The 55,957-nt window shown below is 68.9% G+C and carries 49 protein-coding genes and 2 pseudogenes (1 of these 51 only partly in view); 23 read left to right on the top strand and 28 right to left on the bottom strand.

Translation table 11 applies throughout. The annotated features are described in order from the left end of the window. The 5 genes from CFB52_RS15570 to CFB52_RS15550 all read right to left on the bottom strand — a co-directional run. Positions 1-99 carry the 5' end (the start) of a carbohydrate kinase gene (locus CFB52_RS15570; protein WP_059641250.1) on the bottom strand. The gene continues 810 nt to the left of window position 1, outside the view, so only the first 99 of its 909 coding nucleotides appear in the window; the start codon lies at positions 97-99; its stop codon lies off the left edge, out of view. Then, positions 96-1,376, bottom strand: coding sequence for an AGE family epimerase/isomerase (locus tag CFB52_RS15565; protein WP_059576421.1), 1,281 nt, complete (start codon positions 1,374-1,376; stop codon positions 96-98). Before CFB52_RS15565 ends, CFB52_RS15570 begins: the two co-directional genes overlap by 4 nt. Beyond that, positions 1,373-2,392 carry a LacI family DNA-binding transcriptional regulator gene (locus CFB52_RS15560; RefSeq protein WP_059576424.1) on the bottom strand — a complete coding sequence of 340 codons (1,020 nt, stop codon included), beginning with the start codon at positions 2,390-2,392 and terminating at the stop codon, positions 1,373-1,375. Before CFB52_RS15560 ends, CFB52_RS15565 begins: the two co-directional genes overlap by 4 nt. Positions 2,393-2,768: 376 nt before the next feature. After that, positions 2,769-4,613 carry a phosphodiesterase gene (locus CFB52_RS15555; RefSeq protein WP_060010414.1) on the bottom strand — a complete coding sequence of 615 codons (1,845 nt, stop codon included), beginning with the start codon at positions 4,611-4,613 and terminating at the stop codon, positions 2,769-2,771. 238 nt (positions 4,614-4,851) lie between these two features. Further along, entirely contained in the window at positions 4,852-5,883 is a 1,032-nt protein-coding gene (locus CFB52_RS15550) for a bile acid:sodium symporter family protein (RefSeq protein ID WP_089465205.1), read from the bottom strand. Between the two features lie 347 nt (positions 5,884-6,230). Here CFB52_RS15550 and CFB52_RS15545 point away from each other — a divergent pair, with 347 nt between their 5' ends. The 3 genes from CFB52_RS15545 (at position 6,231) to CFB52_RS15535 (ending at position 9,291) form a co-directional block, all read left to right on the top strand. After that, on the top strand, positions 6,231-6,713 hold the full coding sequence (locus tag CFB52_RS15545) for a hypothetical protein (protein ID WP_060317111.1): 483 nt from the start codon (positions 6,231-6,233) through the stop codon (positions 6,711-6,713). Positions 6,714-7,057: 344 nt separating this feature from the next. Further along, on the top strand, positions 7,058-8,134 hold the full coding sequence (locus tag CFB52_RS15540; RefSeq protein WP_059641258.1) for a porin: 1,077 nt from the start codon (positions 7,058-7,060) through the stop codon (positions 8,132-8,134). A gap of 194 nt (positions 8,135-8,328) precedes the next feature. After that, a complete protein-coding gene (locus CFB52_RS15535; protein WP_059576438.1) occupies positions 8,329-9,291 on the top strand; it encodes a LysR family transcriptional regulator in 963 nt (320 codons plus the stop codon). 126 nt (positions 9,292-9,417) lie between these two features. Here the strand turns inward: CFB52_RS15535 and CFB52_RS15530 are convergent, their stop codons facing one another. Further along, a complete protein-coding gene (locus CFB52_RS15530) occupies positions 9,418-10,377 on the bottom strand; it encodes a nitronate monooxygenase family protein (protein ID WP_059576442.1) in 960 nt (319 codons plus the stop codon). Positions 10,378-10,616: 239 nt separating this feature from the next. On the opposite strand from CFB52_RS15530, the gene CFB52_RS15525 reads away from it, so the two are divergent. After that, a complete protein-coding gene (locus CFB52_RS15525) occupies positions 10,617-11,513 on the top strand; it encodes an alpha/beta fold hydrolase (protein WP_099316881.1) in 897 nt (298 codons plus the stop codon). 76 nt (positions 11,514-11,589) lie between these two features. Here the strand turns inward: CFB52_RS15525 and CFB52_RS15520 are convergent, their stop codons facing one another. Next, entirely contained in the window at positions 11,590-12,081 is a 492-nt protein-coding gene (locus CFB52_RS15520; RefSeq protein WP_059576448.1) for an Lrp/AsnC family transcriptional regulator, read from the bottom strand. Between the two features lie 112 nt (positions 12,082-12,193). On the opposite strand from CFB52_RS15520, the gene CFB52_RS15515 reads away from it, so the two are divergent. After that, a complete protein-coding gene (locus CFB52_RS15515) occupies positions 12,194-13,096 on the top strand; it encodes a DMT family transporter (RefSeq protein WP_059576451.1) in 903 nt (300 codons plus the stop codon). 243 nt (positions 13,097-13,339) lie between these two features. Here the strand turns inward: CFB52_RS15515 and CFB52_RS15510 are convergent, their stop codons facing one another. From CFB52_RS15510 to CFB52_RS15495, 4 genes are read right to left on the bottom strand one after another with little or no spacing between them, the layout of a single operon-like run. Next, positions 13,340-13,546, bottom strand: a complete 207-nt coding sequence (locus CFB52_RS15510; protein ID WP_006477621.1) for a DUF1289 domain-containing protein — start codon at positions 13,544-13,546, stop codon at positions 13,340-13,342. Beyond that, the gene (locus CFB52_RS15505) at positions 13,543-14,049 is read right to left on the bottom strand and encodes a YbaK/EbsC family protein (RefSeq protein ID WP_059576453.1); all 507 of its coding nucleotides are present in this window, start codon (positions 14,047-14,049) and stop codon (positions 13,543-13,545) included. Before CFB52_RS15505 ends, CFB52_RS15510 begins: the two co-directional genes overlap by 4 nt. A 26-nt stretch (positions 14,050-14,075) precedes the next feature. Then, complete coding sequence (locus tag CFB52_RS15500) at positions 14,076-15,008, bottom strand: hydroxymethylglutaryl-CoA lyase (RefSeq protein WP_059576456.1); 933 nt, start codon at positions 15,006-15,008, stop codon at positions 14,076-14,078. A gap of 32 nt (positions 15,009-15,040) precedes the next feature. Then, positions 15,041-15,982 (bottom strand): glyoxylate/hydroxypyruvate reductase A, encoded by a 942-nt coding sequence (locus tag CFB52_RS15495; RefSeq protein WP_059576459.1) that lies wholly within the window; start codon positions 15,980-15,982, stop codon positions 15,041-15,043. A gap of 346 nt (positions 15,983-16,328) precedes the next feature. On the opposite strand from CFB52_RS15495, the gene CFB52_RS15490 reads away from it, so the two are divergent. Beyond that, a complete protein-coding gene (locus CFB52_RS15490) occupies positions 16,329-16,952 on the top strand; it encodes an alpha/beta hydrolase (RefSeq protein WP_059576476.1) in 624 nt (207 codons plus the stop codon). A 223-nt stretch (positions 16,953-17,175) separates the two neighbouring features. On the opposite strand, the gene CFB52_RS15485 is transcribed toward CFB52_RS15490, so the two are convergent. Further along, positions 17,176-17,463, bottom strand: a complete 288-nt coding sequence (locus tag CFB52_RS15485) for a hypothetical protein (RefSeq protein ID WP_059576462.1) — start codon at positions 17,461-17,463, stop codon at positions 17,176-17,178. 557 nt (positions 17,464-18,020) lie between these two features. Between CFB52_RS15485 and CFB52_RS15475 the strand changes: the two genes are divergently transcribed. Genes CFB52_RS15475 through CFB52_RS15465 form a run of 3 tightly spaced genes read left to right on the top strand, consistent with a single transcriptional unit; the run spans position 18,021 to position 22,021 of the window. After that, a complete protein-coding gene (locus CFB52_RS15475) occupies positions 18,021-18,776 on the top strand; it encodes a (2Fe-2S)-binding protein (protein ID WP_059576466.1) in 756 nt (251 codons plus the stop codon). Positions 18,777-18,794: 18 nt separating this feature from the next. After that, on the top strand, positions 18,795-19,796 hold the full coding sequence (locus CFB52_RS15470) for a xanthine dehydrogenase family protein subunit M (RefSeq protein WP_099316880.1): 1,002 nt from the start codon (positions 18,795-18,797) through the stop codon (positions 19,794-19,796). Then, positions 19,793-22,021 carry a xanthine dehydrogenase family protein molybdopterin-binding subunit gene (locus CFB52_RS15465; RefSeq protein WP_099316879.1) on the top strand — a complete coding sequence of 743 codons (2,229 nt, stop codon included), beginning with the start codon at positions 19,793-19,795 and terminating at the stop codon, positions 22,019-22,021. Before CFB52_RS15470 ends, CFB52_RS15465 begins: the two co-directional genes overlap by 4 nt. 9 nt (positions 22,022-22,030) lie before the next feature. Here the strand turns inward: CFB52_RS15465 and CFB52_RS15460 are convergent, their stop codons facing one another. Next, entirely contained in the window at positions 22,031-22,951 is a 921-nt protein-coding gene (locus CFB52_RS15460) for a LysR substrate-binding domain-containing protein (RefSeq protein WP_099316878.1), read from the bottom strand. 112 nt (positions 22,952-23,063) lie between these two features. On the opposite strand from CFB52_RS15460, the gene CFB52_RS15455 reads away from it, so the two are divergent. Both CFB52_RS15455 and CFB52_RS15450 read left to right on the top strand, forming a co-directional pair. Then, a complete protein-coding gene (locus CFB52_RS15455; RefSeq protein WP_059583187.1) occupies positions 23,064-23,711 on the top strand; it encodes a glutathione S-transferase family protein in 648 nt (215 codons plus the stop codon). A 138-nt stretch (positions 23,712-23,849) separates the two neighbouring features. Continuing rightward, positions 23,850-26,051, top strand: a complete 2,202-nt coding sequence (locus CFB52_RS15450; RefSeq protein WP_059898174.1) for a TonB-dependent siderophore receptor — start codon at positions 23,850-23,852, stop codon at positions 26,049-26,051. Positions 26,052-26,093: 42 nt separating this feature from the next. Here CFB52_RS15450 and CFB52_RS15445 read toward each other — a convergent pair whose 3' ends face one another. Next, entirely contained in the window at positions 26,094-27,362 is a 1,269-nt protein-coding gene (locus CFB52_RS15445) for an MFS transporter (protein WP_059583183.1), read from the bottom strand. 106 nt (positions 27,363-27,468) lie between these two features. Here CFB52_RS15445 and CFB52_RS15440 point away from each other — a divergent pair, with 106 nt between their 5' ends. The 3 genes from CFB52_RS15440 (at position 27,469) to CFB52_RS15430 (ending at position 29,226) form a co-directional block, all read left to right on the top strand. Continuing rightward, positions 27,469-28,521 (top strand): LysR substrate-binding domain-containing protein, encoded by a 1,053-nt coding sequence (locus CFB52_RS15440; protein ID WP_059583182.1) that lies wholly within the window; start codon positions 27,469-27,471, stop codon positions 28,519-28,521. Positions 28,522-28,636: 115 nt separating this feature from the next. Beyond that, the gene (locus tag CFB52_RS15435; protein WP_059583180.1) at positions 28,637-28,846 is read left to right on the top strand and encodes a hypothetical protein; all 210 of its coding nucleotides are present in this window, start codon (positions 28,637-28,639) and stop codon (positions 28,844-28,846) included. Beyond that, positions 28,846-29,226: a type II toxin-antitoxin system VapC family toxin gene (locus tag CFB52_RS15430; RefSeq protein WP_059583178.1), complete on the top strand. Its 381-nt coding sequence runs from the start codon at positions 28,846-28,848 to the stop codon at positions 29,224-29,226. The genes CFB52_RS15435 and CFB52_RS15430 overlap by 1 nt, the downstream gene beginning before the upstream one ends. A 56-nt stretch (positions 29,227-29,282) precedes the next feature. Here CFB52_RS15430 and dapA read toward each other — a convergent pair whose 3' ends face one another. Continuing rightward, positions 29,283-30,176: a 4-hydroxy-tetrahydrodipicolinate synthase gene (gene dapA / locus CFB52_RS15425; protein ID WP_059583177.1), complete on the bottom strand. Its 894-nt coding sequence runs from the start codon at positions 30,174-30,176 to the stop codon at positions 29,283-29,285. Between the two features lie 451 nt (positions 30,177-30,627). Between dapA and CFB52_RS15415 the strand changes: the two genes are divergently transcribed. Both CFB52_RS15415 and CFB52_RS15410 read left to right on the top strand, forming a co-directional pair. After that, entirely contained in the window at positions 30,628-31,647 is a 1,020-nt protein-coding gene (locus CFB52_RS15415; protein ID WP_059583175.1) for a sulfate ABC transporter substrate-binding protein, read from the top strand. A gap of 165 nt (positions 31,648-31,812) precedes the next feature. Beyond that, positions 31,813-32,781 carry an ion channel gene (locus CFB52_RS15410; protein ID WP_059641309.1) on the top strand — a complete coding sequence of 323 codons (969 nt, stop codon included), beginning with the start codon at positions 31,813-31,815 and terminating at the stop codon, positions 32,779-32,781. Between the two features lie 35 nt (positions 32,782-32,816). On the opposite strand, the pseudogene CFB52_RS15405 reads toward CFB52_RS15410, so the two are convergent. After that, positions 32,817-33,427, bottom strand: a pseudogene (locus CFB52_RS15405) (glutathione S-transferase family protein); the annotation flags it as partial. Between the two features lie 365 nt (positions 33,428-33,792). Between CFB52_RS15405 and CFB52_RS15400 the strand changes: the two are divergent. The 5 genes and pseudogenes from CFB52_RS15400 to CFB52_RS15380 all read left to right on the top strand — a co-directional run bounded on the left by CFB52_RS15400 (position 33,793) and on the right by CFB52_RS15380 (position 41,031). Continuing rightward, positions 33,793-34,536 (top strand): LysM domain-containing protein, encoded by a 744-nt coding sequence (locus CFB52_RS15400; RefSeq protein ID WP_099316877.1) that lies wholly within the window; start codon positions 33,793-33,795, stop codon positions 34,534-34,536. Further along, on the top strand, positions 34,524-34,967 hold the full coding sequence (locus CFB52_RS15395) for a lysozyme inhibitor LprI family protein (protein WP_099316876.1): 444 nt from the start codon (positions 34,524-34,526) through the stop codon (positions 34,965-34,967). The genes CFB52_RS15400 and CFB52_RS15395 overlap by 13 nt, the downstream gene beginning before the upstream one ends. A gap of 49 nt (positions 34,968-35,016) precedes the next feature. Continuing rightward, positions 35,017-35,154: pseudogene (locus tag CFB52_RS35085) on the top strand (sugar O-acetyltransferase); the annotation flags it as partial. Between the two features lie 1,539 nt (positions 35,155-36,693). Continuing rightward, positions 36,694-36,924, top strand: coding sequence for a hypothetical protein (locus CFB52_RS15385; protein WP_099316875.1), 231 nt, complete (start codon positions 36,694-36,696; stop codon positions 36,922-36,924). Positions 36,925-37,458: 534 nt separating this feature from the next. Continuing rightward, positions 37,459-41,031 carry an indolepyruvate ferredoxin oxidoreductase family protein gene (locus tag CFB52_RS15380; protein ID WP_059585408.1) on the top strand — a complete coding sequence of 1,191 codons (3,573 nt, stop codon included), beginning with the start codon at positions 37,459-37,461 and terminating at the stop codon, positions 41,029-41,031. Positions 41,032-41,123: 92 nt separating this feature from the next. Here the strand turns inward: CFB52_RS15380 and CFB52_RS15375 are convergent, their stop codons facing one another. Beyond that, positions 41,124-42,791, bottom strand: a complete 1,668-nt coding sequence (locus tag CFB52_RS15375; protein ID WP_099316874.1) for a Na+/H+ antiporter — start codon at positions 42,789-42,791, stop codon at positions 41,124-41,126. Between the two features lie 308 nt (positions 42,792-43,099). On the opposite strand from CFB52_RS15375, the gene CFB52_RS15370 reads away from it, so the two are divergent. Continuing rightward, the gene (locus tag CFB52_RS15370; protein WP_059585406.1) at positions 43,100-44,386 is read left to right on the top strand and encodes an EAL domain-containing protein; all 1,287 of its coding nucleotides are present in this window, start codon (positions 43,100-43,102) and stop codon (positions 44,384-44,386) included. Between the two features lie 206 nt (positions 44,387-44,592). Further along, on the top strand, positions 44,593-45,318 hold the full coding sequence (locus tag CFB52_RS15365) for a copper homeostasis protein CutC (RefSeq protein WP_089465189.1): 726 nt from the start codon (positions 44,593-44,595) through the stop codon (positions 45,316-45,318). A gap of 29 nt (positions 45,319-45,347) precedes the next feature. On the opposite strand, the gene CFB52_RS15360 is transcribed toward CFB52_RS15365, so the two are convergent. The 11 genes from CFB52_RS15360 to can form a co-directional block, all read right to left on the bottom strand. Then, positions 45,348-45,749 carry a hypothetical protein gene (locus tag CFB52_RS15360; RefSeq protein WP_059585404.1) on the bottom strand — a complete coding sequence of 134 codons (402 nt, stop codon included), beginning with the start codon at positions 45,747-45,749 and terminating at the stop codon, positions 45,348-45,350. A gap of 201 nt (positions 45,750-45,950) precedes the next feature. After that, on the bottom strand, positions 45,951-46,970 hold the full coding sequence (gene bioB / locus CFB52_RS15355; protein WP_099316873.1) for a biotin synthase BioB: 1,020 nt from the start codon (positions 46,968-46,970) through the stop codon (positions 45,951-45,953). Positions 46,971-47,011: 41 nt separating this feature from the next. Beyond that, the gene (bioD, locus tag CFB52_RS15350) at positions 47,012-47,731 is read right to left on the bottom strand and encodes a dethiobiotin synthase (protein ID WP_059585402.1); all 720 of its coding nucleotides are present in this window, start codon (positions 47,729-47,731) and stop codon (positions 47,012-47,014) included. Further along, positions 47,728-48,915, bottom strand: a complete 1,188-nt coding sequence (bioF, locus tag CFB52_RS15345) for an 8-amino-7-oxononanoate synthase (RefSeq protein WP_099316872.1) — start codon at positions 48,913-48,915, stop codon at positions 47,728-47,730. Before bioF ends, bioD begins: the two co-directional genes overlap by 4 nt. Continuing rightward, a complete protein-coding gene (gene bioA / locus CFB52_RS15340) occupies positions 48,912-50,258 on the bottom strand; it encodes an adenosylmethionine--8-amino-7-oxononanoate transaminase (protein WP_099316871.1) in 1,347 nt (448 codons plus the stop codon). The genes bioF and bioA overlap by 4 nt, the downstream gene beginning before the upstream one ends. A gap of 381 nt (positions 50,259-50,639) precedes the next feature. Further along, on the bottom strand, positions 50,640-51,989 hold the full coding sequence (locus tag CFB52_RS15330; protein WP_099316870.1) for a type II toxin-antitoxin system HipA family toxin: 1,350 nt from the start codon (positions 51,987-51,989) through the stop codon (positions 50,640-50,642). After that, a complete protein-coding gene (locus CFB52_RS15325; RefSeq protein WP_226094041.1) occupies positions 51,989-52,378 on the bottom strand; it encodes a helix-turn-helix domain-containing protein in 390 nt (129 codons plus the stop codon). The genes CFB52_RS15330 and CFB52_RS15325 overlap by 1 nt, the downstream gene beginning before the upstream one ends. Positions 52,379-52,526: 148 nt before the next feature. Continuing rightward, positions 52,527-53,798 carry a dienelactone hydrolase family protein gene (locus tag CFB52_RS15320; RefSeq protein WP_060966589.1) on the bottom strand — a complete coding sequence of 424 codons (1,272 nt, stop codon included), beginning with the start codon at positions 53,796-53,798 and terminating at the stop codon, positions 52,527-52,529. Between the two features lie 106 nt (positions 53,799-53,904). After that, positions 53,905-54,342, bottom strand: a complete 438-nt coding sequence (locus CFB52_RS15315; RefSeq protein ID WP_099316869.1) for a YchJ family protein — start codon at positions 54,340-54,342, stop codon at positions 53,905-53,907. Between the two features lie 39 nt (positions 54,343-54,381). Beyond that, entirely contained in the window at positions 54,382-55,059 is a 678-nt protein-coding gene (locus tag CFB52_RS15310; protein WP_059585396.1) for an SDR family oxidoreductase, read from the bottom strand. Between the two features lie 102 nt (positions 55,060-55,161). Further along, complete coding sequence (gene can, locus CFB52_RS15305) at positions 55,162-55,932, bottom strand: carbonate dehydratase (protein WP_059585395.1); 771 nt, start codon at positions 55,930-55,932, stop codon at positions 55,162-55,164. Positions 55,933-55,957 lie beyond the last annotated feature (25 nt).

The raw sequence follows: 55,957 nt of genomic DNA, 5'->3' as shown, positions 1-55,957 counted from the left end.
GCCGCCGGGCACCGACGTCCACTGCGCGTCGCCCGCGCGCACCATGTCGGTCAGGATGTCGCCCGCCGACACGAAAGCCGGAAACGTGCCGCCGCTCATTGCGTCGGCTCGCTGCGTTGCGCGCGCGCGAGGGTCGCGAGCACGTCGTAGCAGGCGCCCATCGTGTGGTAGTCGGTCTTGCCGGCCGGGCTTTTCTCGTCGCTGTACTTGCGGTTGTCGCAGGTGAGGATCCGGTACCACGCGCCGTAGCGGTGATCGACGAAGTGCGCCCAGCTGTAGCGCCAGATCTCGTCGTACCAGTCCCAGAAACGCTCGCTGCCGGTGCGCGCGCCGAGCATCGCGGCCGCCGCGAAGGTTTCCGCCTGCACCCAGAAATATTTGTTGTGGTCGCAGATCGTGAAGTCCGGGCCGAAGCCGTAGCAGAGGCCGCCGTGATCGGCGTCCCATGCGTGCGTGAGCGCCGCGTCGAACAGCTCGGTCGCGCGCGGCACGAGCCAGTCGAGCGGGCGGTGCCGCTCGAGGATCAGCAGCAGCTTCGCCCATTCGGTCTGGTGCCCGGGCTGGAAGCCCCACGGGCGGAAGATGTTCGAGCTGTCTTCCTTGTTGTAGTCCCAGTCGACCGACCAGTCCGCATGGTAGTGCTCCCACACGAGCCCGCCCGACAGCGCGGCCTGGCGCTGCGTGATGTGGGTGGCGAGCTTTTCCGCGCGATCGAGGTACGTGAGGTGGCCGGTCGCCTCGTAGGCGGCGAGCAGCGCTTCCGTCATGTGCATGTTCGCGTTCTGGCCGCGATACGTCGATACGTTCCAGTTCGGCGTCGCGTCGTCCGCATAGAGGCCCGCGGCCGCATCCCAGAAGCGGTGCTCGGCGAGCTCGTAGGTGGCCGCGATCAGCGGGCGCGCTTCGTCGATGCCGGCCATCGTCGCGTGGGCGGCCGCGAGCAGCACGAACGCGAGGCCGTAGCAGTGGCGCGTGCCGTCGAGCGTCGCGCGCTTCGCGCCGTCGCGCCAGTCGAGCTCCCAGTCGTAGCCCTGCAGCGCGTCGTCCCAGTGCGCGTCGCGCAGGAAGCGCAGCCCGTGGCGCGCGTATTCCAGGTGGCGCGGATCGCCGAAATGCCGGTACGCCATCGCGTAGTTGAAGACGAACCGGCAACTGCTGACGAGATGGCGGGACGTGCGGTTGTAGATGCTGCCGTCGTCGCGGAAGTAGTGGTAGAAGCCGCCCGTCGGGTCGAATGCGTTGGCCGCGTAGAAGCGCAGCGTGTCTTCGACGTGCGACAGCAGGAACGACGGATCGCGGAAGCTCGCGACGAACGGTGCGGCTGGCGCGTGGCCGGCCGGCGCGGCGGCGCGGGGTTGGACCGGAGGCATGTTCATGATTCTTGGACCGTGGCGGTATCGAGTGCCGGGGAGCCGGCGGGCTGGCTGCTGGCCCGCACGATCAGCTCGACGGGCAGGGAAATCTCGGTGCGCTCGGGCGCTTCGGCGAGCAGCAGCTCGACGCCGCGGCGGCCCAGCGCTTCCTTGTCGACCGCGAGCGTCGTGAGCGGCGGGCTCGCGTGCGCGGCGGCCGGGATGTCGTCGAAGCCGACGATCGCGATGTCGTCCGGAATCCGCAGCCCGCGCGCGATGCACACGCGCTGCGCGGCCAGCGCGGCCGCGTCGTTGTACGCGAACACGGCTTCGGGCCGCGGGCCCGGCGCGTCGAGTAGTTGCTCCATCGCACGCGCGGCGCCCGTGTCGGGGTCGAGCCCGGCGTCGATCGTCACTTCGTACGCGGGATCGAACAGCCGCCCGGCTTCGAAGAACGCGCGCCGATAGCCGATCGCGCGCTGCGCGATGCTGTAGTGCGCGGCCGAGCCGCCGATGAAGGCGATCCGCGAGCGGCCGGTGGCGAGCAGGTGGCGCATCGCGAGTGCCGCGCCGGTCGCGTTGTCGATGTTGACCGAGCGCAGCCCGGGCGCCCACAGGTCGATCAGCACGAGCGGCCGGCCGGTGGCGGCGAGCGCCTCGATCGTCTCGGGCTCGATGAAGCCGGCGACCGCGATCGCATCGGGCGCGTGTGGGCGCATCTGGCGCAGCACGTCGTCGTTCGGGCCGACCGTGAGCAGCGTCGGGACGATGCCGCGCTCGCGGCACGCGTCCTCGACGCCGTGCAGCACGTGCGAGAAGAACGGGCTCGCGGGAAAGCGGTTGTGCTGCCGGTGCAGCAGGAAAGTGAGCCGGCGGATGCGCGGCCGCAGCTGGGCGGGATCGTAGCCGAGCTGCTGCGCGATCCCGACGATGCGCGCGCGCGTGGCTTCGGACAGGCCGGGCTGGTTTTTCAGCGCGCGGGAGACGGTGCCGATCGAAACCTCAGCCGCCCGCGCCACATCGCGAATGGTCGTACCCATCGTTCGGGGTCCGGTTTGTTTAGGGTGGAGGCGATTGTATAGTAAAACGTATCGCGGAATTCGGGCCGGATAACCGGGGAATACCCGCAAATAGCGGATTTTTAAGCGCTAATCTGCGAAAACACCGTTACTAAAAATACTAAACAAAACGCGAAAAAGGCAAGGTGGGCGTGTGGGTGTCCGGCGGTGCCGACGCAGCGCCGCAAAATGGGCAGTCGGACCGCGCGCCCGTGCGAGCGTGGGGGCGCCGTGGCCGTGGCCGTGACCGATGACGATGAGAGGCCGTTGCGCGACAGCCGAACGTTGCAGCGGCCGGGCATCGCCCCCGTCGCACGGTGCACCGGTTTTCCGTGCGTCGCGGGCGACCGTCCGTCGTTCAGCCGGCCGCCACCGCCACGGCCGGCGGTTCGCCGCGATGCCGCAGCGCGGCGCGGCCGGCATCGAGATCGACGACCGCGAGCCCGTCCGGCTGCTGCTTGGCCCGCCGCTTCGCGAGCGCGGCGACCGACGCGATCTCGTCGCTGCCGTAGCGTTTCGCGCCGTGCGCGCCGGCCGGCACGCCCACCGCGCCGATCGCCATCGTCACGAAGCCGAAGAACGCCGGGTTGCCGTGGCGGTCCTCGCCATGCAGCCCGCCCGCCTGCCGGTCGGCCTGCGTGTAGAAAAGCCGCGCGCCGTCGTTGAAGCGCGCGATCGCGTCGGCGGCGCGCTCGCGCCAGTCGTCGCGCTGGAACAGCACCAGGAAATCGTCGCCGCCGACATGGCCGAGAAAGTCGCGCTGCGGGTCGCATACGCCGGCCAGCACGGTCGCGGCGAACTTCAGCACTTCGTCGCCTTGCCAGTAGCCGTACTGGTCGTTGAACGGCTTGAACTGGTTCAGGTCGACGTAGCACGCATGAAAGCCGGCGTCGCGCTGGAGCAGGCGGTCGATGTGCGCGCTGATCGGGATGTTGCCGGGAAGGAAGGTCAGCGGATTCGCGTAGCGCGCGGCCTCGATGCGCATTTCGGTCACCGTGCGCACCAGGCTCTCGCCGGTGCCGAGCCCGACATAGCGGCCGTGTTCGGTGATCACGAAGCCGTCCGCGAGATAGCGCTGGTCGTGGCTCGCGAGCAGCAGCGCGAGCTGCTCGAAGGTCGTCGCGTTGTCGATCATCAGCGGCGCATCGTTCGCGAACTGCAGGCACGGCTTCTTCCCGAACACCTCGCGGTGATACGGCAGCGCGAAACGGTCGATGAAGCCGCGGCGATTGACGAGCGCGACGGGCCGCCCGCGCTCGACGAGCGCGACCGCGTGCAGGTCGGGCATCCGGTTGAACAGGTCGAGCACGTCGTTGCTGGTCGCGTCGCGCGGCAGCGCCGGGGCGGGCACGAGCATCTTCCCGGCGATCGTGCCGGCCGGCCGCACCGCGCGCGTCATGCCGGGAAACACCGCGATGTGCGGCGCGCGGATCGCGTCGCGCGCGGCCGGCGCGACCACCCGCGACGGCTGCGCGTTCGGCCGGCCGAGCAGGAAGCCCTGCACGCAGCAGATGCCCATGTCGCGCACGACGATCAGGTCGCATTCGTTCTCGATGCCTTCCGCGATCAGCTTCGCGCCGCTCGCCTGCGCGAAGTGCTGCATCGCCTTCACGGCCTCGAACTTGAGCGGGTCGCGCGCGATGTCGTGGATGAAGAAGCGGTCGATCTTCACGAGGTCCGGGTGCAGGCGCAGCCACAGGTTCATGCTCGCGTTCGCGGTGCCGTAGTCGTCGAGCGCGAACTGGATGCCGGCGTCGCGCAGCGACGCGACCGCCGGCCCGATGTCCGCGAGATCGGGAATCGCGTTCTGCTCGGTGAGCTCGATCACGATGCGTTCGGCGCCGATGTGCGCGCGGCCGAGGAACTGGCATGCGCGCTCGCGTTCGCTGGCGAGCGTGAGGATGGTGCCCGCGCTGAAATTGAGGAACAGCTTGCCGTCGCAGCCGAGCGCCGCGAACGCGTCGAGGCAGGCGAGCGCGGCCGCCCGTTCGAGCGCGATGGTTTCGCCTTCGCGCGCGGCCTGCGCGAACAGCGCGGCGGGCGGCTCGAGGTCGGTGCCGCGCGGGCCGCGGATCAGCCCTTCGTAACCGACGACCGTCCCCGACCCGAGGTCGACGATCGGCTGGAAGACGGCGGCGAGCGCGCGATCCGCGATCAGGCGCGAGGTGCGGGTGGCGGCGGAACCGGAGTGGGGCGCGGGCATGGGCGAGGGCAGCCGAATCGACGGGACGTCCGGCTTAACGGCATCGCGCGCGGAGAATTGAATGAAGATTTCGTGACATGACCGGCGTTGCCGGTGCATCGCGCCGGATGCGCGTCGGCGCGTGGCCGGAAGGGGCGAGGGACCGAAAACGGGGGGCGATGAGCGGTAGGCGGAAAGCGGAAAGCGGAAAGCGGAAAGCGGAAAGCCGCCCGCGGCGGCCATCGCGCCCCCGGGCGCGTCAGCGCTTGCCCGCGCTCAGCGCGCCGGATGCGGCCGTCGCGGCGCCCTCGTCGTGCTCGCCGCTCGTGTCGCGCGCGCCCCAGCGCTGCGCGAGCGCCGCGCACGCCATCAGCTGGATCTGGTGAAACAGCATCAGCGGCAGCACGATCGCGCCGACCGCGTTCGCCGAGAAGATCACCTTCGCCATCGGCACGCCGGCCGCGAGGCTCTTCTTCGATCCGCAGAAGATGATCGTGATCTGGTCGGCACGGTTGAAGCCGAGCCGCTTGCTGACGAATGCGGTCAGCAGCAGCGCGATCGCGAGCAGCACGAGGTTGACGACGAGCAGGCCGCCGAGCGCGCGCGGCGGAATCTGGTGCCACAGCCCCTCGTTGACGGCCTCGCTGAACGCGACGTAGACGACCAGCAGGATCGAGCCCTGGTCGACGAAGCGCAGCACGCCGCGATTGCGGTCGATCCAGCCGCCGATCACGGGCCGCAGCAACTGGCCGGCGATGAACGGCACGAGCAGTTGCATCACGATGCTGCCGACGGTGCTCCACGGCGACGCGGCCGCGGCCGATTGCGACGTGATCATCAGCCCGACGAGCGCCGGCGTGACGAAGATCCCGAGCAGGCTCGACGCGGAGGCCGCGCACACGGCGGCCGGCACGTTGCCCTTCGCGATCGAAGTGAACGCGATCGACGACTGGACCGTCGACGGCAGCGTGCAGAGGAACAGCACGCCCGCGTACAGCGTCGGCGTGACGAGCGGCTGCAGCACGGGTTTCAGCGCGAGGCCGAGCAGCGGGAACAGCGCGAACGTGCTGAGCAGCACGAGCGCGTGCAGCCGCCAGTGCGTCGCGCCCGCGACGACGGCTTCGCGCGACAGTTTGGCGCCATGCAGGAAAAACAGCAGGCCGACGGCGATGTTGGTCGCCCAGTTGAACGCATGGGCGGCTGGGCCGCGGCAGGGCACGAGGCTCGCGAGCACGACGGTGCCGACGAGCGCGAGCGTGAAGTTGTCGGGAAGAAAACGGGGACGGGCCATCGGGAACTCGATTCGGAAACGACGAAGGCGCGCGTCGCGCGCGCGGATGGCGTTATTGTCCCGGTTGACGATTCACTACACAAATTCATTGTGCGAATCGATTGATGAATCGATGGCATGCAACGGCGGCCGCCGTACGAGTCGCGGCCGCGGCCAAAACCGCGGAAGAACGTTCCGTCGCGATCGCGCCCGGAAGTGAAAAAACCTAGCAGTAACATGGTGTTACACCGATGCCGGCGACATAACACTTTTTGGCTCGACACGCTTTCCCCCCGCTCATAAATTACTGCTGAAAGCCTTGGGTCGGCCGAAAGGAGCCGACGGCGGGCGTCGATGGGCACGGAACGATGACGGAACGGGTGAAACGGAAGATCGGACGATGGGTGGCAGGCGTGCTCGGCACGCTGCTGATGCCGCTCGCGCTCGCCCAGCCTCCCCACGGCGGTCACGGGTTCGGCAGCCACGGCTTCGGCGGCGGCGACATGCGCGCGTACGGTCAGCCCGCCGGCGGCGCTCCGGTGTGGCGTCGCGTGCCGCCGTCTGCCGGCGTGCGTCCCGGCGGCGTGAGCGGCGCCGGCTCCCGCTGGGGGCTGCGCCCGACACCGTCGTACGGCCATTACGCCGCGCAAAGCCCGTATCGGCCGATCAACGCCGAAGTCCGCCAGATGCCGCGCCCGCCGGGCGGCGGCAACGTCCCGCTGCGAGCCGGCTCGATCCGCGCCGACGTCGCGCGCTACAACGAGGAGCGCGGCGGCCGCCCGATGCCGCCGCCCCGCTCGCAGGAAGAGCCTGCGCACTCGCCGTTTTTCTCCCCGTTCTACCGAAACTGAGCGCCCCGGCGCTCGTCCCCTTGCCGGCTGATGCGAATTCGCCACAGTCGCGCGCAGATTCCCGCTGATTTTCCCGCCGCATTGCGCTATCTTTCGCGCCCGGCACGCCATGCCGCGCCGCCGCCCGCCCGTGCGACCGCGTTCGTGCCGGGCCGCCGCCGTGCGTGCGGCCATGGATACCTGCCGCGAAGTTAATGCCGACGCTATACCCGCAATAAGCGTGCGCAATTTTGACCGGACGAATGATCCGTAAAGATGGCTGCGCCCCATACGACGCAAGCACTCGGCTCCATACAACAACGCTCGCGCCACTTATCGACTATTCGACAAAACCTGGAGATCCCATGAAAGCATTCGCCCGCCGTGCGTCGCGCACGTCCGTCAAGCTGATCGCCGCAGCCGCCTGCGTGGCGGCTGCCGCACCCGTCCATGCGCAGTCGAGCGTCTCGCTCTACGGGCAGGTTGACGAATGGGTCGGCGCCACCAAGTTCCCGGGCGGCGATCGCGCGTGGAACGTGTCGGGCGGCGGCATGTCGACGTCGTACTGGGGCCTGCACGGCGCCGAGGATCTCGGCAGCGGCTACAAGGCGATCTTCACGCTGGAGAGCTTCTTCCGTGCGCAGAACGGCCAGTACGGCCGCTTCCAGGGCGACACGTTCTTCGCGCGCAACGCGTACGTCGGCATCAGCTCGCCGTACGGCACGGTGACGGCGGGCCGCCTGACGACGCACCTGTTCCTGTCGACGATCCTGTTCAACCCGTTCTACGACTCGTACACCTTCTCGCCGATGGTGTATCACGTGTTCCTCGGCCTCGGCACGTTCCCGACCTATCCGAGCGACCAGGGCGCGGTGGGCGATTCGGGCTGGAACAACGCGCTGGGTTACACGTCGCCTTCGTTCGGGGGCCTGAACTTCGGTGCGATGTACGCGCTCGGCAACCAGGCCGGCGACAACCGTTCGAAGAAGTGGAGCGCGCAGTTCAACTACGCGAACGGCCCGTTCGCGGCGACCGCCGTGTATCAGTACGTGAACTTCAACAACGGCCCGCAGGACCTGAGCGCGCTCGTGACCGGCATGAAGAGCCAGGGCATCGCGCTGGTCGGCGCCACCTACGACCTGAAGCTCGTGAAGCTGTTCGGCCAGTACATGTATACGAAGAACGACCAGGTCGCGGGCAGCTGGCACGTGAACACCGCGCAGGGCGGCGTGTCGGTGCCGATCGGCGTGGGCAACGCGATGGCGTCGTATGCGTACTCGCGCGACGCGGGCGGCCTCGACCAGACGCGCCAGACCTGGGCCGTCGGCTACGACTATCCGCTGTCCAAGCGCACCGACGTCTACGCGGCCTACATGAACGATCACATCAGCGGCCTGTCGACCGGCAACACGTTCGGCGCCGGCATCCGCGCGAAGTTCTGACGCGCACGCGCGATCGGTGCGCCGGCCGCGCGTCAATCGCGCGTTCCGGCTGCATGTTTTCCTGCCCGTCATTTTCAGTCCGAAGCGGCGCCGCCACCCGCGGCGCCGTTTTGCCTTTCTTGACCTTTCTGTTTCCCCGCCTTTGTTACCCTATCTCGTAATTGGTCGATTTCCCGGGATTGCGAGCTAGTTCGATGGATACCCTCGTCAGCATGAATGTGTTTCGCTACGTCGTCGAAGTGGGCAGCTTCGTCGGCGCGGCGGAGCGCATGCAGATGTCGGCGGCGATGGCGAGCAAGCACGTGATGCACCTCGAGCAGCAGCTCGGCGCCCGGCTGCTGCATCGCACGACACGACGCGTCGCGCCGACCGAGGCGGGACGCGAATACTACGAGCGCCTCGTGCAGGCGCTGTCCGAACTCGACGAAGCCGGGCAGGCCGTCGGCGCCGCGAGCGTGGTGCCGCAGGGCCGGCTGCGCGTGACGTCGCTGTCCGCGTTCGGGCTGCGGCACGTGATGCAGGCCGTCACCGATTATGCGGGCCGGTTCCCGGACGTGACCGTCGACATGACGCTGTCCGATCGCGTGGTCGACCTGATCGAGGAGGGCTACGACGTCGCGGTGCGCGCGGCGCCGAACGGATTGAAATCGTCGTCGCTGGTCGCGCGCCAGATCGCGACCGCGCACATCCTGCTGGTCGCGTCGCCTGCGTATCTGGAGAAGCACGGCACGCCCCGGACGATCGCCGATCTCGCGAATCACAACTACCTGCGGCGCGATTCGAATTCGACGATGCTCGATTCGCTGGTGATCGACGCGGCCGCCGCGTCGCGCGTGAGCCTGAACGGCAACCTGATCGTGAACCATCTCGAAGGGCTGCGCGCGGCCGTGCTCGCCGGCGCGGGCATCGCGCTGCTCGGCACCGAAGTGGTCGGCGACGACATCGAAGCGGGCCGGCTCGTGCCGGTGCTGCTCGATTCGGTGCCGCCGCACGAGGCGCCGATCTATGCGGTGTACGCGAGCCGTCGTCACGTGTCCGCGAAGGTGCGCTCGTTCGTCGACTTCCTCGCCGCGCGTTTCGAGGGGCAGTCGCTGTGTCCGTCGATCGAATCGCGCCTGCGCGTGCTGCCGATCACGCGGATGAAGCGCGCGGGCTGAGCCGCGTCGTTCCGCCGCGGCGGGGCAATAAAAAAGCGCGAACCGCTGCGGTTCGCGCTTTTTTCGTTGGGGCGACGATCTCGCGCCGATGGCGGCCGATGGCGGCCACCACGGCCGCCGCATCCTTCAGCGCGGGATGCCGAGCCGCGCCTTCGCGTCGTCGTACTCGCGCTTGAGCCGCTCGACGAGCGCAGCCACGCTCGGTAGATCGTCCATCAGGCCGACGCCCTGACCGGCGCCCCAGATGTCCTTCCATGCCTTGGTTTTGTCGCTGCCGAAATTCATCTTGGTCTTGTCGGATTCCGGCAGCGCGTCCGGATCGAGGCCGGCCTTCTCGATGCTCTCGCGGATGTAGTTGCCGTGCACGCCCGTGAAGAGGTTCGTGTAGATGATGTCCGACGATTTCGCGTTCAGGATCGCGTGCTTGTAGTCGTCGATCGCGTGCGCTTCCTGCGTCGCGATGAAACGCGTGCCCATGTACGCGAAGTCGGCGCCCATCGCCTGCGCGGCGAGGATCGAGCCGCCGTTCGCGATCGAGCCGGACAGCACGATCGGGCCGTCGAAGATCTTGCGGACTTCGCCGACCAGCGCGAACGGCGACGTCGTGCCCGCGTGGCCGCCGGCGCCGGCCGCGACGAGGATCAGCCCGTCGACGCCGGCTTCGAGCGCCTTCTGCGCGTGGCGCAGGTTGATCACGTCGTGCAGCACGATGCCGCCGTAGCCGTGCACCGCATCGACGATCTCGCGCGCCGGCGCGCGCAGGCTCGTGATGAAGATCGGCACCTTGTGCTCGACGCACACGCGCACGTCGTGCTCGAGCCGTGCATTCGACTGGTGGACGATCTGGTTGACCGCGATCGGGCCGATCACCGCGTCGGGATGTTTCGCCTTGTGCTCGGCGAGTTCCGACTGGATTTGCGTGAGCCACTCGTCGAGCAGTTCGGCCGGGCGCGCATTGAGCGCGGGGAACGAACCGACGATGCCCGCCTTGCATTGCGCGAGCACGAGTTCGGGGTAGCTGACGATGAACATCGGCGACGCGATGACGGGGAGCGTCAGGTTCTGCAGGACGGTGGGCAATGCCATGTGATGTCTCCAGTCTCCGGGGGCGTGGCGGTCGAACGGTGATTCGAGTGTAGCCGCGGAACGCATTCGGTCATATTAATACGAACGGTCGTGCGATTCTACGCGAGCTTAGCAAAAGGCGCGGTGTGCCGGCAATCGAGTGAGTGTTCTCTTTCTACGGTTTCGGGCGGTGACCTCGCTGTGAAGACGCGCCGGCACTTTTAAAATAGCCGCCATAACAAACCAACGAGAAACAAACCATGTCGTTTGACGCGTTTGCATCGTTTCGCGTGACGGTGCAGGACACCGACATCTTCGGTGTCAAAGGAGGCGCGGGGCCGCCGCTGCTGTTGCTGCACGGCCATCCGCAGACCCACATGATCTGGCGTCGCGTTGCCGCGACGCTTGCGAATCACTTCACGGTGATTGCCACCGACCTGCGCGGCTACGGCGCATCGGGCCGGCCGCCGAGCGACGCGCGGCACGCGCCGTATTCGAAACGGGCGATGGCGGCGGACCAGGTCGCCGTGATGCGGCATTTCGGCTTCGAGCATTTCCATGTGTGCGCGCACGATCGCGGCGCGCGGGTCGCGCACCGGCTCGCGCTCGATCACGCGAATGCCGTCGAGCGGATGATGCTGCTCGACATCGCGCCGACGCTCGCGATGTACGAGAAAACCGATCGCGCGTTCGCGACCGCGTATTTCCACTGGTTCTTCCTGATCCAGCCCGAGCCGCTGCCCGAGACGCTGATCGGCGGGCACACCGATGCGTACATCGAACGCGTGATGGGCAACCGCTCGGCCGGGCTCGCGCCGTTCGTGCCCGAGGCGCTCGACGCGTACCGGGCGGCGCTCGCGCAGCCGGGCGCCGTGCATGCGATGTGCGAGGACTACCGCGCGTCGGCGACGATCGATCTCGAGCACGACCGTGCGGACCTCGAACGCGGCAACAAGGTCGCGTGCCCGCTGCGCGTGCTGTGGGGCGAGCACGGGGTCGTCGGCCGCTGCTTCGATCCGCTCGACGAATGGCGGCGCGTCGCGCGCGACGTCAGCGGCCGCGCGCTCGACTGCGGGCACTACATTGCGGAAGAGGCGCCGGCCGCGCTGATCGACGAACTGCTCGCGTTCTTCGAGGCGCGCGACCCAGCCGCGTGACGGTGCGTGCGGGCGTGCCGCCCGCGGTTCAGTGGTGTGCGCCGCCGACGGCTCGGCGGTATGCGCCGCCAGCGGCTCAGCGACGCGCGTGGTCGTCTTCGACGAGCGGCGGCAGGCGGCGCGGCACGGGCGTCGATTTCACGATCGCGGTGCTCGTCTCCGCGCGCTCCGTCACCTTCGACAGGATGTCGTCGAGGTGCTCGATCGTGCGCAGGTAGAGCCGGCAGATGAAGCAGTCGTCGCCGGTGACCTTGTCGCATTCGACGAATTCCGGAATCCGCCGCAGCAACTCCTCGACCAGATGCAACTGGCCCGGCAGCGGCTTCACGCGGACGATCGCCTGCAGCGTATAGCCGAGCGCGCGCGGGTCGAGCTCGACGGTGAATGCGGCGATCACGCCTTGCGCCTCGAGCCGCCGCACGCGGTCGGCGGTGGCGGGCGCCGACAGACCGATCTGCCGGGCGAGTTCGCTGGTCGCGATGCGTGCGTCGTCGGCCAGCGCGGCGACGATCGCGCGGTCGGTCGCGTCGAGCGACGCGACGGCGGGCGGGGAAAGGCGTTTCGGCATGATTGCTTTGGTTTCGAAGGTGAATCGGCTGATTGGCTTCAGTTTAGCCGTGGTTGTGGCGAAGGCAAGTTTCTAGAATCGAAGTCATCCCCTCTCTTCAACGGAATCCATGATGGCCACGAATGAAATTCGCCGCGGCGCCGCCGAGATGATCGTCGCGATGCTGATGTCCGGCACGATCGGCTGGCTCGTGATGTCGTCGCAGCAGCCGCTGACCAATGTCGTGTTCTTCCGCTGCGTATTCGGCACGGCGACGCTCGCGATCGTCTGCGCGGCGTTCGGCTTCCTGCGCCGCTCGCTGTTCTCGCCGCGGATGCTCGTGCTCGTGACGCTCGGCAGCCTCGCGATCGTCGCGAACTGGCTGCTGCTTTTCGCCGCCTATTCGCGTGCGTCGATCTCGATGGCGACCGCCGTCTACAACACGCAGCCGTTCATGCTGGTCGCGCTCGGCGCGATCGTGTTCCGCGAGCGGATCACCGCGTCGACGGTCGCGTGGCTCGTGCTCGCGTTCGCGGGGCTCGTGTTCGTGGTGCGCGTCGAGCCGGCCGTGCTCGCGGTGCCCGGCGCATATCTGGAAGGCGTCGCGCTGTCGCTCGGCGCGGCGTTCCTGTATGCGATCTCGTCGATCATCACGAAGCACCTGAAGGGCACGCCGCCGCATCTGCTCGCGTTGCTGCAGGTCGGCCTCGGCATCGTGCTGCTCGCGCCGTTCGCGCACTTCGACACGTTGCCGGCGACGGCCGGGCAATGGGCCGACCTGATCGTGCTCGGCATCGTCAACACGGGGCTGATGTACGTGTTGCTGTACGGCGCGGTGCAGAAGCTGCCGACCGCGATGACGGGCGCGCTGTCGTTCGTCTATCCGGTCGTCGCGATCGCCGTCGATCGCATCGCGTTCGGGCAGACGCTCGCGTGGACGCAGATGTTCGGCGCGCTGCTGATCCTGCTCGCGGCGGCCGGCGTGAACCTCGGCTGGCGCATCGTGCCCGCGCGTCGCGAGGCGGTCGGCAACTGATACGGTCGGACGATTCGGCGCGGCTGCGCGGTCGCGCCGCGGCGCGCCGACTGCGCGTGTCGGGAACGGCGATTGCGCGCGAGAGGGCGTCGCGTGCAGCCGCGAAAAGCGCGGCAGGAAGTTGTAGGGAAACACCCGATGCGATGCGGCCGCGTCGCTCGTATGATGCGGGCTGTGACGTTGATCACGTTCACAGGATTCCGATCTCGATGCCGTTCGCCCGTGAGGCTGAACGGCTTTTTTTTATGTCTCGCTGCCCGCGATCAGGCGCCGCCGCGCGTCCAGCCGCGCGAGCAGCGCGCGCCTCGCGTCGTCGTCCGACTCACGCCATCCCTTGATCTCGCCGCGCGTGCGCAGGCAGCCCGCGCACCAGTCGGTGCGCGGATCGATCCGGCAGACGTCGGTGCACGGCGACGCGACCGTGGCGACCGGCATCGTCACGTCGCTCATGCGGACTCCCGCAACGCGACGTCCGCGACGGGCGCGCCCGTCAGCGACACGAGCTCGTGCGGCGACAGGTTGAACACCGCGTGCGGATGGCCGGCGGCGGCCCACAGGCTGTCGAGCGCGAGCAGGTCGGCGTCGATCAGCGTGATCGGTTCGACCAGATGGCCGATCGGGCAGACGCCGCCGATCGCATAGCCGGTGTTGTCGCGCACGAACTTCGCGTCCGCGCGGCCGACCGGGCCGACCTGCGCGGCGACCTTCTTTTCATCGACGCGGTTGACGCCGCTCGCGACGACGAGCACGGGCGCGTCGTCGGCCTGCCGGCGAAACAGGATCGACTTCGCGATCTGCGCGACCGAGCAGCCGAGCCCGGCCGCGGCCTCGGCCGACGTCTTGCCGGTTTCGGCGAGCATCACGATGCCTTTCGCATGGCCGCGCTCGCGCAGCAGCAGCGCGACGCGTCGCGCGGAATCGGGCAGGGAGTCGAATGAAGCGGGTGTCGTCATGTTGGAGAATCCGTGGAGTGGCGCGATCAGACGCAGTTCGCGGCGTCGGCCGCGCTCTGCGCCTTGGCGAGCAGTGCGCGACCGGCGCGCGACACGTTCGCGCGGCCGATCGCGTTGGAGATGAAGTCGCCGGCGGCGACGACCTGCGCGAGATTGATGCCGGTCTCGATGCCGAGGCCCTGCATCAGGTACAGCACGTCCTCGGTCGCGACGTTGCCGGTCGCGCCTTTCGCGTACGGGCAGCCGCCGAGGCCCGCGACCGACGCGTGGAAGATCTCGATTCCTTCGAACAGCGCCGCGTAGATGTTCGCGAGCGCCTGGCCGTAGGTATCGTGGAAATGGCCCGACAGGCGTTCGCGCGGGAACACGCGCGTCACCGCCGCGAGCACTTCGCGCGTGCGCTTCGGCGTGCCGACGCCGATCGTGTCGGCGATGTCGATCTCGTCGCAGCCGAGCGCGGCGAACCGCTCGACGACGTCGACCACCGACGCCACCGGCACCTCGCCCTGATACGGGCAGCCGAGCGCGCACGACACGCTGCCGCGCAGCCGCAGGCCCGCATCCTTCGCGGCCTTCGCGACGGGCTCGAAGCGCGCGATGCTCTCGGCGATGCTGCAGTTGATGTTCCGCTGCGAGAACGCCTCGCTCGCCGCGCCGAAGATCACGACTTCGTCCGCGCGGGCGGCGAGCGCATGCTCGAAGCCCTTCAGGTTCGGCGTGAGCACCGAGTACACGGTGCCCGCGCGGCGCTCGATGCCGGCCATCACGTCGGCGCCGTCGGCCATCTGCGGCACCCATTTCGGCGACACGAACGACGCGGCCTCGACGTTGCGAAAACCGGCGCGCGACAGCCGGTCGACGAGCGCGATCTTCACGTCGGTCGGCACGAAGGTCTTCTCGTTCTGCAGGCCGTCGCGCGGGCCGACTTCGACGATCTTGACGGCGGTGGGGAACGTCATGGTTGTCTCCTGGTTTCTCTTTGTGGCGGAATTCAGTAGCCGCGTGCGTAGTCGACGATGCCGCTGACGGGCGCGCCGCGCTCGAACGCGCGGATCTTGCCGGCGATCTGCTCGACGGCTTCCGCGCGCAGCGTCTCGGCCGAGCTGTGCGGCGTGATCGTGATGCGCGGCGCGCGCCAGAACGGATGGTCGTCCGGCAGCGGTTCGTGCTGGAACACGTCGAGCGTGGCCGCGGCGACCTGGCCGCTCGCGAGCGCGTCGAGCAGGTCGGCTTCGACGAGATGCGCGCCGCGCGCGACGTTGACGACGTATGCGCCGCGCGCGAGCCGCGCGAATGCGCGCGCCGACAGGATGCCGTCGGTGTCGCGCGTGCTCGGCAGCAGATTGACGAGCACTTTCGCGCCGTCGATGCACGCGTCGAACGCGCCGTCGCCGGCGAACGTGGTGACGCCGTCGAGCTGCTTCACGCTGCGGCTATAGCCGCGCACCGGCAGGCCGAGTGCGGCGAGCGCGCGGGCGACCTGCGCGCCGAGCACGCCGAGCCCGAGGACGGCGACGGTGAAGCTTGCGCGCGCGTGCGGTTCGAGCGGCTGCCAGCGGCGTTCGCGCTGGAGCAGGTCGTATTCGTCGAAGCGGCGCAGGTAGCGCAGCACCGCGTGCGTCACGTATTCGACCATCTGCCGCGCCATGCCCGAATCTTCGAGCCGCACCAGCGGCACGTGCGCGGGCAGCGTGCCCGGATGGGCGTGCTCGAGCGCGAGCAGCGCATCGACGCCCGCGCCGAGGTTGAAGATCGCGCGCAGGCCGTCGCGCGGCGTGAAGAACTCGCGCGGCGCGCGCCATACGAGCGCGTAGTCGGCGGCGGCCGTATCGCCCGGCTGCCACGCGCGCAGTTCGGCTTCCGGCAGCGCCCGCGCGATCTCGTCGCGCCATGCGTCGGCTTCCTGATGCGGTGAATGGAACAGGATCTTCATTGCGCGAGGGCGCGCGCGCCGGCGAGGCGCGTCACGGGAACGGTGAGCGGAGCCGGGCGCGGCGCGCCGGCGGACATGGCGGACATCGGGCGTCTCCTGACGGACGGCCCGGCGCGTCGGCGCGGGGCCCGGTTCCGTGTGAAGCTGACGGGAAGCCCACATTCTACGGTTTCGCCGCGCGTTGCGCCGCCGCACGGAGCGTGCGGCCGATGCGGGCCGTCGTCGCGCGGTGGCCGGGCCGCCGGCGGTCATCGCCCCGCGCAAAAGCAAAGCACAAAATATTGGTTCGGTCGCCGCGTACCCGACGCCACAATCGAACCTCGTGTTCAAGCAAGCGAGGGCAATCATGCGCGCATGCAGCAAATCGGCGTGGCCGCCGCGGCTCGTCACCGTTCCGGGCCTGCACGGCAGCGAAGGCGCCCACTGGCAGACCTGGCTCGAGCGGCAGTTCCCGCGCTCGTTGCGCGTCGAGCAGCACGACTGGGACGCGCCCGATCTCGCGGGCTGGGCGCAATCGGTGCGCGCGCTGCTCGATCGCGAGCGCGGCCCGTTCGTGCTCGCCGCGCACAGCTTCGGCTGCCTCGCGGCCGCGCATGCGCTCGCGCAGTGGCCGCACGTGGGCGATGTGGCGGGCGTGCTGTTCGTCGCGCCGGCCAGCCCGAAGAAATTCACGTTTGCCGGACCGTTCGACGCGCGCCGGCTCGCGGTGCCGTCGATCGTGATCGGCAGCGAGACCGATCCGTGGATGCCGCTCGCCGATGCTCGCGCACTCGCGCAGCGCCTGGGCAGCGCGTTCGTGAACCTCGGCGACGCCGGGCACATCAACACGGCGGCCGGCTTCGGGCCGTGGCCGCGCGCGAAGTACTTCATCGACACGCTGGTGCATTGCGCGGCGCCGCTGCGCTTTCGCGACGCGGACGACGGCTTCGAGGCCGCGCGCGTCGACCGCGCGCTCGCGCACGCGGTCTGACGCGCAGGCCGCGCGGTGGCTGTCGCGCCTACGGCGCGGAAACGGGCCTGACGGCGGCCGGGGGCCGAACAGCGGCGCGGCCATGCTCGACACGGCCCGCGAAGCGGCGCGGCACCGTGCCGTTCACGCCGCCATCCACCGTGTCGTCATGCCGGTGGCGGCGCGACGCGAGCGCCCACCGCGCTCCCCGAGCGGTACCGACTCCTGTCAGGCGACAGCGGGATCAGCCCGGCATCGACGCGGCGGCGCTCGACGCGGCCGCGTTCGTGGCGGGCTTCGCATCGTCGTCGTCATCGGGCGGGTAGTGCACGACGGGCGGCGCGAGCGGCGCGGCATCCGACGCGGCGGCGTTCGCGCTCGCGCCGCTGTTGAACGCGCTGGCGGCGCCGTTCGATGCGCCGGCCTGCGGCGCGGCGGCGTCGGTCGCGTTGGCGTCGTGCGGTGCGTCGTCGCTGCAGGCGGCGACGAACACGGCGGCACACAGAACGACGGCGACGAAAACGCGACGCATGACTTCTCTCCTGGCAAGGCTGATCGGGAAACGTTTTCGAGTATGCCGCCGCGATGCGACGTTTCGGTGAATCGTTTGCGATTCCGGCGGCATCGCGACATGTTTTCGTCACGCTGACCGGATGCCTTCGCGGTAATCGGCCGCGGCACGCATGGCGGAATTTTCCAGCGAACGCGGATGCTGCGCGCATTTACACGGCGCGCAACGCCTCGGCCCGGCCGTGGCGACGCGGACGCCATGCGCGGCACGGCACATGCGGCCGGCAATTTGTGACCGATGCGTTGCCGGTCACGTCGAAAAATCCGGGCGTTATTGCCGCTTCGTCAGCGAACGGCCAGCCGTGCGCCAGCGTGGCGTCATGGACGCGCAGTCAGCGACGACCCGACCCGTTTGCCGCCCGGTGCGCGCCACGAGGCGGGGCCGGCATTGCACATGGGCGCTGCTCCCCCGTTTCGCGGCACCGGAATTGCTCTTTGCGCGATGCGCGTGCCGACCGCGCCGCCCTCCGGGCGCGGGCGGCACATCCGCGTCCATCAACCATGGAGCGAGCAGAAGCCATGTCCAGCGATCGATCCGATTCTCCGTCCGCCGAGCCGGCGCGCGACGCCGCCCCGGCGCCGCGCGGGCCCGGCCAGTCAGCGGCGCCGCCGTCGCCGCACGATACGCCGCCCAGCGCCGCGCGGCGCCGCTTCCTGCAATCCGCGGCGGCTGCCGCGACCGTCAGCGCCGCCTCGCACGTTCATCCGCAGCCGCCGCACGCGGCAGCCGCACCTGCCGCGCCCCGCCGCGATTCGGTGCCGGCGCGGCCCGTGCATCTCGACATCAACGGGCGGGCGTACACGCTGCAGCTCGAACCGCGCGTCACGCTGCTCGACGCGCTGCGCGAATACGCCGGCCTCACGGGCACGAAGAAGGGCTGCGATCGCGGGCAGTGCGGCGCGTGCACGGTGCTCGTCGATGGGCGGCGCATCAACGCATGCCTGACGCTCGCGGTGATGCACGAAGGCGAGCGGATCACGACCGTCGAAGGGCTGGCGCGCGGCGGCGAGCTGAGCCCGGTGCAGCGCGCGTTCGTCGAACACGATGCGTTCCAGTGCGGCTATTGCACGTCCGGCCAGCTCTGCTCGGCGACCGCGCTGCTCGACGAGTTCGCGGCGGGCGCCGGCAGCGCCGCCACCGACGACGTGCGGCGCCGCCCCGCGCATCTGTCGGACGACGAGATCCGCGAGCGCATGAGCGGCAACCTGTGCCGCTGCGGCGCGTACCCGAACATCGTCGCCGCCGTGCGCGCCGCGCATGCGGCGCATGGCTAGCCGACGGAGGGCACCGCAATGGAAGCGATCTCCTACGAACGCGCGATGGACGTCGCCGGCGCCGTGCGCGCGGCGCAGCGGCCCGGCGCGGCCTTCATCGGCGGCGGCACGAACCTGCTCGACCTGATGAAGGGCGGCGTCGCGCGGCCCGCCGCGCTCATCGACATCACGCGCATCGCGGGCCTCGACGCGGTCGATGCGCTGCCCGGCGGCGGCGTGCGCATCGGCGCGCTCGTGCGCAACAGCGATGCGGCCGATCATCCGCGCCTGCGCGCCGACTATCCGCTGCTGTCGCAGGCGCTGCTCGCCGGCGCGTCCGCGCAATTGCGCAACATGGCGACCGTCGGCGGCAACCTGATGCAGCGCACGCGCTGCCCGTATTTCTACGATCCCGCGTTCGCGCAGTGCAACAAGCGCGAGCCGGGCAGCGGCTGCGCGGCGATCGGCGGCCACAACCGGATGCACGCGATCCTCGGCGCGAGCCCGCAGTGCGTGGCGGTGAACCCGTCGGACATGAGCGTCGCGCTCGCCGCGCTCGACGCCGTCGTGCAGGTGAGCGGCCCGCGGGGCGCGCGGCAGATTCCGATCGCGTCGTTCCACCGCTTGCCGGGCGATCGTCCCGATCTCGACACGACGCTCGAACCGGGCGAGCTGATCACCGCGGTGGACTTGCCGCCGCCGCGCTTCGCCGACCATGCGCACTATCTGAAAGTGCGGGACCGCGCGAGCTACGCGTTCGCGCTGGTGTCGGTCGCGGCCGCGCTGCGGATGGACGGCCCGCGCATCGCCGATGCGCGGATCGCGCTCGGCGGCGTCGCGCACAAGCCGTTGCGCGCGACGGCCGCGGAGCAGCATCTCGCCGGGCACGCGTTGAGCGATGCCGCGCTGAATGAAGCGGCCGCGCTCGCGCTGCGCGACGCCACGCCGCTCGACGGCAACGGCTTCAAGATCGCGCTCGCGCAGCGGGCGATCGTGCGTGCGGTGAAGACCGCCGCCGGACCGACCGGAGGTGCCGCATGAACACGCTGACCGGACAGCCGCTCGACCGCGTCGACGGCGTACTGAAAGTGACGGGCGGCGCGCACTACGCGGCCGAGTTCCCCGATGTGCGGCTCGCGCACGCGGTGCTCGTGACGAGCACCATCGCATCCGGCCGCATCGAGTCGATCGACACGGCGCGTGCGCGCACGATGCCCGGCGTGCTGCTCGTGATCACGCACGAGAACGCGATGCGGCTGCCCAACGGCGGCCGGCCGCCGCTGTCGCCGCCCGCGGGGCGCCGGCTCACGCTGTTGCAGGACGACACGGTGCGCTACAGCAACGAACCCGTCGCGGTCGTCGTGGCCGAAACGCTCGAGCAGGCGACCGACGCCGCGCATGCCGTGCAGGTGCGCTATCGCGCGGGCGATGCCGTGGTGGATTTCGCGCACGCGAAGCGCGGCGCGCGCGTGCCGCCGAAGCAGCAGGGCCGCGCGATGGACACGCAGCGCGGCGACGTCGATGCCGGCTTGCGCGAAGGCGCGGTGCGCGTCGACGCAACCTATACGACGCCGATGCAGCACCACAACCCGATCGAGCCGCACGCGACGATGGCACGCTGGGACGGCCCGACGCTCACGCTACACGATGCGACGCAAGGCGTGTCGGGCGCGAGCACGGCCGTGGCCGCCGTATTCGGCATCGCGCCGGAACACGTGCGCGTGATTTCGCCGTTCCTCGGCGGCGGCTTCGGCTGCAAGGGTTCGTCGTGGTCGCACGTGTCGTTGTGCGCGATGGCGGCGAAGCAGGTGGGGCGCCCGGTCCGGCTAGCGCTGACGCGGCCGCAGATGTTCGGCCCGGTCGGCGGGCGGCCGTTCACCGAACAGCGCGTCGTGCTGGCCGCCCGTCGCGACGGCAAACTGACCGCGATGCGCCACGACACGATCGCCACCACGTCGACGTTCGAGGACTGGATGGAGATGTGCGGGATGCCGTCGCGGATCATGTACGCGGTGCCGAACCACGCGACCACGCACCGGATCGTGTCGCTGAACGTCGGTACGCCCACGTTCATGCGCGCACCCGGCGAGGCGTCCGGCTCGTTCGCGCTGGAATCGGCGATGGACGAGCTCGCATGGCAACTCGGCATGGACCCGGTCGCGCTGCGGCTCGCGAATTACGCGGAGGTCGATCCGCAGGACGGCAAGCCGTGGTCGAGCAACGAGCTGCGCGCGTGCTACGAGGTCGGCGCGCGGCGCTTCGGCTGGTCGCGCCGCACCGGTACGACGCCGCGCACGATGCGCGACGGCGACACGCTGATCGGCCTCGGGATGGCGGCCGCCACGTATCCGGCGAACCGCAGCGAAGCGTCCGCGCGTGCGCGCATCCTGCCGGACGGCACGGCCGAAGTCGCGTCGGGCACGCAGGACATCGGCACCGGCACCTACACGGTGATGACGCAGGTCGCGGCCGACGCGCTCGGTTTCGCGCCGCGGAACGTGCGCTTCGCGCTCGGCGATTCCAGCCTGCCGCGCGCACCGGTATCGGGCGGCTCGCAGTCGGCCGCGAGCGTGGCGCCCGCCGTGCGCGAGGCCGCGCTGCAGGCGCGTGCGAAGCTGATCGCGCTGGCGATCGCCGATCCCGGCTCGCCGCTGCACGGCGCCGCGGCCGACGACGTGACGGTCGACAACGGCTGGGTCGTGCATCGCGGCGAGCCGTCGCGGCGCGATCCGGCCGCGGCGGTGATCGCGCGGGCGGGCGGCCAGCCGATCGACGCGCAGGCGACGGCGAAGCCCGGCGACGAGAAGTCGCGCTATGCGTCCCATTCGTTCGGCGCGGTGTTTGCCGAAGTGCACGTGGACGCCGAGCTCGGCACGATTCGCGTACCGCGCATCGTCGGCGTCTACAGCGTCGGCAGCCTGCTCAACGCGAAGACCGCGCGCAGCCAGTTGATCGGCGGGATGGTGTGGGGGCTCGGCACCGCGCTCGAGGAAGGCTCGCATCTCGACGTGCGGCACGGCCGCTTCACGAACGCGAATCTCGCCGAATACCACGTGCCCGTCAACGCGGACATTGGCGAGCTCGACGTGAGCTTCGTCGACGAAAGCGACACGCATTTCAATCCGCTCGGCATTCGCGGCATCGGCGAGATCGGGATCACCGGCGTGCCGGCCGCGATCGCCAACGCGGTCTATCACGCGACCGGCGTGCGCGTGCGCGATCTGCCGATCACGCTCGACAAGGTGGCGATGCCGGTGCGCGCGTGAGCGCCGGCGTCAGCGCCGCGGCGTCCTGCGCCGCACTTCGCTGCGCAGCCAGTCGAGCCACGTGCGGATCGCCGCTTCGCGGGGATGACCGGGGCGCCACACGACGTAGTGCGCATACACGTCGGTGATGCGCACGCTCGACACACGCACGAGCGTGCCGCGCGCGAGTTCGGGCTCGATCAGCGAGCGGCGCGCGAGCGCGACGCCGCGGCCTTGCAGCGCCGCGGCGATCAGCGCGTTCGCATCGGTGAAGCGCGGTGCGCGCGCGGATTCGGTAAGGTCGAGCCGCGCGGCCTGGAACCACGGTTCCCACGGTTGCGCGGGATGGCGCAGCAGCGTCGCGCGCACGAGATCGGCCGGCGCGCGCGGGGCGACGCCGTCGCGATTGCGGTACGCGGGGCTCGCGACCGGAAAGATCGTCTCGTTCATCAGCTTCTCGGCGACCACACCGGGCCACGTGCCGGGCCCGTAGCGCAGCGCGACGTCGATGCGGTCGCGCTTGCGCAGCGGCGCGAGCGCCACGTCCGGATGCAGCACGATCGAGATATGCGGATGCGCGGCCGAGAAACGCGGCAGGCGCGGCGCGAGCCAGCGCTCGGCGACGCTCGGCAGCACGCTCACGTTCAGCGTCGCGTCGCAGGTGCGCGGGCGGCGGCGCGCCGCCAGCGCCGGCTCGAACGCGCGTTCGAGCACGCTCAGACCCTGGCGTACCTGCAGCGCGAGCGCGTGCGCGGCGTGCGTCGGCGTCGCGCCGTTGCGTTCGCGCGTGAACAGCGGATAGCCGAGCTGCGCCTCGAGCGCGCGGATGTGCTGGCTGACCGCGCCTTGCGTGAGCGCGAGCTCGTCCGCCGCGCGCGTGAAGCTCTGCAGCCGCACGGCGGCTTCGAACGCGCGCAACGTCTGCAGCGGAGGGAGATGGATGCGTCGCATGTGGGTATTAGTAACACTAATGCTCGAGCACGACAATTCATCGTTTGCCGCGTGCCGGCATGCGTTCCTACACTCGGTTCCGTCTTCCACAGCCCCGTCGGGCCCCACCGCCATGAACGCCTATCGTCTCTATCTTTCGCCGGGCGCCTGCTCGCTCGCCGCTCACATCGCGCTGGAGGAAACCGGCGCGCCGTTCGACGTCGAGATCGTCTCCGTGAAGCAGCGGCAGAACCTCGAAGCGCGCTACCTCGCGATCAACGCGAAGGCGCGCGTGCCCGTGCTCGCGATTCCGGGCGAGCCGCGCGTGCTGACCGAAACGCCGGCGATCCTCACGTATCTCGCGCGCCGCTATCCGGACGCGCAATTGGTGCCGCTCGACGATCCGCTGCGCGAGGCGCGCTGCCACGAATGGCTCGCCTGGCTGGTCGGCTGGGTGCACGGCGTCGGCTACGGCGCGCTGTGGCGGCCGGGCCGTTTCATCGACGATCCGGCGCTGCACGGCGCGATCAGCGCGCATGGGCGCAGCACGATCGAGGCCGCGAACGCGTCGATCGAAGCCCTGCTGGCCGACGGCCGCACGTGGGCCGAGCCGGGCGCGCATTCGATCGTCGATCCGTTCCTGCTCGTGCTGTATCGCTGGGGCGTCGCGATCGGGCTCGACATGACGCGGCATCCCGCATGGACCGCGCATGCGCAGCGCGAGGCCGAACGGCCGGCCGCGCGGCGCGCGCTGGCGCGCGAGGCCGCGCAAGCGACCTGAGCGGCCGACGCGCGACGCGCTGCTCCGGCGTTTCGGTCGCGCGTTCGTTCGGACCGCGAAGTTCGGACGTGTCCAATTGTGGCGTCGACGCCATTCCATTTAAATGAGAATTATTCTCATCAATGGAATGGAGTGAGCATGAGCAGTTGCATTTTGTCGAGCGCGACGCCGCCGCGTCGCGCGACCGCGTCCGTCGCGTTCGCGATGATCGCCTGTGCGGCCGCGCCGGCGTGTGCGGAAGAAGGCGAGCCGGGGCAGGCGCCGCACCTCGATCCGATCTTCGTTCGCGGCGCGCACGACGCAGGCTCGCGCGTCGATCGGTCGGGCTCGGCCAAATATGCGACGCCGCTGCTCGACGTGCCGCAGACGATCACCGTCGTGCCGCGCGCGGTGCTGGACGAACAGCAGGCGCTGAGCCTGCGCGAAGCGCTGTCGAACGTCGCCGGCATCACGTTCAACGCCGGCGAGGGCGGCGGGGGCTCGGGCGACAGTTTCAATATCCGCGGTTTCGGCGCGAACGCGAACATGCAGCTCGACGGGCTGCGCGACAGCGCGCAGAACAATCGCAGCGACCTGTTCAACATCGACGCGGTGGAGGTGATCAAGGGGCCGAACTCGGTGTTCGGCGGCGCCGGCACCACGGGCGGCTCGGTGAACCTGGTCAGCAAGACGCCGAAGGCCGGCGCGTTGACCGAAGCCGGCGCGGTGCTCGGCACGTCCGACTACCGCCGCGTGACGCTCGATACGAACCAGCCGCTGCCCGGCGCCGACGGCAAGGCGGCGTTCCGCCTGAACGCGATGGCGCACATCAACGACGTGCCGGGCCGCGACGACATTCGCAAGCGGCGCTGGGGCGTCGCGCCGTCGCTCGCGTTCGGCCTCGGCACGCCGACGCGCGTCACGCTCGGCTATTTCCATCAGTACGACAACAACCTGCCCGATTACGGGCTGCCCGCGCGCGACGGGCAGGTGCTGGCCGGCGTGTCGCGCGACAGCTACTTCGGCTGGCGCAATCTCGATCGCGAACGCATCATGTCCGACACGTTCACCGTCAAGGCCGAGCACGACGTGTCGCCGCACCTGAAGGTGCAGAACCTGAGCCGCTACACGCACCTGAATCGCGATACGGTGGTGTCCGCGTCGCACGCGAATCTGCAGGGGCTGCCACCGGGGCGCTACAAGCCGGCCGGACCGCAGGGCTACGGCCGCGATGCGTCGACGGCGATGTGGGCGAACCAGACCAACGTCACGAGCGAATTCGCGACGTTCGGCATCGGGCACACGCTCGTCACGGGCTTCGAAATTTCGCGGGAAACGTACGGTCGCACCACGTATTCCTACGGGCTCAACCGTTTCTATCCGGCCAACGGTTTCGCGCTCGCCGCGCCGCCCGGCGTGTGGCTCGGCCCCGCGAAGCGCGAGAACAGCGCGCGCAGCGATACCGAGCTCATCGTGAAGGCGCTGTACGCGTTCGACACGCTCTCGCTCGGCCGCTACTGGGACATCGACGTCGGGCTGCGGCACGACTGGATCGACGGCTGGGCCGAAAGCACGCCGGCCGGCAAGCCGACCGAGCGCGCGGCGAGCGGCGACCGCCATCTGAGCACGCGCGCGGGGCTCGTGTTCAAACCGACGGACAACGGCCGCGTGTATTTCTCGTACGGCACGTCGTTCAATCCGTCCGCCGAATTTCTCGTGAGCAACGGCTCGGGCCTCAACGCGGCGACCGAGTCGCTCGCGCCCGAGAAAAACGAGAGCTTCGAGCTCGGCACGAAATGGGAAGGGCTGGCCGGCATCGCGCTGAACGGCGCGCTGTTCCAGACCGAGAAGAAAAACGCGCGCGAGCGCATGGCCGACGGCAGCTACGCGCTCGTGGGCCGGCAGCGCGTGCGCGGCATCGAGCTCGGCGCGGCCGGCAAGGTGACGCCGCAGTGGGACGTGTTCGCGAATTACACGTACCTGGCGAGCGTCACGCTCAGTTCGCCGGCCACGCCGCGCCGCGATGGGCAGGCACTCGGCAACACGCCGCGGCACGCGCTCAACCTGTGGACGACCTATCGGCTGCCGGCAGGCTGGACGATCGGCTACGGCTCGCACTTCGTCGGCCGGCGCAACGTGACGTCCGAAGGCGGCAGCCAGCTCGGCGCGTATTGGGTGCACAACCTGATGGCCGGCTACGAAGTGAACCGCCGGCTGCGTTTCCAGCTGAATATCGACAACCTGTTCGACCGCGCGTATGTCGAGCGCGTGCGGCAGGTGTTGGGAAGCGAGTCGCGATCGTCGGCCGTCGAGTTCGGCGACGGCCGTTCGGCGATGCTGTCGGCCGTGTACAAGTTCTGACCGTCTCGCGCACGCTGCCGCGAACGTTGCCGCGTCGGCCCGCTATCGCGCGAACAGCGGGTAGGTCGCGGCGGCGATCAGCGCGGTCGCGAGCCACACCACGCTCCACGAACTGACGGCCAGCAGCGGCGGAATCGCGAGCGGCGTCGCGAACAGCCCGAGATACACGACCGTGTTCGCCATCCCGAGCGCGGTGCCGGCGTGGTTCGCACCCGCGAGCGTTGCGAGCTCGGTGTACGCGACGCCGTGCCACGCCGATACGCAGATGCCCGCGAACACGAGAATCGCGACGATCGCCGCGAGCGGCACGTGCGGGCTGCCGGCCGTCGCGGCCGCGAGCAGCGCGAACGACCCGGCCGCGACGCACACCGACCCGCGCAGGTACGCACGCCGGTTGCCGTACCGGTCGGTATGGCGGCCGCTCCACACGCGCATCACCATTGCGCCGACCTGCAGCGCGACCATTGCCGCGCTGATGCCGGCGAGGCCGAGCCGGCCGAAATCGTGCAGGAACACGGTCGCGAACGTAAGCACCGCGAACTGCGGGGCGCACAGCGCGCCGATGCCGAGCACGATGCGCCACACGCGGCCGCTCGCGAGCGGGCTGCGCATCGGTGCGGCCGGCGATGGCGGCGCGAGGGGACGGCCTGCGGTGACGGGCGTCGCAGCCGGCGCATCGGGCGGCTCGTGCAGCCAGCGCCACGTCAACGCGGCCGAGCCGGCGCACAGCAGCATCAACGCGCCGTACACCGCGGCGAAGCCCGCATGCGACGCAAGCGACGGCAGCAGCGCCGCGCCGAGGCCGCCGCCGAGCGGCACGGCCGTCTGGCGGATGCTCATCGCGAGCCCGCGCTCGCGCTCGCCGAACCAGCGCATCACCGCACGTCCGCTCGAGCCGTTCACGCTGCCGCCGAGCAGGCCGACGCAGCACATGGCCGCGACGACCCGCATCAGCGGCGGCACCGCGTGCGCGGTCGGGACGATCGTGCCCACCATCAGCGCGAGCATCGCGGCTGTCGCGGCGAGCCCGGTCAGCAGCACGCGGCGGTCGCTGAAGCGGTCGGCGGCGATTCCCCACGGCAGCTCGGACAGCGCGACGCCGAACCCGAGCGCGCCCAGCACGAGGCCGAGCGCGCCGTTGTCGAGGTGATACGCGGCGCGCATCCAGACGGCCGTGGTCGGGATGCCGGCCGCGGCGGCCGAAAAGCTCATGTTCGCGGCGACGCCGGCGGCCAGCACGCGCCAGCGATGGGCCGGCCCGCGCCCGTCGCGGGCAGGCGAAGAGGGGGAAGCGATGCACGAGGTGTCCATGACGGCAGGCCCGGTTCGAAGTTGACGTCCACAGTCTGGCGGCCTACATTCATCCTGAAAATCGGAAAGTTTTTGATGAATCGTTCGATAAATCAGGATGGTTGAGATGGCCGGACAAGACACTTCGCGCGATGGCGGCGAGGCCGTCGCGGGCGCCGATGCCGCACTCGCGCGGCCCAACTTCGACGTCGCGGCGTTGCGCAGCCTCGTCGCGGGCGTGGATCTCGGCAGTTTCGCGAAGGCGGCCGATCGCGTCGCGCGCTCGTCGTCGGCGGTGAGCGCGCAGATCCGCAAGCTCGAGGAGCAGGCCGGCACGCCGCTGTTCGTGAAGGCCGGGCGCGGGCTCGCGCTGACCGACGCCGGCGACGCGATGCTGCGCTACGCGCGGCGGATGATCGAGCTGAACGACGAGGCGGCCGCGGCCGTGCGCGGCGTGAATCTCGACGGCTGGGTACGGGTCGGGTTGCAGGAGGATTTCGGTGAAGCGATCCTGCCCGACGTGCTCGGGCGCTTCGCGCGCGCGCATCCGAAGGTGAAGATCGAGGCGCGCGTGGCGCGCAACGCCGATCTGCTCGACCGGCTCGATGCGAACCAGCTCGATCTGGCGCTCGTATGGGGCGATCCGGCGTCGGCGGCGCTCGTGTCGCGGGCGGGGATCGACAGCGAAGCGATCGCGCACGTGCCGATGCAGTGGATCGGCGCGGCGGCGGGCGGTGGTCTCGGCGTGCCGGATGGCGGCGGGGACGCGGGCGCGCGGGGCGGCGCGAGCGGCGGCGACGAAACGCGCGATCGCGCCGTGCGCGCGGCGGGCGAGCCGTTGCCGCTCGTCGTGTTCGACCGGCCGTGCCGGTTCTTCGGCGCGGCGACCGATGGGCTGGACCGCGCGGGCGTGCCGTGGCGCGTTGCGTTCACGACGCCGAGCCTGGCCGGGCTATGGGCGGCCGCGGCGGCCGGCCTCGGGCTCACGGTGCGCTCGCATTACGGGCTGCCCGCGTCCGTGCGAGGGCTCGATGCGGCGTCGTGCGGGCTGCCGGCGCTGCCGAGCCTGCCGCTGATCCTGCTGCGGCGTACGTCGTCGGCGACGCCGACGGTCGATCGGCTCGCGCGGATCGTCACGCAGGCGGTGCGGGGGGCGACGGAGGGGGCGGTGGCGGCGTGATGAAACGCTCGATTGCCGTCGCGGGCCGCGGTTCGGTCGTTCCTCTGCCGATCGGCCGAATGGATCGATCGGGCAAACCTGACTACAGTGATGATCACTTGAAACGGAGGTCATCATGCAAAACGCAAATACACCGGGCGCCAGCGCGGTCGATCCGGCGCAAAGGGCGGAAGCCTCGATCCGCGACGACGGGCCGTCAGCCGATTGTCCCGTGCCCGTCAATCCGCCCGTTCGGTTCGGTGTCCTGCAAGGGCAGGCGTGGATCGCGGACGACTTCGATGCCCCGCTGCCCGATGACTTGCTGGATGCATTCGAAGGGCGCTGATGCGGCTGTTGCTCGATACGCACATATTTTTGTGGATCGTGACGAATGACCCCAAGCTCAGCGCCCGAGCGCGCAGCGTGATCTCGGCCGCCGACGAGCGTTTCGTCAGCAGCGCAAGTATCTGGGAGGCTGCCATCAAGGCCGGACTGGGCAAGCTCGATATCGACGTCGGCGAGCTGATGCGGGCGATCGGGCCGAGCGGGATCCGCGAACTGCCGGTTCGGGCGGCGCATGGGGCCGCGGTCCGCGATTTGCCGCATCACCATCGTGATCCCTTCGATCGTTTGCTGGTTGCCCAGGCGCGGCTCGAGCCGCTTCAGCTCGTGACGGCCGACGCTCATCTTGCACGGTATGACCTGTCTCTCGTTTTGACAGTTTGAAGCAATCTGTCGGTGCGCGATCCATCGGTCGCCTGCACGTCACGTAGCGTTGCGGTTCATGCGACGGCGATGTCCGGCTCGATTTCATGCAGTTCCGCGGAAATGGCTGCCAGTCGCGCCCGCAATCCCTCGCTGGCCGGCACGAACGGCAGCCGCAACCCGTCCTCGCACCATCCTTGCGCGGCGAGCACGGCCTTCACCGGCGCCGGGTTCGGTTCCGCGAACAGCGCCGCGACGAGCGGCTGCAGCGCGACCGACAGGCGCCGCGCGTCGGCGAGCCGCCCGTCGCGCAGCCACGCGTGAATCCGCACGTGCCATTCGGGCAGCACGTGCGCGCTGCTCGCGATCGCGCCGTGCGCGCCCGCGCACATCGCCGCGAAGTTCTGGTTGTCGTCGCCGGACAGGATCGCGAGCGGCGTGTCGTGCACGAGCCGGCTCATCCGGTCGAGCGTGCCGCCGCATTCCTTGATGCCGGCGACGCGCGAGTCGCGCGCGAGCGCCTGCAGCGTGTCCAGTTCGACGTTCACGCCCGTGCGGTACGGGATGTTGTAGACGAGCACCGGCAGGTCGGCCGCGTCGACGATCGCTTCGACATGGCGGCGGATGCCGTCCTGCGTCGGCCGCACGTAGACGGGCGGCGTGACGAGCAGCCCGTCGGGGCGCAGCGCCGCGAGTTCGCGCGCGCGGGCGGCCGCGAAGTGCGTCGCGCTCGCGGTCAGCCCGACGACGATCGGCAGCCCGGGCGCCGCGTCGCGCAGCGTCGCGAACACCGCGTCCTGTTCGCGCGCGTCGAGCAGCACGCCTTCACCGGTCGTCGCCCCCGCGACGAAACCCGCGATGCCGGCGCCCGCATAGTGGCGCGCGAGCCGCGCGAGCGCCGCATGGTCGACCTCGCCGCGGTGGAACGGCGTGATGATCGGCAGCCAGATACCTTCGAAACGTGTGTTCATGCAAAGCCTCATGGTGGAAACGGAGTGGGAAGGAACCGTTCCGCCGGCGGCGTGCCGGAGCGAGGCGTGCATGCAAGGAGAAAGAAACGACCTGCGGGCATCCCGTCCGGCATTCGCCTGACGGGACGCGACGTCCCCGTCAGTCGAGGAGTCGTTTTTTCAGTTTCAGCCCGGCCGCGCGCGCACCTGCCGCGACGGCGGCGAGGATCGAGGGCGAGCGCAGGGTAGCGGACATGGATGAACCGTGAATGGGCTGAGCGGCGATCTTAACACCGGAGCGGCGGCGCGCGCGAGCCGCGGCCGCCGTTTAGCAGAATTCGAGATTTGCTTTCCACGACTGATTGGAAGGCGCGCTGCGGCCGGCCGCTAGAATGCCCGCTTACGTTTCGATGACAGCACGTACGCGTACGGTCACGCACATTCACCACCACTGGAAACGGGGCATATCACGATGGCAAGCATCAAGGGGATCGGCCGCTGGCTGCACACGGGCGCGACGGCGGCGCTGGTCGTGGCGGCGACCGCCGCGCACGCGGACACGTCGATCCTGAACGTGTCGTACGACGTGACGCGCGAGCTGTACAAGGACATCAACGCGAGCTTTGCCGCCGCCTACAAGCAGAAGACGGGCGAGACGGTCACGATCAAGCAGTCGCACGGCGCGTCGAGCGCGCAGGCGCTGTCGGTGCTGCAAGGGCTGCAGGCCGACGTCGTGACGATGAACCAGCCGAATGACATCGACCTGCTCGCCGAGCGCGGCCAACTGCTGCCGAAGGACTGGCGCGCGCGCTTCCCGGACAACAGCTCGCCGTACTCGACGACGATGGTGTTCCTCGTGCGCAAGGGCAACCCGAAGGCGATCAAGGACTGGAGCGATCTCGCGAAGCCGGGCGTGCAGGTGATCATCGCGAACCCGAAGACGTCGGGCAACGGCCGCTATGCGTATCTCGCCGCGTGGGGCTTCCAGAAGCAGAAGGGCGCGACCGACCAGCAGGCGCTCGACTTCGAGAAGGCGATCTTCCGCAACGTGCCGGTGCTCGATTCGGGTGGCCGCGGCGCGACGACCACGTTCACGCAGCGCGGCATCGGCGACGTGCTCGTCACGTTCGAGAACGAGGTCGCGCTGATGGACACGGGCGCGTCGGGCGCGCAGTTCGACGCCGTGTATCCGTCGGCGAGCATCCTCGCGGAGCCGCCCGTCGCCGTCGTCGACAAGGTGGTCGACAAGAAAGGCACGCGCAAGGTCGCGCAGGCGTATCTCGACTACCTGTACACGCCGCAAGCGCAGGAGATCATCGCGCAGCATCATCTGCGCCCGCGCGACGCGGCCGTGCTGCAGAAGCATGCGGCCGAGTTCAAGGCGCTGAAGACGTTCAGCGTCGAGCAGGTTTTCGGCAGCTGGGCGAACGCGCAGAAGACCCATTTCGCCGACGGCGGCACGTTCGACCAGGTAATCGTCGACCGCAAGTGAGCGCGGCGCGCGCCACGCGCGGGCTCGCATCACGACGCAGCCGGCCGCATGTGCGGCCGGTTTTTTTTATGGCGACGCGGCGGATTGCCGTGCCGAACCGGTCCGCATTCCCGGCCGCCGCCGCGCGTGCTACGCTCATCGCCTTCCCGCAACCGGCGCCGCGCGATGAACGTCGATTCGTCCTCCCCAGCCTCCCGCGGCCGTGGCCGCAAGATCTGGTCGGGCACCCGCCCGGTGATCGCGTACGGGATGCCGCCGCTCGGCTGGCGCGACTTCTATCACCGCGCGCTGACGGTGAGCTGGCCCGTGTTCTTCCTGTCGCTCGCGGTGCTGTTCCTGCTGCTCAACAGCGGCTTCGCGGCGCTCTACCTGCTCGGCCAGGCGCCGATCGCGAACCAGTCGCCGGCCGGCTTCGGCGGCGCGTTCTTCTTCAGCGTCGAGACGCTCGCGACCGTCGGCTACGGCGACATGCATCCGCAGACCGTTTATGCGCACCTCGTCGCGACGTTCGAGATCTTCGTCGGGATGTCGAGCATCGCGCTCGCCACGGGGCTCGTGTTCGCGCGGTTTTCTCGGCCGCAGGCGAAGATCCTGTTCGCGCGCCACGCGATCGTGCGGCCGCTGAACGGCCGGATGACGCTGATGGTGCGCGCCGCGAATGCCCGCCAGAACGTGATTGCCGAGGCGCAGGCGAAACTGCGGCTGATGCGCGTCGAAGGCACGCACGAGGGCTACTCGCTGCGCAAGATTCACGACCTGCCGCTCGTGCGCAACGAGCATCCGATCTTCCTGCTCGGCTGGAACCTGATGCACGTGATCGACGAGTCGAGCGCGCTGTTCGGCGAGACGCCCGAGTCGCTCGCCGCGCGCGACGCGCAATTGCTGATCACGATCGAGGGATCGGACGAGACGACCGCCCAGGTCATGCAGGCGCGCCATGTGTGGGTGCATGGCGACATCCGCTGGCATCACCGCTACGTCGACCTGATGCACGACGAGGACGGCATCACGCACATCGATTACACGCATTTTCACGACGTCGTGCCGATCGACGCCGATACCGACGAGCGCGGTTCGCCGGGCGTGGTGATCGACGCGGGTGCGCCGGGGCCGGGGCCGGGCGCACAGGCGTGATCGACGTTGGCCGGGCGCCGCCCCGTTGCGCGTCGAGCGTGCAGCGGGCGTGACGCTTCGCGCTGTTCGATCGCGACCGCGCGGCGGAACGCGTCGCGGTCCTCGGCGCGCGCGACGTAGTCGCCGAGCACGCCTTCGTGCGGCAGCAGATGCGCGTCGAACGCGATCTTCAGAGTGCTCGCGAGCAGCAGGTCGGCCGCGGTGAAGCGCTCGCCGACGAGCCAGCGGCCGTGGGCGAGCGCCTGCGCGAGGGCGCACTGCACGCGCGCGATGTTGCCCCAGCCGAACGCGACCGGATTGCCCGACGCGCCGGTGAATTTCTCGACCATCGCCGGTTCGAGGCAGGTCGGCGTGAAGAACATCCACTGGAGGAAACGGCCGCGCAGCGGACCGTCGGGCGCGACGCCGAGCCCGGCGCGCGGGCAACGGTCGGCGAGATAGAGCAGCACGGCGCCCGATTCGGCGAACCGGGCGCCGCCGTCGTCGAGCGCGGGCAGCTTGGCCATCGGGTTGACCTGCACGAACGCGTCCCTGCCCTGTTCGTGCGAGCGCAAGTCGATCGGCACCAGTTCGTACCCCACGCCTATTTCCTCGAGCATCCACAGCGCCCGGAATGCCCGGTCGTCGGCCAGTAGTAGAGCTTCATCGCGTGCGCCCTATATGCGGTGACGGTCCAGTGTAGTCGAGTCGGTTCGCCGAATGTGTCGTTCGTTATGTGACCGAGTGTGCGACGCGTTCGGTGGAACGCGCGCCGCTTGGGTATCGCTACCGGGCAACGGCTGTTGACGTTTTGCAACTTTTTTTTCGCGTTTATCTGGCTTTGAGTGCTTTCCCGCTGTCGTTCTGTTGTTTAAAAGCTATCTCGAAAATTGAAATACAAACGGCGACCGTGCATCGTTTCTAGCGTTTTATTTCGGTGCTGACGTGTCGGGTATGGGTCGGACGCGTATGCAACTACCTGTCTTGTGCTGGACGCGAACAACCTAACCAATTCAATCGGAGGGTGAAAATATGCCGGTTCAAGAGCCAGCGAAGAGCGGCTTCGAAAAATGGCAGGATGGTATTGGCGCGGCTGTTGGCGATGTCAAATGGGATATATGGGATTGCGAAATTCAGATGGCAGTGAGCGAATACAATCGACATTTGTCAGGCGCTGCCGGCTACAGGCCGCTGGATTGGCTTCTGATCAAGGCAATGCTGTGGGTTGAAACCGGGGCAAATAGCTCGGAGTGGAAGATCAAACCATTGCAGATTGGCGTATCGGGTGACCCGGGTTTGACGTCGTTTCTTTCGGGCGAAGAAGGCGGCGACTTGATTCTGCCTTCGGCGTGGAGAGCGCAACTGACTGTGGGATCGGCGAGAGCGAACCCTGCGCATAATCTCAGGGCCGGAATCGGCTATCTGCTGATGCGCATGGCCATCTTTGAGCACCGTAGTGTGCCCAATGCAGACGCTAGGGTGTATGACGTCACAGTCAAGCCGGGCGATAGCTTCGACAAAATCGCGAAAGTACATGGCAGCACAACCGACGTGCTGAAGAAACTGAATCCGATGATCACGGTGTTGCGACCAGGGCAAGTCTTAAAGTATCAGAAGGCGTCGATTCAACGTGTCATTACAGGATGGCGGCCGTTCTCTGCGACGTCAGTGGCGTTACGTTACAATTCAATGCGTCGAGATCCGAACTATGCAAGGAAACTAGATTTTGCATGGGGCATCGTGCGAAAGGGACAGGAGACTTCATGCGTGCAATAAGAAGTATCGGCTTTGGGCTTGCGCTATCGTTTCCGTTACTCTCGATCGCCGCATCTGACAACACCATCAATACCGAGAAGGGGCTGTACGAGCAGTGCGGTGCTTATTCGCAGGCTGGAATGAAGGATTGTCTTGCGAAGAAGGCCAGTGAAAGTCGAGAGTATTTAAAAAAGGCCGAAGACGATGCGCTCGCTGTCATAAAAAAATGGGACGAGGGTAATAAATATATTCATGCATCCGAGGAGGCTTTGGCGGCATCGAACAAGGAATTCGCAAAGTATCGCGCGGCTCAATGTGAATTCTCCGCTTCGCTGAGCGGCGGTGGAGCGGGTAACGCCCACGAGATGGGGCGCTTGGCCTGTGTCGCGGCACTCAACGGCGCACGCGTTGAGCAACTGCGCAACGCCGTATCCGACTTGCCGTCGAAGTAGCGCCGAAGCTTACGCCGGCCAGCCCGGCCGGACGACATGCGAACGGACCGGTGCGACGATCGGCGGCGGCGCGACGGTCGGCGAGAACGCCGTGGTCGGCGCGGATTCGGTCGTGATGCGGGAGGTTCCGCCGGATACGCTGGTCGGTGGAAATCCGGCGCAGATCATTCGATCGATTACCGAGTGACGATGGCTGACGGCCTCTTCAGCGGGGAGGTGAATGTGGACAACCGGCCCGCCGACCACTCTGAACGCTGTGGATGCGAACGGTGAGTGTATGGCTGGAGCCAGCATTGGCGGGACTTCCCGGCATTCGACACCGATCGAGGGCAGACGCATGAGCCGACGTTGCCGATGCGCTGGCCGCACATTCCTGCGCGGCGTCGGTTGTGGATATCCCGGCCCCGAATCACTCGCCACGCTGTGCTTTCCATCGGTGAGCGCGATGCAGGGTGTGGACAACCGCGCCCTGAACGACGAGAAATGCTGTGCTTTCGAAGGGTGAGTGTCGGCGACCGATTGCGGGTGAGGCTTGCCTGGTGCGGATTTCCGGGCGTCGAGCGCGCATCGCGCGGGAATGCGGGGCGCCGCGCATTCTAACGGCACGCGCGGGTCGGCGATAGATCCGGCTGCGTATCGCGGTGTGGATATCTCGTGGCCGAATTCACTCGCAACGCTGTGTATTTCAATGGTGAGCGTCGGAGGGGCGACCGAATGGCGTGTCCGTTCGTGATCTTCGGCACCGCTTCGAGCGGTTGCGCATTCTAACCGCACATGCGATCGCGCGTTCCGTTCGAGTTCGTGCACCGATGTGGATAGCCGGTCGCCGAAGCCAGTCGACCTGCTGTGTATTTCAGCGGTGAGGGGGCGCGCGCATGCGGCGCGGCCGCGTCTGCGCGAATCCCGGTCCACGGAGCGCAGCGTGGGCGGGGGGGCGCGGCTGTTCGCGCCGAGGCGCTGCCTTCGTGCGACCGGACGCCCACGCTCACCGTTGAATTTCACAGCGTCTCGACTGGCCTCGGGCGCGGTTGTCCACACTCGGATCGGCGCTGTGGTTCGATCGTCGTGCCTCGCTCACCGCTGGAACTCACAGTGTTCGGTGTCGTCGCAGGGTCGAGCGATTCGCACCCGAGCCGGCGCACTCGTCTAATCGTTTGCCGTCACTCACCACCGAAATTCACAGTGTTCAGGGTTGTCGTGGATCGGGCGGTCCACGCTCGAATTGGCCCCCTTGTTCGAACGCGTGCCGTTGCTCACCATTGAAATTCACAGTGTTCAGAGTCGTCGCGGATCGGGCGGTCCACGCTCGAATTGGCGCCCTTGTTCGAACGCGTGCCGTTGCTCACCGTTGAAATTCACAATGTTCAGAGTCGTCGCGGATCGGGCAATCCACGCCCGAATTGGCCCCCTTGTTCGAACGCGTGCCGTCGCTCACCGTTGAAATTCACAGTGTTTGGAGTCGTCGTGGCGCGGACGATCCACGCCTGAATCGGCGCCGTTGTTTGTGCGCTGTCGATGCTCACCATTGGGATTCACAGCGTTTGGAGTCGTCGCGGATCGGGCTGTCCACCCCCGAATCGGCACCCTCGTTCGAGCGCGTGCCATCACTCACCGTCGAAATTCACAGGGCTTTGAGTGTCTGCGGGTGGGTGATATCCACACCCGTACCGACTTCTCGTTCGACTACCCAACAGCACGCACGAGGCACGCACGAAGGGACGGACATGTGGATATCCTGCCGCCGAATCGACTCACGCGCCTGTGGATCCGGAAGCTGAGCGCCAACGTCGCGGCGGCGACGCAGGCATCCGGCGGTGTGGATATCTCCTGCCGGCATCGACTCGTCGCGCTGTGGATTTCGATGGTGAGCGTCGCAGTCCGCATGTGCGGCGGACAGATCGAGGTGTGGACATCCGGCACCCGACGCGACTCGAAACGCTGTGCGATCGAACGGTGAGCGCGATCACCCGCTCGGCCGACAGCCCCGGCATTGTGGACATCCCGCGCCCTCACTCCAAATGCTGTGCATTCCATCGGTGAGCGCGCCGTCGTTTGCCGGCCCCAACCCTTGTCGCACGGGCCCCGAGCGAGCGCCGCCGGGCCCGCGGCCGGCGTCCCGCTCGTCACCCGCGATGTCGACGCAAGCGCTTTCCCATCCCGCCCAACCCCCGACCGCCACCCGCCGCCCGCCGCCCGCCGCCCGCCGCCCGCCGCCCGCCGCCCGCCGCCCGCCGCCCGCCACCCGCCACCCGCCACCCGCCACCCGCCACCCGCCACCCGCCACCCGCCACCCGCCACCCCGCGCGAAAACTCTCTCAAATCCCGGCAAAAACCTGCGCGGTTTTTCTCGCCGTGCACCGGTCCGAGCAAGATGAGGAAAAACATTCTCGGCCGCGCGCGAAAAAATAGAGCCATTCGCTGCCGCACTCATGCGTCACCCGGCGCCCCGCCGCGCACGGCCCAGAACAGCACCATCCGGAGACTTCCCCCCATGACCGCCCGCCTGCCCGTCGACGGCACGCCTGCCCTGTCCGACTACCGCCTGACCGACAACCTGACCGCGACGCGCGGCCGGATCTTCCTGACCGGCACGCAGGCGCTGATCCGCCTGCTGTTGATGCAGCGCACGGTCGATACCGAGCAGGGCCTCGACACGGCCGGCTTCGTCAGCGGCTATCGCGGCTCGCCACTCGGCATGGTCGACCAGCACTTGTGGAAGGCGAAGAAACTGCTCGACGCCAGCGGCGTGCGCTTCCTGCCGGCGATCAACGAGGAACTCGGCGGCACGGCCGTGCTCGGCACGCAGCGGGTCGAGGCCGACCCCGAGCGCACGGTCGACGGCGTGTATGCGATGTGGTACGGCAAGGGGCCGGGCGTCGATCGCGCGGGCGACGCGCTCAAGCACGGCAACGCATACGGTTCGTCGCCGCACGGCGGCGTGCTGGTCGTCGCGGGCGACGACCATGGCTGCGTGTCGTCGTCGATGCCGCACCAGAGCGACTTCGCGATGATGGCGTGGCACATGCCGGTCGTGAACCCGTCGAACATCGCCGACATGCTCGAATTCGGCCTGTACGGCTGGGCGCTGTCGCGCTATTCGGGCGCGTGGGTCGGCTTCAAGGCGATCTCGGAAACGGTCGAATCGGGCTCCACCGTCGACCTCGATGCGTTGCAGACGCGCTGGCCGGCGCCGGAAGGCTTCACGCCGCCGGCAGGCGGCCTGCACAACCGCTGGCCCGACCTGCCGAGCCTGACGATCGAGGCGCGCCTCGCGGCGAAGCTCGACGCGGTTCGCCATTTCGCGCGCGCCAACAGCATCGACAAGTGGATCGCGCCGAGCACGCACGCGAACGTCGGCATCGTCACCTGCGGCAAGGCGCACCTCGACCTGATGGAAGCGCTGCGCCGGCTCGACCTGACGGTGGCCGATCTCGACGCGGCCGGCGTGCGGATCTACAAGGTCGGCCTGTCGTATCCGCTCGAAATGACGCGCATCGAGACCTTCGTCGACGGGCTCGCCGAAGTGCTGGTGATCGAGGAAAAGGGCCCGGTCATCGAACAGCAGATCAAGGACTACCTGTACAACCGCACCGAAGGCGCGCGCCCGCGCGTGCTCGGCAAGCACGACGCGGCCGGCGCGTGCCTGCTGTCCGAGCTCGGCGAACTGCGTCCGTCGCGCATCCTGCCGGTGTTCGCCGACTGGCTCGCGCGGCACAAGCCGGCGCTCGACCGCCGCGAGCGCGTCGTCGATCTCGTCGCGCCGCGGATCCTGTCGAACGAGGCCGACGCGGTGAAGCGCACGCCGTACTTCTGCTCGGGCTGCCCTCACAATACGTCGACGAAGGTGCCCGAAGGCTCGATCGCGCAGGCCGGCATCGGCTGCCACTTCATGGCGTCGTGGATGGAGCGCGATACCACCGGCCTGATCCAGATGGGCGGCGAGGGCGTCGACTGGGCCGCGCACGCGATGTTCACCCACACGAAGCACGTGTTCCAGAACCTCGGCGACGGCACCTACTTCCACTCGGGTATCCTCGCGATCCGCCAGGCGGTCGCCGCGAAAGCGAACATCACGTACAAGATCCTCTACAACGACGCGGTCGCGATGACGGGCGGCCAGCCGGTCGACGGCAGCATCTCGGTGCCGCAGATCGCGCGGCAGGTCGAGGCCGAAGGCGTGTCGCGCTTCGTCGTCGTGTCCGACGAGCCGGAGAAGTACGACGGTCATCACGGGCAGTTCCCGACCGGCACGACGTTCCATCACCGCAGCGAACTCGATACGGTGCAGCGCGAATTGCGCGAGACGCCGGGCGTCACCGTGCTGATCTACGACCAGACCTGCGCGGCCGAGAAGCGCCGCCGCCGCAAGAAAGGCGAATTCCCCGACCCGGACAAGCGCCTGTTCATCAACGACGCGGTGTGCGAAGGCTGCGGCGACTGCGGCGTGCAGTCGAACTGCCTGTCGGTCGAGCCGCTCGAGACGCCGCTCGGCCGCAAGCGCCGCATCGACCAGTCGTCGTGCAACAAGGACTATTCGTGCGTGAACGGCTTCTGCCCGAGTTTCGTGACGGTCGAGGGCGCGGCGCTGAAGAAGGCGGCCGGCGCCGCGTTCGACGAAGCGGCGCTTGCCGCGCGCGTCGACGCGCTGCCGGTGCCGGCGACGCACCTCGACGCGGCGCCGTTCGACATGCTCGTGACGGGCGTCGGCGGCACCGGCGTCGTGACGGTCGGCGCGCTGATCAGCATGGCCGCGCACCTCGAAGGCAAGAGCGCATCGGTGCTCGACTTCATGGGCTTCGCGCAGAAGGGCGGCTCGGTGCTGTCGTTCGTGCGGATCGCGTCGAGCGACCGCTGGCTGAACCAGGTGCGCATCGACACGCAGCAGGCCGACGTGCTGCTCGCGTGCGACATGGTCGTCGGGGCGAGCGCGGAGGCGCTGCAGACGGTGCGCCACGCGCGCACGCGGATCGTCGTCAACACGCACCGGATCCCGAATGCATCGTTCGTGCAGAACCCCGACGCGAACCTGCATGCGGACGCGCTGCTCGAGAAGATGCATCACGCGGCCGGCGACGGCTACCTGTCGAGCTGCGACGCGCAGGCGCTCGCCGCGAAGTTCCTCGGCGACTCGATCGGCGCGAACATCCTGATGCTCGGCTACGCGTGGCAGCTCGGCCTCGTGCCGGTGTCGCTCGCCGCGATGATGCGCGCGATCGAGCTGAACAACGTCGCGGTGCCGATGAACAAGCTCGCGTTCTCGATCGGCCGGATGGCGGCCGGCGATGCGGCCGGTCTCGACGCGTTGTGGAACGCGCGTCATGCGGTGGCCGCGCACGCCGCGCCGGAGACGCTCGCCGAGCTGATCGCCGATCGCGAAGCGCGTCTCGACGCTTACGGCGGCGCGCGCTACGTCGAGCGCTACCGCGCGCTGGTGAACGCGGCGCAGGCGAAGGGCGACGACACGCTGACGCGCGCGGTCGCGACGACGTTCTATCGGCTGCTCGCGGTGAAGGACGAATACGAAGTCGCGCGGCTGTACGCGGACGACGCGTTCCGCACGGCGCTCGAAGCGCAGTTCGAAGGCGTGCCGGGCCAGACGTACCGCGTGAAGTTCAACCTGGCGCCGCCCGCGGTCGCGAAGGCCGGCAGCGACGGCAGCACGCCGAAGAAGCGCGTGTTCGGCCAGTGGATGTGGCCGGTGCTCGGCATGCTGGCGCGCGTGCGCGGCCTGCGCGGCACGTGGCTCGATCCGTTCGGCCGCACGGTCGAGCGGAAGATGGAGCGCGCGCTGGCCGACGACTACGAGACCACGCTCACGCGTGCGTTCGCCGCGATGACGGCCGGCAATGCGGCGCAGGTCGTGCAACTGGCCGACCTGCATGCCCGCGTGCGCGGCTTCGGCCACGTGAAGGTGCGCAATCTGGCCGGCGTGAAGCGCGCGGAACGCGAGCTCGCGTTGCAGCTCGGCATCGATGCGGCGACGAGCGCGGCCGTGCAGCATGCGCTCGACGAGATGAAGGGCGCGGGGATGCTGAAGGGGATTCCGGTCGTCGTCGCGAAGTAACGCGAGCGTGAGCGGACGTGAAAACGGCGACGCGGGTGCGTCGCCGTTTTTTTATGCCCCTCGGCGGCTGCGCGCGGGCCGCGGTCGATCCTTCAAAGAATGCCTTTCTTGCGCGTCGACAGCGCGGTTTCCGACAGATCGATCTCGCGAAGCAGCTTCGTCAGCGTTTCGTCGGAAATCTTGCTGTCGCTGCGCAGCCGGTACAGCGCCGAGCGTTCCGCGCGCACGGCCGCGATCCGCATCTGCAATTCCATCGTTTCGGCCTGCTTCGCTTCCGCGCGCGGCGTGGGGCCGTCGTCGGCGAGCGCGGCGAGCCGGCGGCGATATTGGTCCATCACGCGTGCGGAGATGTCGGCGCAGCGGGCCGCGCCCGATTCGTCGAGATCGGCCGAAATGGCATCGTGCGACGAATCGATCGCGCGGATCGCGGCCTGCGCGGCGGCCGAGCGAGCGATGCGCTCCTCGTCGCCGAGCGGGTTGCGCGACGAGCGCACGCCGCGCAGCAGCAGCGGCAGGCCGATCACCGCGACGATCAGCGAGCCGAGGATCACGGACGACGCGATGAAGATCGCGGTGTCGCGGCCCGGCAGCGGTGCGCCGTCGGACAGCGCGACCGGGATCGACAGCACGCCGGCGAGCGTGACCGCGCCGCGCACGCCGCCCACCGTCATCACCGCGATCGTGCGCACGCCGGCCATCGTGCCGGCGAGGCCGCGACGCGCGGCGCGGCGGCTTGCGAACCAGCGCAGCAGCCACACCCACAGGAAGCGGATCGCGTACAGCGCGAGCATCATCGCGCCCACGTTGAAGATCATGCGGCCGACCAGCACGTCGCTCGTGTGGTGCGCGTCGACGAGCGCGCGGCCGATGATGTGCGGCAACTGCAGCCCGAGCATGATGAACACCATGCCGTTGAACACGAACTCGATCATCGCCCACGTGCTTTCGGCACGCACGCGCGACGCGACGGTGCTTTTGCGGGAGAAGCTCGTGTAGTTCATCATCATCCCGGCCGACACGGCCGCGAGCACGCCCGACAGGTCGAGATGCTCGGCGAACAGGTAGGCCGCGAACGGCACCAGCAGCGTCATCACGATGCCGGGCGCCGGGTCGCCTTCCTGCTCGGCGTTCAGGAAGCGCGTCGACAGCGCGCTGAACAACCACGCGACGATCGCCCCCGTCGCGAGCCCGCCGGCCGCGACGATCACGAACGTGACCGACGCGGCGCGCAGCGAGAACACGCCCGTCAGCGCGGCCGCGATCGCGAACTTCAGTGCGACGAGGCCCGACGCGTCGTTCATCAGCGCCTCGCCTTCGAGAATGTGCATCAATTGCGGTGGAATGCGACCCTTGCCGGCGATGCCCGACAGCGCGACCGCGTCGGTCGGCGACAGCACGGCCGCGAGCGCGAACGCGATCGGCAGCGGCAACTCGGGAATCAGCCAGTGTGCGAAGTAGCCGACCGCGAGTACCGTCATGAACACGAGCCCGAACGCGAGCATCAGGATCGCGCGGCGCTGCAGGTAAAGCTCGCGCTTCGGAATCCGCCAGCCGTCCGCGAACAGCAGCGGCGGGATGAACAGCAGCATGAAGATCTCGGGGTCGAACGTGACGTGCAGGTTCAGCGTCGGCCACGCGAGCATCGCGCCGAACGCGATCTGCATCAGCGGCAGCGGCAGTTGCAACGGGAGGATGCGCGTGACGGCGCCGGATAGCGCGACGGTCAGCAGCAGAATGAGGACGGTGAAGACGATTTCCATCGAGACGGCGGATGCGGGGAATGAAACGATCGTACGGAGTGTAGCGTGCCGACGTAACGGATGCGTTCGAGCGGCCGGTGCGTGCGCACGGAAACGGTGCGCGGATGGCGCGCCACGATGGTGCGGCGGCGCGGCGCGGCCATGCGGCGCATGGGTTCCGCACGCCTTGCACGGAGCTTGCTTGAAGGTGGGCAGCCGCCCGGCACGTGTCGGGCAACCGAGGGTCCAACCATGACATTGCGCGCGCCGTCCCGGTCGTCGTCCATGACGCCGGACGTCGCGTTCGACTGCACCACCAGGAGGAAGGCATGACGATCGTGCAACAGGAGCGTCCGGCCGCCGCGTCGCCGTACCGGTTCGAGCGGGAGATGAGCTCCGGCTTCGAACGGCTCGCGACGCAGCACCGCGACCTGACGCTCACGACCGTGTTCCAGCCGATATTCAGCCTGTCGCACCAGCGCGCGGTCGGCTACGAGGCGCTGCTGCGCGCGCACGATGCGCTCGACCGCGCCGTGTCGCCGCTCGACGTGTTCGGCGAAGCCGCGCGCCAGGGCGAACTGCTGCAACTCGACCGGCTCGCGCAGGCGCTGCATCTGGAGAACTTCGCGCTGCTCGGCGCCGAGCGCGAGTGGCTGTTTCTCAACGTCCACCCGGGCGTGCTCACCGATCCGTTCCAGGCGGCCGCGCTGCTCGCGAACCTGAAGCGGCTCGGCATGCCGCCGCGGCGCATCGTGCTCGAAGTGCTCGAACAGCGCGCGGACGACGTCGAGCGGCTCGCGGAGGCCGTGCGCGAGTTCCGCACGCACGGCTTCCTGATCGCGCTCGACGATTTCGGCGCGGGCCACTCGAATCTCGAGCGGATCTGGCAATTGAACCCGGACATCGTGAAGCTCGACCGGATCATGCTGTCGCACGCGGCGCACCGTACGGGGCTCACCGCGATCCTGCACGGGCTCGTGACGCTGTTGCACGAGGCCGGCAAGCTCGTGCTCGTCGAAGGGATCGAGACCGAGCACGAAGCGCAGATCGCGCTGTCGTGCGAGGCCGACTTCGTGCAGGGCTACTACTTCGGCCGCCCGGCGCCGGGGCTGCCCGACAGCGCGACCGCGACCGGCTGCATCGGCGAGCTGACCGAGCGCTATCGTCAGCAGACCGAAGCGCGCGAGCGGCGCGACGCGCAGCGGCTCGCACCGTACCTGCGCGCGTTCGAACGGGCTGCCGAGCGCCTCGAGGCCGGCGAGCCGCTCGACGAGGTGTGCTGGAACTTCCTCGCGCTCGACGCGGCCGCGCGCTGCTTCCTGCTCGATGCGCACGGCCGGCAGTCGGGCCGCAACGTCGTGCTGCGCGCCGATCGCGCGCTGGCCGAGGCACGCTTTTCGCCGCTGGCCGACGCGCAGGGCGCGAACTGGCTGCGCCGGCCGTATTTCCGCTCGGCGATCGCCGAACCGGGGCGCGTGCAGGTCACGCGGCCGTACCTGTCGATCAACGAGGCGCAGCCGTGCGTGACGCTGTCGGTGGCCGTGCGCGTCGGCGACGCGCAGCGCGTGCTGTGCGGCGACATCGACTGGATCGACGAGGACGCGCAAGTCGCGTAGCGAGGTGCGGCTTGCACGCGGCGAGCGGCCGCGCCGTTCAGGTTCGTGCCCGCCACGGCGGTGACGGCGGTGTCCGCGCGCGTCGGCGTGTGGCGCGTGCGGCGCGGCTGAAATACGCGGCGGAAGTACGCGGCCGCCGGCACGCTGGCGTCCGTCACGCGGCTCGGCTAGGATGCGCGAATTGTCCTGACGATTCGCAAGCCGCCATGAACCGACCCGCTGCTTCTTCCGTCCTCCTCGAAGTGATCGCCACGACCGTCGGCGATGCAAGGACCGCCGCCCGCGCGGGCGCCGACCGCCTCGAACTCGTGACCGCGATCACCGAGGGCGGGCTGACGCCCAGCGTCGGCCTGATCGAGGCCGTCGTGGCCGCCGTGCCGATTCCCGTCAATGTGATCGTGCGTCCGCACAGCCGCTCGTTCGTCTATGACGCCGACGACATGCGCGCGATCGAGCGCGACGTGCGTGCGGCCGTCGCGGCCGGCGCGAACGGCGTCGTGTTCGGCGCGCTCGACGCGCGCGGCGACATCGATCTCGGCGCGCTGGCCCGCGTCGCGGCCGCCGCGGACGGGCGCGCGCTCACGTTCCACCGTGCGTTCGACGTCGCGCGCGACCTGAACGCCGCGTTCGATGCGCTGCTGCGCGTGCCGGCCGTCACGTCCGTGCTGACGTCGGGCGGCCATCCGTCGGTGCTCGACGCGGCCGCGACGATCACGCGGCTCGTGCGGCAGGCGGCAGGCACGACCTGCACGGTGCTGGCCGGTTCGGGGCTCACGATCGATGCGGTCGGCGATTTCGTTCGCGCCACCGGCGTGCGCGCGGTGCATTTCGGCTCGGGCGTGCGGCCGCGCGGCGAGGTGCTGGCACCCGTCGACGGGCAGCGCGTCGAGCGCGTGCGCGCGGCGCTCGACGGCGCGGCGTCGCACGTGTGATGCCGCCGCGACGCACTCGACGGCGTGTATCAGTCGTAACGAATCGCCAGATCCTTCAGGATTTCGACGTTGCCCCATTTGAACGAACAGCGTCGACCGACTTCGATCGCGTGGCCGTCCTGTGTTTCGCTGACCGGCGTGCAGCCGCCGGAGATTTTCACGGTGGGCGTGCCTTGCTGCGACAGCGGGAATTCGATCGCCGCATCCTTCGGGATCGTGTGCGTGAGGGCAACGTCTTCGATATAGTCGTCCGGCAAGACGAAGATCAGCGCGCGGTCGACCTTGAGCGTGTAGTAGTCATGCTGGAACGGTACGCTGGTCACGCATAGTTCGCTGGTGTGTCCGTTCAGCGTCTGCGTCGAGCATTTCGGTGCCGCGGCATGCGCGGTCGTGGCGACGAGGGCGAGCAGCGTCAGTGCTGTTTTCTTCATTCCTGTTTCCCCGGATGTAACTGGATACCCGCACGGGCGACGGGTATTCGTTGCACCCGGCGATCGCAGCGGAGACGCAATGTTAGTGCGAAGTTTGCGTCGCTGCTCGCGATCGGTAACGCAATTTGACAAAGCATGAAAAAAGCCGGGGCGCGCCCGGCTTCTCCATTTGCGCACAGTACGCGTCCCACTTGCTACCGCTTACGCGTGTTCCGCCAGCGCGTCGGCCTGGCTCGCGCGGATGCCGAGGCGCTCGAACAGCGCGCGGTCGCGCTGCGTCTGCGGGTTGCTGGTCGTCAGCAACTGGTCGCCGTAGAACATCGAGTTCGCGCCGGCGAGGAAGCACATCGCCTGCATCGCGTCGTCGAGCTGCTCGCGGCCGGCCGACAGGCGCACGACGGCCTTCGGCATCGTGATGCGCGCGACCGCGATCGTGCGCACGAACTCGAACGGATCGAGCGGCGCGGTGCCTTCGAGCGGCGTGCCTTCGATCGCGACGAGGTTGTTGATCGGCACCGATTCCGGATACGGGTTCAGATTCGCGAGCTGCGAGATCAGCCCCGCGCGTTCGCGGCGCGACTCGCCCATCCCGATGATGCCGCCGCAGCACACGTTGATGCCCGCGTCGCGCACGCGGTCAAGCGTGTCGAGGCGGTCCTGGTACGTGCGCGTCGAGATCACCTGGCCGTAGAACTCCGGCGACGTGTCGAGGTTGTGGTTGTAGTAGTCGAGGCCCGCGTCGGCAAGCTGCCGGGCCTGCTCGTCTTCCAGCATGCCGAGCGTCATGCAGGTCTCGAGGCCGAGCTCCTTCACGCCGCGCACCATCTCGGTCAGCGCCGGCATGTGGCGCTCCTTCGGGTTGCGCCACGCGGCGCCCATGCAGAAGCGGCTCGCGCCGTTCGCCTTCGCCGCGCGCGCGGCGTCGAGCACCGCGTCGACGTCCATCAGCTTCTCGGCCTTCAGGCCCGTGTCGTGATGCGACGACTGCGAGCAGTAGCCGCAATCTTCCTCGCAGCCGCCCGTCTTGATCGACAGCAGCGTCGAGAGTTGCACCGCGTTCGCGTCGAAGTGCTCGCGATGCACCTGCTGCGCGCGGAACATCAGGTCGTTGAACGGCAGCTCGAACAGCGCGACGACGTCGGCGACGCGCCAGCGCTGCGGCGCCGGAGCGGCCACTGGGATCGCATCGGATTGCACGGCGGCGGTCTGGGCTTGGGTCATTTCTTTTTCCTGTCCTGGGCGGGATTGGGGGATCGGTTGGGTCAAGGCCGCGCGGCGCGCAGCGACTCGACGAGCGCGGCGATGTCGAGCATCGCCGCGGCGGATTCGGGGGCGGCCGGCGTCAGGTGCGCGATGCGGCCGATCAGCGGCGCGCGGTGCTCGCGCGCGAGCCAGTCGCCAATCGTCGCGACGTTCTCGTCGGCGAACGACATCGCCGGGTCGACGTGGTTCGCGACCCAGCCCGCGAGCGTGAGGCCGCGCTGGCGAATCGCATCGGCCGTCAGCAGCGCGTGGCTGATGCAGCCGAGCCGGACGCCGACGACGAGCACGACGGGCAGGCCGAGCGCGACCGCGAGATCGGCGGTGTCCTGCGTGTCGTTCAGCGGCACGCGAAAGCCGCCGACGCCCTCGACGACGACGACGTCCGCGCGCGTCAGCGCTTCGCGATGGCACGCGACGATCGTGTCGAGGTCGAGCGTCACGCCTTCGCGCGCGGCGACGATATGCGGCGCGGCCGGCGCTTTCAGCAGGAACGGCGTGCGCAGCTCGGGCGGCAGCACGACGTTCGCGGCGGCGTCGAGCTGGTCGGCGTCCTCGTTGCGCCACACGCCGTCGCGTTCGTACGCGCCGGCCGCGACCGGCTTCAGCGCGGCCGCGCGCAGGCCGTGCCGCGCGAAGCCGTGCAGCATCGCGGCCGACACGAAGGTCTTGCCGATTTCGGTGTCGGTACCGGTCACGAAGACGGAGAGCGGGGCGGTCATGCTGCAGCCTCCTCGCTGGCGTGGATCAACGCGGCTTCGAGCCTGGCGAGATCGTCGAACGAATGCGCGGCCGACAGCGACACGCGCAGCCGCGACGTGCCGGCCGGCACCGTCGGCGGCCGGATCGCGGGCACCCACAGGCCGTGCGCGTCGAGCGCGCGCATCGCGGCGAGCGTCGCGTCGTTGCTGCCGATCACGAGCGGCTGCACGGCCGTGTGCGAATCGACCGGCTGCCAGCGCGTGTTGCGCAGCAGCGCGCGCGTGCGTTCGATCAGCGCGGCGAGGTGCGCGCGGCGCGCGTCGCCTTCGTCGCCGGCGATCACCTTCAGGCTTGCCGATACCGCGTGCGCGACGGCCGGCGGCGCGGCCGTCGTGAAGATGTAGCTGCGCGCGCGCTGGATCAGCCATTCGATCACGGTTTCGTGCGCGATCACGAACGCGCCGGCGACGCCGGCCGCCTTGCCGAGCGTGCCGACGTACACGAGATGCGGCGAACGCAGCGCGGCGGCCGCGAGCGCGCCGCGACCCTGCGGGCCGAGCACGCCGAAGCCGTGCGCATCGTCGACGACGAGCCACGCGCCGTGGCGTTCGGCCAGCGCGACGAGTTCGGCGAGCGGCGCAATGTCGCCGTCCATGCTGAACACGGTGTCGCTGACGATCAGCTTCGTTTCCGCATCCGATGCGTCGAGCAGCGCGGCGAGCGCGGCGGTATCGGCGTGCGGATAGACTTGCACGTTCGCGCGCGACAGCCGCATGCCGTCGATCAGCGACGCATGGTTCAGCGCGTCGGAGAAGATCGTCGCGCCCTTGCCGGCGAGCGCGGTCATCGCCGCGAGGTTCGCCATGTAGCCGGTGCTGAAGTACAGCGCGCGCGGCGCGTCGGAGAAGCCGCCCGCGAAGCCCGCGAGTTCGTCCTCGAGCCGGGCGTGCGCGCGCGAATGGCCGCCGAGCAGGTGCGAGCCGCCGCTGCCGGAGCCGTAGCGCTGCGCGCCTTCCGCGAACGCGGCGACGAGCGCCGGATGCGCGGCGAGGCCGAGGTAGTCGTTGCTCGCGAAGCCGACGATCTCGCGGCCGTTCACGGTCATGCGCGCGTCGCACGCGGTGTCGGCGATGCGGCGCACGCGGCGCAGCCCTTGCGCGTCGAGGTCGGCGAGGCCGCGTTGCAGGGTGTCGAGCAGGCTCATCGGCCGAGATCCTCCAGCGTGGCGTCGAGCGTGTCGCGCGTGCGCCGCGCGAGCCACGCGATGTCGTCGTCGCTCATCACGTACGGCGGCATCAGGTACACGGTCGTGCCGATCGGGCGCAGCAGCAGTTCACGTTCGAGCGCGCGCTCGAAGAAGCGCCGCGAGAAGCCACGCGCCGCGTCGCCGTCGAGCGCGACGTCGAACGCGAACAGCGTGCCGCGCTCGCGCAGGTGGCGTACGTGCGGATGGGCGCCCAGCGGTGCGAGCGCCGCGCGCAGCGTCGCCGATTTGCGGGCGTTGCTCGCGAGCACGTCGTCGCGCGCGAACAGGTCGAGCGTCGCGAGCGCCGCGCGGCACGCGAGCGGGTTGCCCGTGTACGAATGCGAGTGCAGGAAGCCGCGCGTCGTGTCGTCGTCGTAGAACGCCGCGAACACGTCGTCGCGCGTGAGCACCAGCGACAGCGGCAGGTAGCCGCCGCTGATCCCTTTCGACAGGCACATGAAATCGGGCCAGACGCCCGCCTGTTCGCACGCGAAGAAGGTGCCCGTGCGGCCGCAGCCCACCGCGATCTCGTCGGCGATCAGGTGCACGCCGAATTCGTCGCACAGTGCGCGCAGCCCGCGCACGTACGACGGATCGTGCATGGCCATGCCGGCCGCGCACTGCACGAGCGGCTCGACGATCAGCGCGGCGATCCGGTCGCCGCGTTCGACGAACAGGCGCCGCACGTCCGCGAGCGCGCGGCCCGCGACGTCGGCGGCCGTCTCGCCCGGCAGCGCGCCGCGCGCATCGGGCGACGCGACCACGTGAGCGTGGCGGATCAGTGGGTCGTACGCATCCTTGAACAGCGCGACGTCGGTCACGCCGAGCGCGCCGATCGTCTCGCCGTGATAGCTGTTCGCGACGCAGACGAATTCCTGCTTGTTCGCGCGGCCGCGGTTGCGCCACGCGTGGAAGCTCATCTTCAGCGCGATCTCGACGGCCGACGCGCCGTCCGACGCGAAGAACGCATGGCCGAGCGTGCGGGCGGTCAGCGCGTGCAGCCGTTCGGCGAGCTCGATCGCCGGTTCGTGCGTGCAGCCGGCGAGCATCGCGTGCTCGAGCGTGTCGAGCTGGTCCTTCAGCGCCGCGTTGATGTCCGGGTTCGCATGGCCGAACAGGTTGACCCACCACGAGCTGATCGCGTCGAAGTAGCGGCGGCCGTCACGGTCGACCAGCCACACGCCCGCGCCGCGCGCGACGGGGACGAGCGGCAGGCGCTCGTGATGCTTCATCTGGGTGCAGGGGTGCCAGACCGCGCGCAGGCTGCGCGCGACCCAGTCGTCGGTGGCTGGCGTACTCAAGGCGACTCCGGGGGTAAAACGGCCGCGCGGTATCGACGGGCGCCGCGCGGCGGGATACGAAACGCGCAGAGATTAGCGTGTTCCGCCGGACGTTGCACTAGCGGTTACAAACGCCGCACAGCCTTGCTGGGCGGGAGTTCGGCGCAGTTCGGAGGTGCTCGGAACGGAACGCGGCGGATCGGCCGAAATGCACGCAGATGACGACGGTCGAGTGACACCGCCCGACAGAAAAAAATCGCGGGGCGGGGCGGCCGGGCAGCGAAATATGGGGAAGGATGATGGTGCGGTGTTGGCGGCGACAAGGGGCGAACTTGCTGCGCGCAGGGTCGATCGACCGGGTGGTGCAATGCCGGACCACTGAGCGAAATCGAGCGGGCAGGTTCAGGGCAATGCTTTGCGAAGTGCCGCGTCGGCCACGTGGTCGATGTGACGGAACGCCGGCGCAATCTTGTCGACTTCCTTGTCAGGCACGCCATGCTCTTCGAAACACGTCTTCCATTCGCGTGTCGGTTGCCAGACTTCAGCAATCGCGAGTCCGGCGTCCGATTTCGAAAGGCCGAATGCATCCCGGGCATTGAACGCGTTATCCAGGGTGGCGAGCCGCCCCTGCGGGCCGATGCCGAGGTGGAGATAGCGCTCGTGTGCACTGCTCGGCCGGGGCAGAACGTCGTATAACGGGCTGAGACGCCAGCCGGGGAGACGCGGGTCGCGAATGAATCCGTGGTTGCGCAAATGGTCATCGTCGTTGCTCACGAGGATGTTAAAGACCATCCGCTTGAACAGTTCCCGGTTGTCGGCTCGAATTGCGTCCACGTGCCCGTGCTGCCGGATCGCGTGAGCCACGTCCTGATAACTTTTCTCCATCGATTCCATCTCGGAACAGCCGACCAGCGTCAATGCGCTCGCGAAGGGCACTCTTCGCTCGGTTGCCCCGGCACGGGGAGGCAGATAGAGCGCGTCGTCCCCTCGAAGGGCGTCGAATTCGGGGTGAGTCCAGTACCGGTCGAATCGGCGGATCAACATGACTTGTCGGCCGCCGACGTCGACGATGCGGGTAGGTGGGACCCGAATGCCGCACCGGGCCGCAAGACGAAGCGTGGCCTCTTCGATGACCGTCACGTTCAGCCGGTCGCTACGACTCGGGAATTTGGCCAGCCAAAGCACGCCGTTTTCGTCCCGCACCGTAGCCTTTGGCCGGGCGCCGCCGAGACCGCTGCCCTGTACGAAGATGGCTTCGAGTTCGGCCGGCACGGGCTCGCCTTCCTCGATGCGCGCTGCCGAATCGATCAGATATTCGAGCCTGTGCAGGCCCTTGCCGGCTTGCGGGCCTGGAGGGGTGTCCAGATTCGCCCGGATATCGAGCGCACCAATCCGCTGACTGCCCGCGTGGAGGAGATAGGTGGATTCGGGCAGTGTGTTGGCCCGGACTTTGAGTTTGGCTTCGATGACACGCCGTCCCCATGCATCGGGCGCGGCGTCGCGAATCCCGCCGAACTGCGTCAACCCGCCCGCCGGGAAGTTCATCTTGCCGCGTGTCTCGTTCTTTCTCGCCAGACTCAGGCTCACCGGGTCGATTTCGATGGCGTTGGGCCGATCGATATAGCGCAACCCGTACGCGAAGCTCGATGCCTGTAGATCCGCACCGTCTTCGGTCATTTGAAGCAGGCCCGCGGGTGCCCAGTCATCGTCGAGATAGGCAAACACGGCGAGTCTTTTGACGACGGCGACCATCAGAAATCAAGATCCTTGAGTTCGTTGTCCGTGAGAGATCGTACGCGTCGACTGCGTTCGCGGGCCGCCTGTGCCTTGAGCGACGGGTCTGTTCCGGAGAGCAGTTCCAGCAGGGTCGTTTCCGGTGCAATCGCGTCGAGATACCGCAGCCACTGTCCCAGCGCGACGCCAGGATCGCCTTTCTCGATGCGATAGGCGGTATTGCGTGAAAGCCCGGCCCGGGTGGCCGCCTCGCTCTGCTGGATGCGCCGCGAGATGCGCAGACGGGCGAGCGCTTTTCCGACACGCGCGGCTTCCGCGAGAACGGTGGGGCTGGCGGCCGCAGCTTGATTGACCTTCATGCTCGTAAAATCGATCGTTAAGTCGATTATGATCGAAATAACGATCATGATAGATCATGCCAGCTCGAATTCAAGCCGATTGCGCGTAAAAACGAGCATTACGCGGTGAGTGCTCGATTTGACGAGCAGGCGGGGGCGTGCCGCGATGACCTTGAAAGGACTGGGCGTGCGAGGCGGGAAGAACGACAGCCGCGCGTCAGCGCGAAGCCAGCGCGCGCGTATCGGTGTCGCGGATGTGATCGTCGCCGTTGTCGGCCGTCTGGGTCGGGCTCGCGTTCCACACGACGCGGTCGTTGACCGCGTACAGCCGGCACGCGCCCGCGCCTTGCTTCGCGCAGTTGTCGAGCGCGAGCGCCATCGGGTCGTCGCCGCCTTCGGCCCACGACCACGCGCCTTCCGACGACACCGCGAACGCGCGGCTCGGATGCTGGTTCAGGAAGCGGCGATAGCCTTCGCGGCCGGCTTCGTCGACGTACGGCACCGCGTTGACCGCATCGATCGACGCATAGCCGCTGGCCTTCGGCTCATGGGGGTTCGCGACCGCATAGCGCACCGCGGTCGGCAGGTTCAGTTCGGCGAGGAATGCGTTCACGGCCGGCCACCACACGGGCACGCCGTCGCGATCGACGATCAGCCGGTGCGCGTCGTCCTTGTAGCGGCCGAAATCGATGAAGCGGGCTTGCGTGCCGTGCGACACGTACGCATCGTGCATCTGCGCGACGAGCGCGGGCGTCCATACCGAATCGTTGTCGCCGTACAGCCACAGCGACCGCACGGCCGTATGCGCGCCGTACTGGTCGAACGCGTCGACGAGGTTGCGCTGCCAGCCGTCGCACAGGTCCTGGCGCAGCCCGCCGGAGAAGTTGATGATGCCGCGCACGCCGGCTGCCGCTTCGGTGCCGTATGCGACCGACACGAGCCCGCCATGCGACGTGCCGGCGACGACGATGCGCGACGCATCGACGTACGGCTGGCGCGACATGTAGCGCACCGTCGCGTCGACGTCGGCGGCCTGCGCGAGCCCGTTCTTGCCGACGTTGCAGCCTTCCTGCCGGTACGTGCCGTCCGAACCGGCGAAGCCCTGGCGATTCGGCGCGATCACCGCATAGCCGCGCCGCACGAATTCGCGCGCGAACGCGAGCGGCCGGCTGCGCGGCTGCAGATGGAGATCGCCGGTATTTTTACCGTGGTTGAAGACGACGAGCGGGAACGGGCCGGGGCCGTTCGGCTTGAAGAGCGTCGCCTCGAGCGTGACGGCGCCCGAAGCATCGGCCGGAATGCGCAGGATCTGTTCGTTGAGGTCGGCGGCGACCTGCGGCAGGTTCGCGTCGGCGTAGTCGAAGCGCTCGGCGTGCGCGAGCGATCCGCTGGCGCCCGCCCCCGTAGCGGCGCCCGGCAGCGTACCGGCCTGAGCGGCCGACAGCGCACAGGCCGCCATCCATCCCACCAATACCTTGCTGAACGCCATCCGTAAGCCCTGCCACGCAACATGACCAATTCGAGGCCATCGTAGCCCGACAAAATCAGGTTGTGCAATGCGGGAATTACCCGGCGTCTGACATGGCAACTATTTGTCAGCGTTCACTTACTTCGCCGTCGACATAGCGCCAGAAACCGTGCTCGTCGCGCTCGAAACGGCTCGTCTCGTGGAGCCGGTAAGCGCGCCCGCCAACCTTGTAGCGCGCCACGAATTCGACCTCCGCGTGCCGCTCGTCGAGCGGCACGTGGCGTTTGACCGCGAGGCCGAGCCAGCGCGGCGCGTCCGGTGCTTCAGGGGCGGCGTCGAGATCGGGCGGGCAGGTGCGCGCGGCCCACGTCGCGCGCAGGTAATCGGTCGCGCCGAGCACGTACGCGCTGTACCGCGAACGCATCAATTCGAGTGCGGTCGCGGCGGCCTCGCCGCCGTCGATGAAACGGCCGCAGCAGGCCGCGTAGCGCGGCGCCGGGGCTTTGCCGGCGGGCGCGGGAGACGCGCCGCCGCACGGGCACGCGTCAGGTCGGTTCAAAATCATGCGAAATGTGAATTAACAACGATCGGTTGCCGATGCCGCTCACCAGCTCAGCTCGACGCCGTCGTACTGGAAGAACCGGCCGTTCGCCTGGGACACGTCGGAACCCGATTCGGCGATCACGCGACGCATGCCGGTCACGCTCGTTTCCGGGTCGATCGCGGCCTGCGCGCCGCCCATGTCGGTGCGCACCCAGCCGGGATGCAGCGAAATGCACGCGGCATGGCGCGTCTGCAGCGACGCGATGCGCAGCGCGTCGTTCAGCGCGGCCTTGCTCGCGCGGTACAGCCAGCCGGTCGTGCCGGTCGCCTCGGCGATGCTGCCCATCCGGCTCGACACGACGGCCAGCACGCCGCGCGCGTCCTCGACGAGCGGCAGCAGGATCGGCAGCAACTGCATCGGCCCGCGCACGTTCGTGTGCATCACCGCGTCGAAATCCTCGGCGGTGATCGTCTCGACGCCCTCGGTGCGCGGCCCGTACACGCCCGACACGAGCACGGCCGCATCGAGCCGCTCGCCGTCAAGCTTCCAGCCGAGCGCCGCGATCTGCTCGGGCTGCGCGATGTCGAGCGCATGCGGCTGCGCGCCGAGCGCGCGCAGCGCATCGAGCGACGCCGCGTCGCGCGCGGTGGCGATCACGTTCCAGCCGTCGCGCCGGTATTGCCGGACGAATTCGCGGCCGAGGCCGCGCGATGCGCCGACGATCAATACGGTTTTCATGCCTGTCGCTCCTTGCGGTGGCGCCACCGAGGCAGTGCCGTTGTCAGATCCGTTCGACGCGTGCCGCGGCCGCGTCGCAGCCGCCGCCCGGCGGCTGGCGCGTTACTGCTGCGCGTCGTCGCACGGCTTGAGCGTCGCGGCGACCGCCTGCGCGACGCTTTCGAGCCGGGCGGCGTCCGCCGCGACCATGTCGTTGTCCGGCGCATGCTCGCCGCCGGCGGTGAGCGCGGCCACGCAGCGCCGGTAAGTCGAGTCGAGCGCGTCGAAGTTCGACACGGCCATCCCGAGGTTGCGCATCCGGCCGTCATGCACGCCGTACACGAGCCCGTGCACGGTGAGCGACTGGCCGCGCGCCCACGCGTCGTTGACGATCGTCGTGCGGCACACGTTGACGACCTGTTCGATCGCATTCAGCTCGATCAGGCGACGGTAACGCGCTTCGCCGACCGGCCATTCGTCGAGCAGCGCCGCATGGCGCTCGCGTACGTCCTGCACGTGATGCAGCCAGTTGTCCGCGAGGCCGACACGGCGGTTGTGCAGCGCCGCGTTCACGCCCGAGCAGCCGTAGTGGCCGACGACCATGATGTGCTTGACGCGCAGGATGTCGACCGCGAACTGGATCACCGACAGGCAGTTCAGGTCGCTGTGCACGACCACGTTCGCGATGTTGCGGTGCACGAACACTTCGCCCGGCGGCAGGCCGATGATCTGGTTCGCCGGCACGCGCGAATCCGAGCAGCCGATCCACAGATATTCCGGCGCCTGCTGGTCGGCGAGTCGTGCGAAGAAATCGGGATCGTCGGCGAGCTGGCGCTTGACCCAGGCATCGTTGTTGTCGAACAGATGTGAAAGCGGATTGTCTTGAGTAGTCATCGGTGTGGCTTCCGTTGGCGGAAAT

The sequence above is a fragment of the Burkholderia sp. AU18528 genome, assembly GCF_002223215.2.
Taxonomy (GTDB): Bacteria; Pseudomonadota; Gammaproteobacteria; order Burkholderiales; family Burkholderiaceae; genus Burkholderia; species Burkholderia semiarida.
The sequence above is the reverse complement of the archived record's forward strand: the minus strand, read 5'-3'. Positions and strand labels throughout refer to the sequence as shown.

Bases quoted from the DNA above. Each gene is read 5' to 3' on its own strand.
- CFB52_RS15565 (WP_059576421.1), bottom strand. From the start codon at position 1,376: ATGAACATGCCTCCGGTCCAACCCCGCGCCGCCGCGCCGGCCGGCCAC.
- CFB52_RS15560 (WP_059576424.1), bottom strand. From the start codon at position 2,392: ATGGGTACGACCATTCGCGATGTGGCGCGGGCGGCTGAGGTTTCGATC.
- CFB52_RS15555 (WP_060010414.1), bottom strand. From the start codon at position 4,613: ATGCCCGCGCCCCACTCCGGTTCCGCCGCCACCCGCACCTCGCGCCTG.
- CFB52_RS15550 (WP_089465205.1), bottom strand. From the start codon at position 5,883: ATGGCCCGTCCCCGTTTTCTTCCCGACAACTTCACGCTCGCGCTCGTC.
- CFB52_RS15545 (WP_060317111.1), top strand. From the start codon at position 6,231: ATGACGGAACGGGTGAAACGGAAGATCGGACGATGGGTGGCAGGCGTG.
- CFB52_RS15540 (WP_059641258.1), top strand. From the start codon at position 7,058: ATGAAAGCATTCGCCCGCCGTGCGTCGCGCACGTCCGTCAAGCTGATC.
- CFB52_RS15535 (WP_059576438.1), top strand. From the start codon at position 8,329: ATGGATACCCTCGTCAGCATGAATGTGTTTCGCTACGTCGTCGAAGTG.
- CFB52_RS15530 (WP_059576442.1), bottom strand. From the start codon at position 10,377: ATGGCATTGCCCACCGTCCTGCAGAACCTGACGCTCCCCGTCATCGCG.
- CFB52_RS15525 (WP_099316881.1), top strand. From the start codon at position 10,617: ATGTCGTTTGACGCGTTTGCATCGTTTCGCGTGACGGTGCAGGACACC.
- CFB52_RS15520 (WP_059576448.1), bottom strand. From the start codon at position 12,081: ATGCCGAAACGCCTTTCCCCGCCCGCCGTCGCGTCGCTCGACGCGACC.
- CFB52_RS15515 (WP_059576451.1), top strand. From the start codon at position 12,194: ATGGCCACGAATGAAATTCGCCGCGGCGCCGCCGAGATGATCGTCGCG.
- CFB52_RS15510 (WP_006477621.1), bottom strand. From the start codon at position 13,546: ATGAGCGACGTGACGATGCCGGTCGCCACGGTCGCGTCGCCGTGCACC.
- CFB52_RS15505 (WP_059576453.1), bottom strand. From the start codon at position 14,049: ATGACGACACCCGCTTCATTCGACTCCCTGCCCGATTCCGCGCGACGC.
- CFB52_RS15500 (WP_059576456.1), bottom strand. From the start codon at position 15,008: ATGACGTTCCCCACCGCCGTCAAGATCGTCGAAGTCGGCCCGCGCGAC.
- CFB52_RS15495 (WP_059576459.1), bottom strand. From the start codon at position 15,982: ATGAAGATCCTGTTCCATTCACCGCATCAGGAAGCCGACGCATGGCGC.
- CFB52_RS15490 (WP_059576476.1), top strand. From the start codon at position 16,329: ATGCGCGCATGCAGCAAATCGGCGTGGCCGCCGCGGCTCGTCACCGTT.
- CFB52_RS15485 (WP_059576462.1), bottom strand. From the start codon at position 17,463: ATGCGTCGCGTTTTCGTCGCCGTCGTTCTGTGTGCCGCCGTGTTCGTC.
- CFB52_RS15475 (WP_059576466.1), top strand. From the start codon at position 18,021: ATGTCCAGCGATCGATCCGATTCTCCGTCCGCCGAGCCGGCGCGCGAC.
- CFB52_RS15470 (WP_099316880.1), top strand. From the start codon at position 18,795: ATGGAAGCGATCTCCTACGAACGCGCGATGGACGTCGCCGGCGCCGTG.
- CFB52_RS15465 (WP_099316879.1), top strand. From the start codon at position 19,793: ATGAACACGCTGACCGGACAGCCGCTCGACCGCGTCGACGGCGTACTG.
- CFB52_RS15460 (WP_099316878.1), bottom strand. From the start codon at position 22,951: ATGCGACGCATCCATCTCCCTCCGCTGCAGACGTTGCGCGCGTTCGAA.
- CFB52_RS15455 (WP_059583187.1), top strand. From the start codon at position 23,064: ATGAACGCCTATCGTCTCTATCTTTCGCCGGGCGCCTGCTCGCTCGCC.
- CFB52_RS15450 (WP_059898174.1), top strand. From the start codon at position 23,850: ATGAGCAGTTGCATTTTGTCGAGCGCGACGCCGCCGCGTCGCGCGACC.
- CFB52_RS15445 (WP_059583183.1), bottom strand. From the start codon at position 27,362: ATGGACACCTCGTGCATCGCTTCCCCCTCTTCGCCTGCCCGCGACGGG.
- CFB52_RS15440 (WP_059583182.1), top strand. From the start codon at position 27,469: ATGGCCGGACAAGACACTTCGCGCGATGGCGGCGAGGCCGTCGCGGGC.
- CFB52_RS15435 (WP_059583180.1), top strand. From the start codon at position 28,637: ATGCAAAACGCAAATACACCGGGCGCCAGCGCGGTCGATCCGGCGCAA.
- CFB52_RS15430 (WP_059583178.1), top strand. From the start codon at position 28,846: ATGCGGCTGTTGCTCGATACGCACATATTTTTGTGGATCGTGACGAAT.
- dapA (WP_059583177.1), bottom strand. From the start codon at position 30,176: ATGAACACACGTTTCGAAGGTATCTGGCTGCCGATCATCACGCCGTTC.
- CFB52_RS15415 (WP_059583175.1), top strand. From the start codon at position 30,628: ATGGCAAGCATCAAGGGGATCGGCCGCTGGCTGCACACGGGCGCGACG.
- CFB52_RS15410 (WP_059641309.1), top strand. From the start codon at position 31,813: ATGAACGTCGATTCGTCCTCCCCAGCCTCCCGCGGCCGTGGCCGCAAG.
- CFB52_RS15400 (WP_099316877.1), top strand. From the start codon at position 33,793: ATGCCGGTTCAAGAGCCAGCGAAGAGCGGCTTCGAAAAATGGCAGGAT.
- CFB52_RS15395 (WP_099316876.1), top strand. From the start codon at position 34,524: ATGCGTGCAATAAGAAGTATCGGCTTTGGGCTTGCGCTATCGTTTCCG.
- CFB52_RS15380 (WP_059585408.1), top strand. From the start codon at position 37,459: ATGACCGCCCGCCTGCCCGTCGACGGCACGCCTGCCCTGTCCGACTAC.
- CFB52_RS15375 (WP_099316874.1), bottom strand. From the start codon at position 42,791: ATGGAAATCGTCTTCACCGTCCTCATTCTGCTGCTGACCGTCGCGCTA.
- CFB52_RS15370 (WP_059585406.1), top strand. From the start codon at position 43,100: ATGACGATCGTGCAACAGGAGCGTCCGGCCGCCGCGTCGCCGTACCGG.
- CFB52_RS15365 (WP_089465189.1), top strand. From the start codon at position 44,593: ATGAACCGACCCGCTGCTTCTTCCGTCCTCCTCGAAGTGATCGCCACG.
- CFB52_RS15360 (WP_059585404.1), bottom strand. From the start codon at position 45,749: ATGAAGAAAACAGCACTGACGCTGCTCGCCCTCGTCGCCACGACCGCG.
- bioB (WP_099316873.1), bottom strand. From the start codon at position 46,970: ATGACCCAAGCCCAGACCGCCGCCGTGCAATCCGATGCGATCCCAGTG.
- bioD (WP_059585402.1), bottom strand. From the start codon at position 47,731: ATGACCGCCCCGCTCTCCGTCTTCGTGACCGGTACCGACACCGAAATC.
- bioF (WP_099316872.1), bottom strand. From the start codon at position 48,915: ATGAGCCTGCTCGACACCCTGCAACGCGGCCTCGCCGACCTCGACGCG.
- CFB52_RS15330 (WP_099316870.1), bottom strand. From the start codon at position 51,989: ATGGTCGCCGTCGTCAAAAGACTCGCCGTGTTTGCCTATCTCGACGAT.
- CFB52_RS15325 (WP_226094041.1), bottom strand. From the start codon at position 52,378: ATGATCGTTATTTCGATCATAATCGACTTAACGATCGATTTTACGAGC.
- CFB52_RS15320 (WP_060966589.1), bottom strand. From the start codon at position 53,798: ATGGCGTTCAGCAAGGTATTGGTGGGATGGATGGCGGCCTGTGCGCTG.
- CFB52_RS15315 (WP_099316869.1), bottom strand. From the start codon at position 54,342: ATGATTTTGAACCGACCTGACGCGTGCCCGTGCGGCGGCGCGTCTCCC.
- CFB52_RS15310 (WP_059585396.1), bottom strand. From the start codon at position 55,059: ATGAAAACCGTATTGATCGTCGGCGCATCGCGCGGCCTCGGCCGCGAA.
- can (WP_059585395.1), bottom strand. From the start codon at position 55,932: ATGACTACTCAAGACAATCCGCTTTCACATCTGTTCGACAACAACGAT.